A 46968-nucleotide genomic window follows, 5' to 3' on the forward strand; every position below is an offset into this window, starting at 1 on the left:
TCGCGGCTCGCACTGCTGCTCGCCGAGGAGGGTGCGGGCCCCGACGCGGTCGTGGGGGGGGGCGGGCCCCCGGCCCCCGCCCCCCGCCGGGCCCCCCTCACAACTTCCCCGGGCGGGCCGGGGGGGGCCCCCGCCCCCCGGGGCGGGGGCCCGCACACCCCCCCCGGGTTGTGTCGCGGCGCCCACGCGCGGTGCCGGGCGGCCGTCCTACGCTCCCGATCATGAGTGCTGTCGCCCGAAGCCGTCCGGACCGAGTGGTGCGGCCGTTCCTCCACGGCCTGATCGCCGTGGGCCTGGTCGCCGCAGGGTCCTTCCTGTGGAACGGCTCGCCGTACCCCGAGGCCGATCCCGACGCGGTCGCCGTGCGCCTCAAGGCGCAGGCCCAGCGGGTCTACGACGAGGCCGCGCTCCCCGGAGCCCCCGGTGTGCGGTCCCGGGTGGAGACGGGCACCTGCTCCTACCGCGGTCTCAGGTCCGTCGCCCACATCGACCGGGGCCGCCCCGACGTGCGCAGTTTCGGGCTCTCCTGGAGCGTCACGGACATGCCGGAGGCCGAGGCCCGCGCGGCGCAGACGCGCACCCGCCTCCGCCTGGAGCGGGACGGCTGGAGGCTCGTCGGCGAGAACGTCTCCGACCTCGGCTTCCGCTTCGAGCACCCCGGGACGGGCGACAAGGTGGACGTCGACTGGTACGAGCCCACGGGCACCTTCGCCCTCAGCGCCTCCGCACCCTGCGGCAGGCTGCCGGACGGCTTCTCCGCGCACGACTGGCCGGCCGCCGCCTGGACGCCTCGCTGAGCGCTGCGGGGCTGGCCGATTCGTGCCACTGGCGGTCTTCGGCAACCGGCGCCCGCGTCGCGGAGTACCTTCCGGACGTCGCCGGCCCACGGCGGTCGAGGAACTCATCCGGAAGAAGGTGCAGGACGTGGCGAAGGGTCGCAAGAACGGCCTCTACGAAGGCGTCTCCGAGGAACTCTCCACCCTGATGCGGTCGGGGTGGGCGGACACCGAGCGGCACGGGCTCGAGCCCGACGAGCAGGCCCCGTACGCGGCCCGCCGACGCGCCGCGCTCTCCGCGCGCTTCCCCGGCGAGCGCCTCGTGATCCCCTCCGGCAACCTCAAGACCCGCTCCAACGACGACACGTACCCCTTCCGCCCGTACACGGGATACGTGCACATGACCGGCGACCAGGCGCGCGACGGCGCCCTCGTGCTCGAACCCCGCGCGGACGGCGGCCACGACGCCTTCTGCTACCAGCTGCCGCGCGACAGCCGCGACAACGACGAGTTCTGGATCGGCTACACGGCCGAGCTCTGGATGGGCCGGCGCCGCTCGCTCGCCGAGGCCGAGGTCGTCCTCGGGCTGCCCTGCCGCGACGTGCGGACCGTCGCCGAGGACCTGGCATCGGGTTCCGGCGTGCCGACCAGGATCGTCCGCGGCGTCGACCCGGCACTCGAAGCCGCGGTCACCACCGACGAGGAGCGCGACGACGAGCTGGAGGAGGCGCTCTCCGGACTCCGGCTCGTCAAGGACGCCTGGGAGATCGGCGAGATGCGCAAGGCGGTCGACTCGACCGTCCGCGGGTTCACCGACTGCGTCGGCGAGCTGTCCAGGGCCGTCGCCTCCTCCGAGCGGTGGATCGAGGGCACCTTCTTCCGCCGGGCGCGCCTGGAGGGCAACGCCGTCGGATACGGCTCCATCTGCGCCGCCGGCGAGCACGCCACGATCATGCACTGGACGGAGAACGACGGACCGGTCCGGCCCGGCGAGCTGCTCCTGCTCGACGCCGGCGTGGAGACCCGCTCCCTCTACACGGCCGACGTCACCCGCACCCTGCCGATCAGCGGCACGTTCACCCCGGTCCAGCGCCAGGTGTACGACGCGGTGTACGAGGCGCAGGAGGCCGGCATGGCCGCGGTCAAGCCGGGTGCCCCGTACCGCGACTTCCACGAGGCGTCCCAGCGGCACCTGACGGCGCGGCTCGTCGAGTGGGGCTTCATCGAGGGCCCCGTCGACCGCGCGTACGCCCTGGGTCTCCAGCGCCGCTTCACGATGGCCGGGACCGGGCACATGCTCGGCCTGGACGTCCACGACTGCGCGCAGGCCCGCACGGAGGAGTACGTCGACAGCCTCCTCGAACCGGGCATGGTGCTCACCGTCGAACCCGGGCTGTACTTCCAGCCCGACGACCTGACCGTGCCGGAGGAGTGGCGGGGCATCGGCGTCCGGATCGAGGACGACCTGGTCGTCACCGACGACGGCCACGAGAACCTGTCGGCGGGCCTCCCCCGCTCCTCGTCCGAGGTCGAGTCCTGGATGGCCCGCTTCGCGGGCTGACCCGACCCGGGGAGTGGATCACGGCCCCGGCGGTGCGGTCCGGGGGAACGGGCGTCCGCGGGGCTACAGTCGGCGACCGGAGTGCGCCCCCGGTCCCGCCCCGGTGGGCGGCGGCGGGTCGTGGGCGGCACCGGAGGAATCCCCGTGAGACGTGTGACCGCAGGGACCGTGGCCGGCCTCGTGGTGGCCTTCGGGGGGCTGGGCGCCGCCGGGTGGGCGCCCGGCGCGTCGGCCGCCGCGCGCGAGGGGGCCCCGGAACCCGTGGCCCGCGTGTCGGGCGGTGCGGGGGACGGCGTCCCGTGCGAGGTCTCGGTCCCGTACGCCGCGGGCGTCGGCGGGTACGTGTCCTACCGCATCCCGGCCGTCGTACGGACCCCGGCCGGCACCCTGCTCGCCTTCGCCGAGGGGCGGGTCGGCAGCGCCGGGGACAGCGGCGACATCGACCTCGTGGTGCGGCGGTCGGAGGACGGCGGTTGCACCTGGGGGCCGACGCGGGTCGCCGCCGACGCAGGCGCCGACACCCGCGGCAACCCGGCACCCGTCGTCGACCCGCGCTCCGGCGACGTGGTCCTCCTGAGCTCGTTCAACGGCGGTGAGGCCACCGAGGCGCAGATCCTGGGCGGTGAGGTCCCCGCTGCGCGGAGCCGACGGGTGTTCGTCCAGCGGAGCACCGACGACGGACGGACGTTCTCGGAGCCGCGGGACATCACCGCCGCCGTCAAGCGCCCCGACTGGCGCTGGTACGCCACGGGCCCCGGCCATGCCGTCGCGCTGACCCGGCCCCCGTACGCCGGTCGCCTCGTCGTACCCGCCAACCACTCCTCCGCACCCCCGGAAGGTTCGGGCGACACCGGCCGAGAACCCCGGTACTACGGGGCGCACGCGCTCTACAGCGACGACGGCGGCCGCTCCTGGCAGCTGGGCTTCGTGGACGACACGTACGACGGCACGGTCAACGCCAACGAGTCGACCGCGGCCGAACTGCCCGACGGCAGGGTGTACTTCAGCACGCGCGACCAGCTCGGCACCGCCCCCGGCAACCGCGCCGACGCCCATGCGGGGATGGGTGCGACGCACCTGCTGCGCCCCTTCGCGCCGCAACCCGGCCTGGATCGCGTCCCCGTGGTCCAGGGCGGTCTGCTGTACGTGGGCGGGTCCGGCGGCAGCCTGTTGTTCTCGGCCCCCTCGGTGCCGACGACCCGCGCCGAGCCCGCCCTGTGGAGCAGCGAGGACGGCGGCCGGACCTTCACGCGGAGGCTGACCGTGTCCCGCGACAAGGCCGCCTACTCGGACCTCGTCCCCCTGGACGAGGCGACGATCGGACTCCTCCACGAGACCGGGACCGGAAGCGCGTACGAGACGGTGGAGTTCCGCCGCATCCCGCTGGCGGCGGTGACGGGCCCGGCGGGCCGAGGGCTCTCAGGGTCGTCCCGTACGTGATCTCGCTCGACGCCCCACCCCGACCCGGCGGACAGCCGGCTGTACGCGCCTATTCCGAGGTCAGTGCCGCAATTCTTTCATCGACGAACTCCACAGCGAAGTCCGCCTGGAGTCCGGTTCCTCCGATGTGGAGATCGAGGAAGTGCATGACTCCACCGCTGATGACCCCCTGAAGATCGTTCACCTTGGCGCTCTTGGCCTTCAGGAGGCTGTCCCTTATCTCCTGAAGCTGGGACAACCCGAGATTCTGGATCTCGTTCTTGAAGATCGTGTCCCCTCCCCGCTTTCCGATCTGCCAGCGGGTGCCGGTGACGAAATCCATTTTGACAGCCCAGCCGATCTTGTCCGAACCCCCTTCGCTGAAGGTGAGGCGCCCTGCTCCTTCGGCGCCGGCGATTTGACTGCCCAGGTTCTTCTTCTTGAATTCGTCCAGAGCCTTCACTGCCTTCGTGTACCCCGACGGGGGTTTGGTCAGTGTCCCTCCACCGAATATCTTGTAGACGTGATCGCCTACTTTGTGCACCCCCAGCGACGCCTCTCGTGAGTCGTACGTCTCGGCGATCTCCTGTCGCTCCCGGTCGGGAAACTTGATGGTCTTCACGGTGGGAACGGCGACGGCAGCGGGGGGTTCGGCGGCCTTCTTCTTCCCGCCCTTCCCACCTGCCCGCTGAATCGGTGATGCCGAGTGTTCCGGTGTGTCACCGGACGACCGCACCGCCGAGGGGCCACCCGCCATGACCCTCGCCGCATTGGCTTCGGCTTCGCGTTCGAAGCGGTCGCCGGGGTCGGAGATGCTGAGGCCCTTGCCGTTGTCGGTGCCGGAGACGGGGCCCTGGCGCTGCTGCACGACATGGGTGAGCTCGTGGGCGAGGGTGTGTTTGTCTCCCCCGCCGTCGCCGATGACCACGTTGCTGCCGCTGGTGTAGGCGCGAGCGCCGATCTCGGCGGCGGAAGCGCGGGCGGCGCTGTCGTCGTGGATGCGGACGTCGGAGAAGTCGGCGCCGAGGCGGGACTCCATCTCCTCGCGGAGCGGGGTGTCCAGGGGGCGGCCGGTCGCGGCGAGGACATCGGGGACGGCGGAACGCTGAACGGCGGGCCGTTCGGGGGAGGTCTGCCGGTGGCCGCAGCCCGCGCCGTGCACATGCTGTTCGTGCGCCTGCTCCTCCCGCTGGACGGAAGGCCGGGCGTGAGGGTGGCCGGAGCGCTGGAGCGTCCGCAGAACGGCTGCGTTGCCCGCGGTCCGCTGAAGCGCCAGGAGGCCGGCGGCATCCACCGGCTCGGCCTTCCGGGGGCGGGGGGCCTGGGCGGCGGCCGCCTGATCGGAGCGGCGTTCATGCTGTACCAACTGAAGAACCTTTCAGCGAAGTGACACAGCCCACGACACCCTGTCGCTCCCGGTGTCGCCAGGTCTGGAAGGGCAGTCGCTCGGGCACCGGTCCCCGCCGTCCGAACACCCGGCACGTCCCTTGCGCACCTTCCGGACCGCCGGGGGACCCCCCTGCTCGCGGCCGGTCCGGGTGACGGTGCAGCCGGCGGAGCAGGCCACGGTTCACGCGGAGGCCGTGAGGTCCTCGTACAGGGCGAAGAGGCGGGGGAGCGGCGGGCCGGGGTCCGGCCCCGGGGGGTTCGTCAGCGCGGTCCACGCGGTGGCGAAGAGCTGACGCGCCCCGGCTCCCGGCCAGGGAGCGGGGAGCAGTTCGGGCGGCAGCAGGGGATCGGGCTCCATGGCGTACGTGAAGGCGGCGGCGAGCTGGACGGCGAGCGTCAGCCGCTCGGGGGCCGTCGGGCTCCCGGCGCGCTCGGCGTCGTCCGGGTTCTCCAGCCGGTCGAGGCAGCTCCGGGCGAAGTCGGCCAGGCGGTCGTGCCGTGCGGCGATCTCGTCGAGGGGCCAGAGCGCGGCGGCCAGCGCCCGCGGTTCGGCGATGTCTCCGACCCGCAGGTCGGTGCTGCTGAGGTAGGTGACCTGGCCGGGGACGCCGAGGTGGTGGGCCTGGGCCTCGACGAGCGGTGCGATCGGATGGGCGGCCGCGTACAGACCCCCCTGGACCGGTGCGGCGCCGAGGTGCAGCAGAGTGTCGCGGAGCGCGTCGCGCGCGGCCCGCGCCGACTCCGGCACGGCGAAGGCGAAGAGGTGCCACCTGCCGTCCCAGGGGGCGAGCCCGTGGTCCTGGCGGTAGGCGTGAGCGACATGGGCGGCGTCGGGGGCGATCGCGCCGGTGGGGTCGGCGACCGCGCGGAGGACGGCCTTGCGCCCCCGTCCCTCGTGGGTGAAACGGCCTTCCGCGACAAGGCGCTTGACGCAGAGCCGGACCTGCTGGTCGGTCATGGAGAGGAGGCCGGCGACGGCGTAGAGCTCCCCGGCGTCGACGGTGCCGTCGGTACGGACGAGGGCGTGGACGAGCGTGCGGGTGGGGATGGGGTTCCAGGCGGAGTCGTCGGAGGCTGCGGCAGGGGTGGCATGCGCGGCGGATCCGGACCGGCCCGATTCCTCGGCGGCATCCGCTCCGCCCGCCTCCGTCGGGGTGACGCGGCGCTTCATCGGGCCTCCTGGTGGTGCGGGGCGTCGGCGGCGGTGACCGGCCGGTGCATGGTCGTCGCGGCGCCGAAGCCCATCAGGCCGCGCAGGTAGGGCGTCTTCTCCGTGTGGACGGCGACGAAGCCGTGCCGCTCGTACAGCGCGCGGGCGCGTGGATTGACGTCGATGACGTCCAGCCGGATGCGCCGGCAGCCGGCCTCGGCGGCCACGGCCGCGATCTCGCGCAGGAGGAGACCGCCGAGGCCCGTGCCCCGGTGCTCGGGGGCGACCGCGATGCCGTCCATCACCAGCTCACGGGCGGCGGGCCGGCGTTCGAAGAGCGCGAGGAGGGCGAGGCGGGGCAGCCCGCGCAGCACCCCGTACGCCGCGAGGACGTCCGCCGCGCCGCCGCCGGTGAGCCCGCGCCCGTCGAGCCGGTAGCCCGCGACGCCCGCCACCTCACCGTCGACGAGCGCGGTGACGCCCCGGTCGAGGTGGAGATGGGCGGCGAGGAAGGCGCGGGCCTTGCCGGGGGGATTCAGGGCGGCGCCGAGCTTGCGCCCGAACGCCTCCCAGTACAGCGCGGCGACCCTGGCCTCGCTGCCCTCGGGCACGCCTCGGCGCACCACCGGCCGTGTGTCCATCGGTCCTCCTCCGGTCTCCTCCTCCGAGCTTGCGCTTTCGATGGTAATACGTTCATTCTCGATACGAGCGTTCTTCAAGCGATAGTTATGGGGGAGATCATGACGCTGCAAGCTACGGCGGCGGGGCGGGGCGCCGGGGATCCGGGGCCCGGGAGCGGCGCGCGGCTCGCGCACGTCGACGCCCTGCGCGGGTTCGCCCTGTTCGGCATCCTCGTCGTCAACATCGGCTATCTGGCCTCGACCTACCACGGCGTGGGGCTTGCGGAGCCCGGCTTCGACTCGCCGCTCGACGGTGCGGTCCGCTGGTTCGGCGCGGTGTTCTTCGAGGCCAAGTTCTTCCTGCTGTTCTCGTTCCTCTTCGGCTACGGCTTCACCCTCCAGCTCGCCTCGGCCGAGCGCGGCGGCGTCCGCTTCGCCCCGCGGTTCCTGCGGCGCCTCGCGGGCCTGTTCGTCCTCGGCGCGCTGCACGCGGTCCTGCTGTACCCCGGCGACATCCTCACCACCTACGCCGTCCTCGGCCTGATCCTGCTCGCCGCCCACCGCGTCAGGCCCCGCGCCGCGGTGCGTACCGCCGTGATCCTGCTCTCCGTCACCGCCGCCCTGTACCTCCTTCTCGCCTGGGGCGTGCACCTGACCGGCGACGCGGGGGCCGATCCGGGTGCCGCCGCAGAGGCCGAGCGGGCCATGCGGGAGCTGCGCGGCGGCCCGGGTGCGGTGATCGGGGAGAACCTGGGGCAGCTGTCCGGGTTCGTGTTCGTGCTGGTCCTCTTCCAGGCTCCGGCCGCCCTGGCCGCCTTCTTCCTCGGATTCGCCGCCGGGCGGGTCCGGGCGCTCGGGGACCTCGCCCGTCATCGCCGGGCTCTCGTCCGGCTCCAGTGGGCGGGCTTCACCGTCGGGCTGCTCGGTGCGGTGGTCTACGCGCACGCGAACCTGGCCGCCCCGGGCGGCGCGTACCAGGCCCTGGCCGTCGCGGTCGACGTCCTGACCGCGCCGCTGCTCGCCGCCGCGTACGCCGCCACCGTGCTCCGCCTCACCCAGGGGCGGTTCGGGAAGCGGACGGTGTCCGTGCTCGGGCCGGTGGGCAGCATGACGCTGACCTGCTACCTCGCTCAATCGCTGGTCTGCGCCCTGCTGTTCACCGGGTACGGGGCGGGCCTGGTGGGGCGGGTGCCGCCGCCCGGAGTCCTCGCGATCGCGGTCGCGCTCTTCGCCGTCCAGGTCGTCGTGAGTCGGTGGTGGCTGCGGCGGCACCGGTACGGCCCGGTCGAATGGCTGTTGCGGGCCTGGACCGCGCTGACGTGGCCGCCCCTGCGGCGCGCGGAGGTGCCGGAGGCCCCGGCGGCGTCGCACGGGTCGGCGGCGTCGAGGGGGTGACGGGGACGTCGAGGGAGTGGCGGGGGCGTCGAGGGAGTGGCGGGGGCCGGCCCGGGGTGGGCCGGCCCCCGCGTGGACGGCTCCCGGCCGGCCCCTGGACGTCCCCCGACCGATGCGGTTAGCTGCAGCTGCACCTAATCAACAAGTTGCATAGGGAGTCGTCATGCATCCGTTCCGTGCCGCCGTCGAGAACCGGGACCACGCGGCCATCGAGGCCCTGCTCGCCGAGGACGTGGTCTTCACCAGCCCGGTGGCCTTCCGCCCGTACCCCGGCAAGGCCATCACCGCCGCGATCCTGCGCGGCGTGATGCGCGTCTTCACCGACTTCACGTACGTCCGCGAGATCGGGAGCGGCGACGGCCGCGACCACGCCCTCGTCTTCACCGCGAAGGTCGGCGACATGGAGATCAACGGCTGCGACTTCCTCCACCTCGACGAGGAGGGCAGGATCGACGACTTCATGGTCATGGTCCGGCCGCTCTCCGCCGCGCAGGCGCTCTCCGCCGCCATGGGCGCCCAGTTCGACCGCATCAAGGAGGAGGCCTTCGCCGCGTCCGCCGCGAGCACGGCCCCCGAGGGCGAGCGCTGACCGGCGCGGACTTCGGCGCCGTCGTCATCGGGCCCCCGTCCTCAAGGGCGAGGACCGGCGGGCGTGGCCGCATGTGCGCACATCGGTCGTCCGTACGAGGGGAAGTGGCTCGAACATTCACCGATTCAGGTGACAGCGGCCGAGGCGAAACGTCCCTCCCGGAACGGGGACGTCCACGCTCGGAGCGACACATGGAGCCACCCTGTGGAGCGCCCGATGCAGCTGATCCCCCGTCACGACCCCTACATGATCGTCCGCTCGACCGGCGGCGTCACCGTCGCCGCCCTCCGGGGTGAACTCGACCTCGTCCTCGTACGGCACCTGCGGCCCGAGCTCGACGCCCTCGTGCGGGAGTCCGACGCCCTGACGGTCGACATCCGGCGCCTCACCTTCTGCGATGCCACCGGGCTCGGCCTCCTCGCCCACTGCGCCGTGCGCACCCGGCAACGGGGCTCGCGCTGGCGGCTCGTCTGCGACCAGCCGTGGATCCTCCGGCTCATCCGCCTGACGGAACTCGACGACGTCCTGGACCCGGAGGGGGCGCCGGAGGGGGAGGCGGAGGGCGAGCCGCCGGGGGACCGGGCAGGGGTGTTCCCGGAAGAGTGGGACCTGGGGCCGTCGGGCGGGCTGCCGGACCTGGTGGCCCCTCACTGGGATCCGGCGGGCCCCCTGCTGTCCGAACCCGGTGTGACAAGACCCGTCTCGTAGGCGGCGATCACGGCCTGCGCCCGGTCGCGCAGCCGCAGCTTCGACAGGATGCGGGCGACATGCGTCTTCACCGTCGCCTCGCTCAGCCGGAACCGCTCGGCCAGCTCGGCGTTGCTGTGGCCGCGCGCCAGGGCTTCGAGGACCTCCAGCTCGCGCGGGGTCAGCGTGGCGAGTTCGCGGTGCGGGGCGGCCGGACGACCGCCGGACACGGCGAAGCGCTCCACCAGACGGCGGGTGATCGCCGGGGCGAGGAGCGCGTCACCGGACCGGACCAGCCGAACCGCCGCCGTCAGATGCTCGGGGGTCACGTCCTTGAGCAGGAAGCCGCTCGCGCCCGCCTCCAGTGCCGCGTACACGTACCGGTCGAGGTCGTAGGTGGTGAGGACCAGGATCCTGGGCGGTGCCGGCCCGTCCGCGCCCGCCTTCCCGGTCCTGTCCGCGAGGATGCGGCGCGTGGCCTCCAGGCCGTCCGTGCCGGGCATCCGGATGTCCATCAGGACGACGTCCGGCCGGGTCCGCCGGACCGCGGCGACCGCCGCGTCACCGTCGGCGGCCTCCGCGACCACGTCGATGCCGGCGGCGGCCAGGATCATCCGGAAACCGGTCCGCACCAGGGCCTGGTCGTCGACGATCACCACCCGCGGAGCGTCGGTCGCGCGCGGAGCGTCGGTCACGGAGCCTCCCACGGAATCACCGCCCGGACCTCGTACCCGCCGTCCGGGCCCCTGCCCGCCCGCAGCGTACCGCCGTAGACCGCCAGCCGTTCCCGCAGACCGAGCAGGCCGTGACCGCCGCCCTGGAACGGCACCCGCCGCTCGGAACCGCGGTCCCGGGAACCGCCGTGGGCGGGAACGCCCGTGTCGAGGACCTCCACGCGGAGCCGCTCCGCCTCGTACGCCACCGTGACCGAGACCCGTGCGCCCGGCACGTGCTTCACGACGTTCGTCAGCGCCTCCTGCACCACCCGGTAGGCGGCGAGGTCCACCCCGGCCGGCAGCGCGACCGGTTCGCCCTCCACCGTCACCTCCACCGGCACCCCGGAGGCCCGCACCCGGTCCGTCAGTTCCGTCAGCCGGCCCAGGCCCGGCTGTGGGGCGAGGTCCACATCGGCGGCCGGGTCGGGGCCGTCCGCGGCCATCGTGAGCAGCCCCATCACGTGCCGCAGCTCCGACATCGCCGTCCGCCCCGCCGCCTCCACCGCGAGCATCGCCTCGCGGGCCAGGTCGGGGGAGGTGGCGAGAACCGTACGCGCGGCGCCGGCCTGGATCGTCATCATGCTGACGTTGTGGGTGACCACGTCGTGCAGCTCCCGCGCGATCCGGGACCGCTCCGCCTCCACCGCCCGCCGCAGCTCGGCGTCCCGCTCGGCGCGCAGCGTCCGCTCCCGCTGCCGCCACAGGTGGACGCCGTGCGAGGCGAGGGCGACGGGCAGCAGGACGAGCAGGGGCACGAGGCCTTCGTCCACGTCCGGCACCAGCGGGAAGACCGCGTACAGCACCACACCCGCGACGAGGGAGACCAGCACCGCCGTGCGGTGCGGGCTGTACATCGCCGCGCTGTACGCCGCGACCAGACCCGACGCGAAGGTCACCGTGGTCGCGTCGGCGGCGACCTGGCCCTGGTGCAGGAGCACCGTCGCTGCCATCACCACCCAGTAGACGGTCAGGGGGAGGCGGCGGCGCAGCAGCAGGGGCAGCGCCGTCATCGCGGCCGCGAGCAACTCCCAGGCCTCGGCCGGGGGAAGCAGGTACTCCACGGCGTGAGGCCGGGGAATCGCCGGGATCTCCGGGGGGAGGGACGGCGAGGACGTCGGCATCGACGACGGAACCGGGATCTCGGGCGGTGCCGGCATCTCCGGCGGTACCGGTGGCACCGGAGTCCCCGGCGGTACCGGCAGCTCCGGCGGTACCGGGGTCGCCGGCGGTACCGGCAGCTCCGGCGGCACCGGCGTCACCGGTGACACCGGGAAGGGGAGCCGAGTGTCGTCTGGATCCGGATGGACGTCCACGTACGAGCGGTTCAGGTCGCCCACGATCGTCGTGATCGCGAGCGCGAGGGCGAGCAGCCCGTCGGTCACCCACGTCCAGCGGGACAGCGGGGGCGGCGCACCGAAGGTCCGGGGTCCGCGCACCCGGTCGACGAGTTCCTCGTACCAGCTCACCGGGGCAGTCTGCCAAGGCGGGGGAGCGGGCGGATCAGCCCGTGGGACCAGGACGCAGCTCCCGGGGAGTACATCGCGCGGATGACGCGGCCGCGCCTCCGCCGCGGACGGTACGGATCTTCGGCACCGCGACCGACGCGCCCGCGACGGGGCCGCTCCTACCGTCGGTACGGCGCGGACACGGCCGACGGGATCGCCGCCGGGAGCCGGCCGGCCGCGCTCTCTTCGTCGTCGCTCCCACACCCCGAGCCCTGGAGGGCCCCATGAACGGACCCGAGCCCCTGATCGAGCTGAGCGACGTCGGCAGGACGTACGACGACGACCGGGCCGCACTGTCCGGGCTGACCCTGCGTGTCGCACGGGGCGAGGCGCTCGCCGTCCTCGGACCCTCCGGCAGCGGCAAGTCGACCCTGCTCAACCTCCTCGCCGGCCTCGACCGGCCCACCACGGGGCGGGTGACGGTGGACGGACTGCGCGTCGACCGGCTGAACGAGACCGCCTCCGCCACCTACCGGCGCAGCCGGATCGGGATGGTGTTCCAGTTCTTCAACCTCCTCGACGACCTCACCGTCACCGACAACGTGCTGCTGCCGGCGCAGCTCGCCGGGATGCCACGGGCCCGGGCGGCGGCGCGGGCCGCCGAACTCCTGGAGCGGCTCGGCGTCGCCCGGCACGCGCGCGTGCATCCCGGCCGCCTGTCCGGGGGCGAGCGGCAACGCGTCGCCGTGGCACGGGCCCTGATGAACCGGCCGCCGCTCCTCCTGGCCGACGAGCCGACCGGGGCGCTGGACACCGCGTCGGGCGCCGACGTCCGCGATCTTCTCCGGGAGCTGAACGCGGAGGGGCAGACCATCGTCCTGGTGACCCACGACCTGGCACTCGCCGAAGCCTGCGCGACCCGCACCATCGAACTCGTCGACGGCCGCATCGCCCGCGACGTCGTGGCGGTGACCCGATGAACGGCGGCGCGCTCGGGCGGGTCGTGCGCGCGGGGGTCGGACGGCGGCGCACCCAGACCGCGGTGATGGTCCTGACCACGCTGCTGTCCGTCGCCTCCGCCGTCCTCGCGGTCGGCCTCCTCGTCGCCTCGGGCGCCCCGTTCGACCGGGCCTTCTCCCAGCAGCGCGGGGCACACCTGACCGTGCGGTTCACCGGTTCGGCCGGGAGCGCCGAGGACTGGCCGGCGGCGACGGCGCACGCACCGGGAGTCGCCGCGGCCGCCGGCCCGTTCGCCCTCGTCTCGGTACGCCTCCGTACGGAGGGAGCGGAGGCGCCGCCCGGGTTCGAACCGCCGCCCCTGACGGTGGTCGGCCGGGCGTCCGCCGCCGGGCCCGTGGACGCGGTGGCCCTGGTGGAGGGCCGATGGGCGGCGGCTCCCGGTGAGGTCGTCCTGGAACGGGAATCCCGCCCGCCGGGCGCCGGGGTGGGGACACGCCTGACCGCCGGGAGCGCCGTCCTCACCGTGGTCGGCATCGCCGGGTCCGCCGGGGAGAGCGCCGACGCCTGGGTCGTACCGGAGCAGCTCACGGTGCTCGCGGGGGAGCGGCCGCCCGCGTTCCAGATGCTCTACCGGCTCACCGCCGCCGACACGCGTGCGGAGGTCGCGGCGGGCCGCGACGCGATCGTCGCCGCCGCCCCGGCGGGTGCGGTCGTCGGAGCCCGGTCGTATCTCGACGTCCGTGAGAGCGCGCAGGAGAACACGGCCGCCTTCGTGCCCTTCGTGACCGCCTTCGCCCTCCTCGGACTCGCGATGTCGGTCCTGGTGATCGGCATCGTGGTGAGCGGCGCCGTGGGCGCGGCGACCCGCCGGATCGGCATCCTCAAGGCGCTCGGCTTCACCCCGCTCCAGGTCGGACGGGCGTACGTGGCGCAGGCCCTGATCCCGGGTTCCGCGGGGGCGCTGCTCGGCGTCGTCCTCGGCAACGTGCTCGCCGTCCCCCTCATGGCCGAGGTGGCGGAGACGTACGGGACGACGGCGGTGCTCATCCCGCTCTGGGTGGACGCCGCGGTCCCCGCGGTCGCCCTCGCGGTGGTGGCCGGGGCCGCCTTCGGCCCCGCGCTGCGCGCCGCCCGGATGCCGACCGCGGCGGTGCTCCGCCTCGGCGCGTCCGCCGCGGGCGGGCGCGGGCTCGGGATCCGTGGCCTGTTCGGGCGGTTGCCGCTGCCGCGCCCCGTGACCCTGGGCCTCGCCGCGCCCCTCGCACGCCCGGCGCGTGCGGCGAGCACGGCCGCTGCGGTGGCCTTCGGGGCCCTCGCGGTGACGTTCGCGATGGGGCTCGGGAGCACGCTGGTCGCGGTGAAGACCGACGGGGACCCGGACAAGGGCGGCGACGTCACCGTCCGCACGGTGGCACGGCCGGACGACACCGCACCGGGGCAGCCGGGTGCCGGGGACGGCGGACCGGGAGCGCCCCTGTCGGGGAAGCCGGCCGACCCGGCCGCGGTGGCGGCGGCGATCGCCGCCCTCCCCGGGACCGCCTCCGTGTACCGGACCGCGCACACCCAGGTGGAGGTCGCGGGGCTCAAGGGCGGCGCGCCGCTCGTCGCGTACGAGGGGGACACCGCGGGCAGCCCCCACACGATGGTCTCCGGCCGCTGGTTCGAAGCCGCCGGCGAGGCGGTGGCCCCGACACGCTTCCTCCGGGCGACGGGGGTGCGCGTGGGCGACACGGTCACCCTGTCCGAGCAGGGGCGCACCGCCCGGGTACGGATCGTGGGCGAGGTCTTCGACCTGGGCGGCGCCGGCATGACCCTGCGCAGCGGCACCGCGTCCGTCGCCGCGCTGCGACCCCCCTACATGCCGGCGGACTTCGCCGTCACCGTCGCCCCCGGCACGGACCCGGCGGAGCACGCCGAACGGCTCGACGCCGCCGTCGCCCCGCTCGGCGCGGAGGCCGCGGTCACGGAGGCGGGCAAGTCGAGCGTCATCCGGGCGATGCAGGCCCTGATCGCCATGCTCACGCTGATGCTGGTGGTCGTCGCCTGTCTGGGGGTGCTCAACACGGTGGTCCTCGACACCCGCGACCGCGTCCGGGACCTGGGCGTGTACAAGGCGCTCGGGATGACTCCGCGGCAGACCGTCGCGCAGGTCCTCACCTCCGTCGGTGCCATCGGCCTGGTGGCGGGCGCGGTCGGCGTACCGCTCGGCGTGGCACTCCACCGCCAGGTCATGCCGGCCATGGGGCGCGCGGTCGGCACCACGATCCCGGCCGCCGACATCGACGTGTACGGCGTGCCCCTGCTGGTTCTCCTCGCGAGCGCCGGCGTGCTGATCGCGACGGCCGGCGCCCTGCTGCCGGCGGTCTGGGCGGCCAGGGCTGCCACGGCGCGGGCCCTGCGGGCGGAGTAGCTGAGCGGGGGCGGGAAGGAGCGGCGGGAGGGGCGGAGGGGGGCCGGAGGGAGGGAGGGGCGGAGGGAGGGGTGGAGGGAGGGGTGGGGCCGGGCCCTCGCGGTACCGTCGGACGCATGTCTGACGTCCGGTTGACCACGCCCTCCTTCCTCGTGCTGGGCATCATCGACAAGCTGGGTGAGGCCAGTCCGTACGACGTGAAGGTCGAGGCCGCGCGGACCGTGGCGCCCTTCTGGTCCATGCCGCACGCGCAGGTCTACGCCCAGTGCGACCGGCTCCTGGAGGCCGGGCTGCTCTCGGAGGTCAGACAGTCCGGCGGCCGCAACCGGCGCCTCATGAAGCTCACCGAGGAGGGCGCGGAGGCACTGCGGGGCTGGCTTGCCGACCCCGCCTTCGTCCCGGTCGAGGCGCGCGAACGCGGCATCCTCAAGCTGTGGTTCGGGGCGAGCCCGCGCGTCCACGCCCCGGTGCAGATCGAGGAGCACCGGCGGACCCTGGACGAGTACGAGGAACTCGCGGGCGAGGTGGGCGAGTTGCTGACGCGCGGGCAGCGCGAGGCCCTGGAGTTCGGCATCCGGTACGAGCGGATGATGGTCGATTTCTGGCACTGGGTCGAGAACCGCGAGTCCTGATTCCCGTCCGCGCGTGCTGATTCTTGTTACTGACCGGTTGACCCCGGCGGTGCCCAGCCCTACCTTCCTCCATAGTCCAGAAAGGACTATCGCGGCGGACCAGCGCCGTGGACGGTGGAGGGGGATGCGCCGTGGGACGCTCGACGAGCACGGACACGAGCACGGACACGAGCACGGACACGAGCACGGACACGAGCACGGATACGAGCACGGATACGGGCACGGACACGAGCACGGATACGGGCATCAAGTGGGGGCGGGTGTCCGCCGTCGCCGTGACGGTGGTCTGCCTCGTCTACGCGCCGATCGCCATGACCGAGCTCTGGCCGTACGCCACACCCGGAGCGCCCGCCATCGGCGAGTGGCTCCTCGGCCGGTCCGTCTCCGCGGAGTTCGTGGCCGATGCCGTCCGCGACCGGATGGGGCCGTACACCCGCAGCCTGGTCCCGCTGATCGTCCACTCGGTCCTGGGCGGCCTCCTGATGCTGCTCGGCCCGGTGCAGCTGCTGTCGGCGGTGCGCCGCCGCATCCGGCTGCACCGGGTCCTCGGAACCGTCTTCGCCGGCACGGTGTACGTGTCGATGGCCGGCGCGGCGCTCTACCTCCTGCGCACCCCGCCGGCGGAGGCCTTCAGCGGCGCCGCGTTCTGGATCGTCCTCGCGACGATCCTGGTGGGCACGGTCGGCAGCGTGACCTTCGGAGTCCTCGCCGCCGTGCGCGGCTTCCCGGACCTGCACCAGCGCTGGTTGCTGCTCTGCTACGGCTTCCTGATGACCGCTCCGCTGCTGCGGCTCGAATGGGGCGTGCTGCCCGCGCTGTACCCCGGCCTCTCCCTCCAGGACGTCAACCGCGTCGCGATCATGCACCTCGGCGCCCTCGTCGCCTTCGGCGCACTCCTGGCCTCCCGGGCCCTCGACCGGCGGACCGAGGTCCCCGGCCTGACCGGCACATGGGCCCCTGGCCCGGTCCTCGTCGCCGCCCACGTCCTGGGCGCCGCGGGCCTGGGCTGGATCACGTACGCCCTCCTGGACCAGGGGACGCAGGGGCGGCGGCTGCTCGTGGCGTACCTCGTCCCGTACGTGCTGACGTACGCCGTCGTCGCGGTCCGCGCGGCGCGTGCCCGCGGGCGGGGAGCGGTCTGGGCGCGCGAGGAGTGGCGGCTGCATCTGGCGGCCCAGTGCCTGGCCCCCGCCTTCTCGGCGGTGACCGTGCCCGTACTGGAGCGGACGATGGGCCTGGACCGGATCACGTCGCTGATCGCGGGCGTCGGCATCGGCGCGGGCATGCTGTCGTACGCGGCGGTCACGGTGGTGAGCCTGCGGGTCCTGTACGGCCGCGAAGTCCTCAGAAGGCGGCAGGAGTTCGCGGACGATCCGCCGGTCCCAGCCGGTCGGGCGACCGCGCATCCGGCCGGTGCCGGAATCGGTGCCGGTGCCGGAATCGGTGTCGGCGGCGTCGGAGCGGAGGGAGGCAACTGATGGCCGTCCAGAAGGAGCTGTCGCCCGGCATCGTCGTCCTGAGCGCCGTCGTGGGCGGCATCAGCCTCACCACCGGCGCCCTGCTCACCGTGACGAGCCTGTTCGGCTACGCGGCGGGCGCCTGGGTGTCCCCGGAGGCGCTGAGCCCCGGGCTCGTCGGAGCCGCGATGGCCGGCGTGGCCCCCGCGCTCTTCACGATCGGGCGGGCGCGTCTCTGGGAGGACGTACGGAGCCTGGTGCTGCCGCTGGTGATCGTGCTGGTCGGCCTGTTCACGGTGAGCCTGCTGAACGGCGGCTCCCTGCAGGCGACCGAGGGCGGCCCGCTCTTCCTCGCCCTCTTCAGCCTCGGCTGGGTCGCCACGCTCGGACTGCTCGCCCTCGGCGCGGTGGGCTGCCTGGTCGCGCAGTACCGCAGGCCCGCGGGGCGCACGGGCACGGCGCCGCGGCCGCCGGCCGTACCGCTGCCCGGCTGGTCGAAGCCGCCGCTCGCCGTCGTCGGCTCGGGATGGCTCGGCATCGGCGCCGGGCTGCTCGCCTTCCCCGGCTTCTGGGGCGCGCTCGTGCCGTGGACGGTGAACCGGGCGGACGCGCAGGGTCTCGGGGTGTGGGCGCTCGCGCTGGGCGTCGGCGTCCTCGGCGCGCTGGCCGAGGACGATCTGACCCGCATCCGGCCGGCTCTGCGGGCCGTTCCACTGATCGCGCTCGCCACGGCGGCCGTCCTCGCGGTCCACTTCCGGTCGGTCGACTGGACCTCGGGTCCGGGCGTCTCGCTCCTCGCGCTCGTCGCCGGCCTGTTCACGACGGGAGTCTCGGGCCACTGGCTGCTCGCCCGAGCCGACCGCCGCGGCGCTGCAGAGCCCGACACCGCGCCCGACCCCGTGCCCGAGGCCCGGCTCTCGTCGGCGGACGACGACGTCTAGGGCGCGCCGGGAAGCCGGACCGTGACGAGGAGACCGCCGGTGGGGCGGGGGGTGAGGTCCAGCGAGCCGCCGTGGGCGCGGACGACGCTCCGCACGATGGCCAGGCCGAGACCGACGCCGGCGTGTTCGTCGGTGCGCACGCGTTCCGCTCCCCGCTGGAACGGTTCGGTGAGGGTGGATACCCGTTCCGGGGGGAGCCGAGGGCCCGTGTTCTCGACCCGCAGCACGCTCGTGGCGCCGCCCGTCCCGGCGCCGCCCGTCCCGGCCGCGCCCGTCCCGGCGCCGCCCGTCCCAGCGTGGACCGCCCCGGTGTGAACCGTCTCGGTGTGGACCGTCACGGTGCCGCCGGTGGGGACGTTGTGGACGACGGCGTTCTGGACGAGGTTCGTCACCATCCGCAGCAGGAGCTCCTCGGAGCCGCTGGTCCGGGCCACGCCACCGGTGACGTCCAGCGTGATCCGGCGCTGTTCGGCGAGGGGCAGCAGCGTTTCCGCGGCCTCCTCGGCGAGGAGGGAGAGGTCGACGCGCTCGCGGGTGAAGGTGCCGGTGTCGCCGCGGCTGAGCAGCAGGAGGGCCTCGGTGAGGTCGATCGCCCGCGTGTTGACGGCCTGCAGGCGGGCGACGAGCTCCTCCCGGTCGCGGGTGGGGTCCTTGCGTGCGACGTCGAGGAGTGTCCGCGAGATCGCCAGGGGGGTGCGCAGTTCGTGGGAGGCGTTCGCGGCGAACCTCCGCTGTTCGCCGACGTGCGACTCCAGTTTCCCGAGCATCGCGTCGAACGCGTCGGAGAGTTCACGGAATTCGTCCTTGCGGCCCTTCATCCGGATCCGGTGGGACAGCGACCCGTCCTCGGCCCGCCGCGCCGCGTCCCTGATCTGGGTGAGCGGTGCGAGCATCCGGCCGGCGAGGAGCCACCCCCCGACGAGGCCGAACACGAGGAGGCAGGCCATCGCCACGGCGGCCGCGGGGAAGAAGGTGCGGACCAGGAGCCAGCGGTTGGGCGAGACCCCGAGCAGGCCCTGGGGGTTGTCGGGGACGTAGCGCAGCAGGTACCCCCAGACCACGGCCAGCAGCAGACCGCCGGCGACGGCGAGGAATCCGGCGTAGCTGAGGGTGAGTTTCAGTCGGGCGCTGAGCCCCCGGCGTCTATCCATGCGCGGGGCCGGGGCGGGCGGTGCCGGGGCCGGTCTCGATGCGGTAGCCGACCCCCGGCACGGTGGCGATGATCCATGGTTCGCCGAGCCGTTTGCGCAGGGCGGAGACGGTGATGCGTACGGCGTTGGTGAGGGGGTCGACGTTCTCGTCCCAGGCCCGTTCGAGCAGCTCCTCGGCACTGACGACCCCGCCCTCGGCGGCGACGAGGACCTCGAGGACGGCGAACTGCTTGCGGGTGAGAGCGACGTAACGTCCGTCCCGGAAGACCTCACGGCGGAAGGGGTCGACCCGCAGGCCCGCCAGCTCGCGGACCGGGGGCCGGGCGTACGCGCGTCTGCGGTCGAGCGCCCTGAGCCGCAGGACGAGCTCCCGCAGCTCGAACGGTTTGGTGAGGTAGTCGTCGGCGCCGAGTTCGAAACCGGAGGCCTTGTCGTCGATCCGGTCGGCGGCCGTGAGCATGAGGATCGGGATGCCGCTCCCGGAGGCGACGATGCGCCGGGCGACCTCGTCGCCGGAGGGGCCGGGGATGTCGCGGTCGAGGACCGCGAGGTCGTAGGAGTGGACGCTGAGCAGTTCCAGGGCGGAGTCGCCGTCGCCGGCGATGTCGGCGGCGATCGCCTCGAGCCGTAGCCCGTCACGGACGGCTTCGGCCAGGTAGGGCTCGTCCTCCACGATCAGTACGCGCATGGCTGAAGCCTAAGCAGCGGAGCGCCGCGCCGACGGGGGCACGGGAGGGGGCGCACCGGCCGCACGGCTCAGGCCGCCGATGCCAGGGCGGGGCGGGACCGGTCCGTCGGCGCGTCCGCCGTGGTGCGCCACCAGTGCCGCGAGGCCAGAGCGGCCAGAGCGGCGCCGGTGGCGTTGACCAGGACGTCGTCCACGGAGGACACCCGGTCGAGCCGGAAGACGTACTGGGCGGCCTCGACCAGGATCGAACAGCCGGCGCCGAGCGCCAGGATCCGGCGTACGGACGCCAGTGCCGCGAACCGCATCGGGGCGAAGAAGCCCAGCGAGGCGAAGACCAGGAGGTTGCCGACGATCCCGAGGGTCCCCATCGTGACCAGGTCGCTCAGCGGTACCAGAGTGACCCGGGCGGGGGCGATGCCCGGCGCGGCGCCCGGCATCAAGGTCAGCCACAGGAACGGCACCGTCCCGTGGACCATGCCCACCTCGGCCAGGGACAGCCGCCACGCCGACGTGACACCGGCGGCCCGTCGCCGGAGCGTCAGAGCCCCCACCAGGAGCAGGGACAGGGGCACCGCGACCAGTGTCATGAGCACCACGCCGTTGAACGTGTCGAAGCAGCCGTGCCATCGTCCCGCCACGCACCGCGGAGCGGCCATCATGAGCGGCCCCCGCACGACGTACAGCGCGCCCGCCGCACCGAGGACCGCGAAGACGATGAGCACGGTCCTCAGGGTGCGGCGGGGCGTGGTGGGCCGGGGTGCGCTGCGTGTCATGCCCCCATTGAAGAGGGAGGGCGGTTGCGGGGGCGTATGCGATTCTCGATACATCCGCGATACGCGGCAGTGGGGCGCGAAACGGCGGTGAGACGGTCCGAAATCCCCTGGCCGCAGGGTCGCGTGGGCGGGATCATGGTCGGATGAGCCAGTACGCCGAGACGGCCCCGCCCGCCGCGAACACCCCGAATCCCCCGCCCGTGGACGCGCTGATCGTCGTGGACGTGCAGTCCGCCTTCGTCGTCGGCGAAGGGGCCGTGCCCGCGGCCGCGCGGCTCGTCGACCGTACGACGGATCTCCTCGCGCGGGCCCGGCGGGACGGCGCGCTGGTCGTGCACCTCCAGAACGACGGACCGCCCGGCGCGGAGGACGAACCCCACACGCCGGGCTGGGAACTCCACCACCCCGTCGAGGCCGGTCCCCGCGAGTTCGTCATCCGCAAGCCGCACGACGACGGGTTCGAGGAGACCCGGCTGGGCGGCGTGCTCACCGACGCGGGCGTGCGGGCGGTCGCCGTCTGCGGCGTGATGTCCGAGATGTGCGTGCAGGCGACGGCTCGCACGGCCCTGGCGCGCGGCTACCGCGTCGTCGTACCGCACGACGCCCATGCCACCCAGGACGTTCCGGCGGCGCCCGGGATCAGCGAGGTCGTCCCGGCCGCGACGGTCTCCAGGGTCGCGGCGTACGCCCTGGGGAGCGACGCCGAGGTCACCGTACGAGCCTCCGAGGTCACGTTCACGGCCCCGGCCGCGGGCTGAGGCCCGGGGTCCCGGGGCCCCGGGCCCGTCATCAACTCCCCGTTCCCGCTCGCCGTTCCCGGTTCCCTTCCCGCTCCCCGTTCCCGAGCCGATTCCCGGGCCGGCACAGGGCGCCCTCAATCCGGCCGGAGGGAACGCCAGATGCGGTCCGGCAGGATCCGGGCCGCCTGTGCGAGGTCCACGTCGTACGCGCCGGAGAGCCAGCGCCGCGCGGTCTCGGCGGTCGGTCCGATGACCAGCGCCTCGATCAGCGGCTCGGGAGTCGGCGCGATCTCACCCGCCTCGGCGAACGGCCGCAGCCACGCCCCGATCGCGGAGAACAGCGGCTCCTCGGCCGCCCGGATCCGCTCGGCGTGGGCGACGAGACGGCCCGAGTACGCCGAGGCGTGGAGGAAGAGCGCGGCGTCCGGATGCTCCTCGGTGAACCGGAGGTACGCGGTGACCACCGCCCGCACCCCCGTCCGGGCGGTCCTCGAACGGCCCAGTGCGGCGACGACCTCGCCGCACAACCGCTCCGAGCACCGGACGTACAGAGCGGCGGCGAGGCCGTCGAAACTGCCGAAGTGGTGGTACAGGCTTCCGAGGCTGACACCGCCGGCCGCCGTCACCGCGCTCACGGTGAAACCCTCCTGGCCCGAATCCGCGTACACCTTCAGCGCCGTGGTCAGCAGGCGCTCGACGGTGGCCTCGCCACGCTGCTGCTTAGGAGACATGGCGCACACCCTAGTGCAGCCATAACTAGAACTTTGTTCTTGTCACGCGGATGCGGAGTGCTCGGGTCCGGCGGGGGCGCGAACCGGTCGGAGAGAACGCGCGACCGGTCCCGAAAGGGTGCGCGGTCAGCCCCGGAAGCCCTCGGGGCGCTCGGGGGAGGCCGCGCCCAGCGCCTTCGTCACGGCCTCCACGCCCTCCCGGAGGCCGTAGACCGGGGTGTCCGGCTGCTGGCGCCAGGAGTCGTCGATCCCACCCGCGTCCACGGAGTCGAAGCCCAGCTCGTCGATGAGGCGCCGCACCTTCTCCTTCGCCGCCGCGTCGTCACCCGCCACGGGCAGGGCGAGCCGCTCCGGGTCGCCCGCCGGGCGCGGCCGATCGAGGATGTCCTGTGCGTAGGTGCCGTTGAAGGCCTTGACCACCGGGTGGCCGATGCGCAGCTCGGTCCAGCGGCTCTCCGTCAGCCCCTCGTCCTCGATCGCGGCGATCCGTCCGTCGCGCTCGCGGGGGTAGTAGTTGCCGGTGTCGATGACGGCGAAACCCTCCGCCGCGCCGTCGAGGAACCCGGCCGGAAGGTCGGGGACGTTCTTCAGCGGGACCGTCACGACGACGATCTCGGCGCCTCGCGCGGCCTGCGAGGCGGTGACGGCGGTGGCCCCGGTCTCCTCGACGAGCGCGGTGAGGGTCTCCGGGCCGCGGGAGTTGGCCACGGACACGTCGTGGCCGAGGGCGGTGAGGCGGCGGGTCAGATTGCCGCCGATGTTGCCGGCGCCGATGATGCCGATCTTCATGGTGCTTCCTTCTGTCCGTTCCGGCTGTCTCTTCGAGCTGTCTGTTCCAGCCGCCGGAACCCGGAGTCTGTTCCCGGTGTCGGCGACCGGTCTCGAAACCGCCGTCGAAACCGCCGTCGAAGCCGCCGTGGAATCCGCCGTCGAAACCGCTGGCGAACCGCCGCCGAATCCTCCCTCGAAAGCGATCTGCGTGACGCGTGGCGAGCCCGTCTCAGAACGTGAAAGGCAAATTGCAAATTTCTGCAATCAGATAGATCCTGGTCAGGCCGTGCCCCGTGGGTATCCGCCGGGACCCGGCGACCCCGCACCCCCGGAGGGCAGACCCGTGCCGGTCCCGCTGTACCAGGCCAAGGCCGAGTTCTTTCGCATGCTGGGCCATCCCGTCCGCGTCCGTGTCCTGGAGCTGCTCCAGAACGGCCCGATGCCTGTACGGGAACTGCTCGCGCGGATCGAGATCGAGCCCGCGGCGCTCTCGCAGCAGCTCGCCGTGCTCCGCCGCTCCGGGATCGTGACCGCGGCCCGCGAGGGATCCACCGTCGTGTACACGCTCACCGGCGGAGACGTGACCCAGCTGATGCGGGCCGCCCGGCGGATCCTCACCGAGATCGCCGCCGCCCCGCAGTCCTGCCTTCCTCCCGCGCTTCCGCAGCCCGCGCTTCCGCAGTGATCGCCGTACGAGAAGGATGACGACGCACATGACCATCGAATGGCGCTACACCGTCCAGCAGGACCTGGGCGTACTGTCCCTGGCCGGGTTCCTCGGAGCCGACGCCGTGGGACGGTTCACCGGGGCCGTGGGGTGGGCGGTGGCGCGGGGCACGGGGCCGGTCGTCCTCGACCTGACCCGGCTACGGGGCTGGTCGATCGGCGGGCAGGTCGCCGTCGCGGAGGCGGCGCTCCGGCTGCGGGCGGCGGGCCGCGCCCTCGAACTGGCCGCGATCCCCGCCGACGGCTCCCTCGTCCCGGCGGGCGAGGGTCCTCCGGTCCCGGTCCACCGCGACCTGGCCGCGGCGCTCGCCGCACACCGCGACGCGGGCGAGGAACAGCGGGCCTGGCGCAGCGACGCCTGGCCGACCACCTGATCGCCGGCGGCGCCAGTACCGCTCACGTACCGCCCAGGTACGGTCCGTGTACCGCCCAAGTGGCGGACCGTCCTGGCAGGTTCCGGCCATGATCGGCCGCTGACCCGTCCCCGGTGCGTTTCCGCGCCGGCAGGCGCGAGGATGGGGGCATGCTGCAGAGTGCCGGGTCGACGCGACGCGCGGGGTGGGTGCGATGAGTACGCCGCTCTACCAATTGAAGGCCGAGTTCTTCAAGACACTGGGACACCCCGTTCGCATCCGCGTCCTGGAGCTGCTGAGCGAGCGCGAGCACGGGGTCGCCGAGATGCTCCGCGACACGGGAGTCGAACCGGCCTACCTCTCACAGCAGTTGGCGGTCCTGCGCCGGGCGAGGATGGTCGTCGCCCGGCGCGAGGGGACGGCCGTGTACTACGCGCTGACGAGTCCTCAGGTGAGCGAACTGCTGACGACCGCCCGCACGATCCTCTCCGGAGTCCTGGCGGGCCAGACGGAACCGCCGGCCGGCCTCCGGGCCCCGGCACCCCGGGAGAAGACCCCCTGACCGTGGGGTCGGGCGGCACCGCTTCATGATCGAAGTAAGGTGTTCCGTCGTGCGTGATCACGCACGACGGAAGACGGGGGCAAGGAATTTGAATCGCATACGTACGACGGCGGCGCTCGGTCTGGTGCTGTCCGCGAGTCTCGTGACCGGGTGCTCCGGAGGGGCGGCCCCCGATGCCGAGGCAGGCGGCGGGGAGACGGCGAAGGCCACGGGGTCCGCGTCGGCCGCGCCGAAGCGCCCGGTCTACCAGGGCAAGCCGGTGCCGGGGCTGGCCGCGCAGCCGGCCTGGAGCCTGACGGACGACGAGTCGAGGCACTGCGCGGGCAGGGCGTCCGGGCAGGACATGTCGCAGAGTGACGTCTGCACGGTCGGGGACGCCGTCATCCTCACCGGCCACCGCGACGGGCCGTCGGGCACGAGCATCTTCACCGCCCGGCTCCTCGACGCCGAGAGCGGCAAGCTGCGCAAGAAGTTCGACTTCCCCCTCCCCGAGGAGAGCCGCGGGTCCGCGTCCTCCCCGGCGGCGGCCCTCGCGCAGGTGGGCGAGTGGCGTGACGGTTCGCCGGCCCTGCTGATCCGCAACCGCGAGGACACCCCGGCGAGCGGCCTGAAGAAGGCCTCGACCCGGACCGTGCTGACCATGTACGCGCCGTCCGGCGAGAAGCTGGGGAGCTCCTCCTTCGACGGGGACACCCACATGTCCACCCCGGTCCGGCACGGCTACCTCGTGGACACCAGCGGCTTCGGCGCCAAGTTCATTCCGATCGGTGACGGCGAGACCCTGCCCACCGAGGTCTCGGACGTCGACCTCAAGGACGCGGTCGGCTCCGGTCTCGGCTACGCCTCGCAGAAGGACATCTCCTACCAGCCTTACGCCTGGTGGCTGACCGCCGTGGACATCCGCACGGGCGCGAAGGCGTGGAACACCAAGGACCTCGCGCCGCCGGCCGCCATCGCCAAGCTGATCACCCCGGACAAGGCGACCAGTGCGCGGCTGATGCCGTTCCAGGGCGACAAGGCACTTCTCGAGTGGTCCTCGTACGGGGATTCCGAAGCGGTCATGACGCTGATCGACGTCAAGAGCGGCCGCCGGCTCGCCGAGGGCCCGGGCATCGACACCAACGGTGCCATCGGCGACGACGGCCTCGCCGTCTCCCCGGACGGCAAGACCGCCGTGGTGCAGTACGGCAAGGGTGCGGTCGCCTGGAACACGGAGACCGGCAAGGAGCTGTGGCGCCAGGCCGCGGACGAGGTGACGATCATGCCGAACGCCCTCCCGGGCAACGGCGTCCTCTATGCGTACCTCGACGGCGCCGGAGCCGCGCTGGACGCCCGCGACAAGAAGCTGCTGTTCTCCGGGATCGAGGACATGCCGCAGTTCACGGCGAACGGGTACGCCGTGGTCCGCAGCGCCGAGGGCCTCTTCGTCTTCGCCACCCAGCCCGTCTGACGGGCCCCGCCCGGCCCCGGTTCAGAGGGGGCACCGCCGCCGACGGGGCCTGTGCGGGGTGACGGTCGGGCCCCGCCTCCCCGCTGTGAATCTCTGTGGCGGGCGGCCCGCTTCTCCGGCAGGCTGAGCGGCATGTATGCGGTGGTGCAGAACGTGGCGATCGACTGTGCGGATGCCTATGGACTGGCGCGGTTCTGGAGCGAGGTGACCGGTTGCCCGCTCGATCCCGAGAGCGGCCCGGGCGACCCGGAGACCCAGGTGATGCTCAAGGAGGGCCCGGTGCTGTACTTCAACCAGGTACCGGAACCGAAGACCCTCAAGAACCGCCTCCACCTGTGTCTGCGCCCGACGACCTCGCGCGAGGAGGAGATCGAGCGCCTGCTGGCCCTCGGAGCCACCCTGGCAGGCGACCACCGAAACCCCGACGGCACGGGCTGGGCGGTCCTCACGGACCCCGAGGGCAACGAGTTCTGCGTCCTCCGCAGCGACTCCGACCGCGCGAAGACGCCCGCCTGAGCCGGACGCGCCGAGCCCGGGGGTCCGGACCCCCGGACCCCCGGACCCCCGGATGCCCGGACCCCGGGCCCCTCAGGCCGGGCGGTCCGGCTGGATGCCCGCGAGGAGATTGAACGCGCCCGTCAGCAGGTTGAGGGTGACCACGCCGACCACCTCCGCGATCACCCGGTCGCTCCAGCCGTGGGCCCGCACCTCGGCGACGTCCTCGTCCGCCAGGGACCCCGGTTCGGCCAGAACCCGCAGCGCCAGGCCGATCAGCGCGGCCTCGCGCGGGTCGGTGGACGTGCCCTGACGGGCCAGTTCGATGTCCGTCTCGCTCAGGCCCGCCGCGCGGCCGGCCGCTCGGTGCGCCTCGGCGCAGGTGCCGCAGCCGATCCACTCCTGGACGGCGAGGGACAGCTTCTCGCTCAGGGCGCGCGGGATCTTCACCCGCTTCATCGCCCGGGAGAGGTTCAGATAGCCGTCGAGCAGGGCCGGCGAGTGCGCCATCGTCGACACCATCTCGCCGGCGGACCCATGCCGTCGGGCGATGTCGGTCAACAGCTCGCCCGCCCGGCCCGGTGCCTGTTCGGGGGTGAGCGCGGTCAGTCGTCTCGTGGTCATCACATCTCCTCGTCATACCCGTGGGGGGTATAACGGGGCGTGGGGTCGAGACGTTCCCGTCAGGCGGAAGCGCAAGGCGTGACGGGCCGTGGAACACCCGGTCCGGCGCGTCCTCCGCCTCCACCCCCCGCGCGGCCTGCTCACGCCACGGAGTGTGGCCGGTTCACGACAGCGGCGCCGCTTCCTCGCGCCTCCGGGCGAAGCGCCCCGGGGTCGTGCCGACGAGCCGTTTGAACGAGCGGTTCAGATGCGACTGGTCGTAGAAGCCGGTCGCCGTCGCCACCTCCCCGGGCGGCTGCCCGTCCAGGAGCAGCCGCCGGGCCCGGTCGAGCCGCCGGGCGGTCAGGTACTGGTGCGGGGCGATGCCGAAAGCGCCGCTGAACGCCCGTACCAGATGGGTGGGATGGGCGTGCAGGAGCCGCGCGGCCTCGTCGAGGGTCACCCCTTCGAGCAGCCGGGCGTCGAGGAGCTCGCGGAGCCGGTGGGCCACCCCGGGATCGGCGGGTCGCGCACGTGCGACCGTCTGGGGCCGCAGATGGCCGCGGAGCCGCTCGCGAATGAGGGCCAGCCGGCTCTGCGCCTCCAGCTCACCGCCCCGGTGCTCGAGGGCCGCGTGCAGCTGACCGACGCGACGACGCAGCAGCGGATCGACGAGATCGGGCCCGTCCACCGCCGCGCCGATGAAGCTCTCGTCCAGCTGGGTCGGATCCAGGTAGAGGACCCGCTTGCGGAAGCCGTGCGGGGTCGCCGGGGAGCCGTTGTGCGGCACGTGCGGCGGGAGCAGCGAGACCGTGTCGCCCGGGGTGCCGTGCTCACGCCGGTCGAGGTCGTAGCGGACGGCCCCGTCGTCGACGATGAGCAGGGTCCACACGTCATGGACGTGCATCGGGTACGCGTGCGCGGTGAAGCGGGCGTGGAAGACCTCCACGACTCCCGGCACGTGCGGGCGCCATGCCGAAACCTGCTGACCGGCCACCATGCAAGGAATGTACAAGACGGCACGACGGGGCCTTCGGCAGTCTCGGACCATGACGACCACCGACACCGCACCCGTCCGCTTCGACACCAAGATCGCCGTTCTCCTGCGGGAGGACCTGGAGACCTGGCAGCGCCTGAACGTCACCGCGTTCCTGGTCAGCGGCCTCGGTACGGAGCTGCCCGAGGTGATCGGCGAACCGTACGCGGACGCCGACGGCACCCCGTACCTGCCCATGTTCCGTCAGCCCGTCCTCGTCTTCGAGGGGACGAAGGAGACGCTGACGGCGGCGCACGCCCGCGCACTCTCCCGCACGCTCCCGCGGGCGGTCTTCACGACCGAGCTGTTCACCACCGGAAACGACCGGGACAACCGCGCGGCCGTGCGGGCCGTGGGGACCGACGGGCTGGATCTGGCGGGCCTCGCCGTGTACGGGCCGCGCAACGCCGTCGACAAGGTGCTCAAGGGTGCCCGGATGCATCCCTGAGGGATTCCGGAGCTCCCGGGGGAGCGGGACGGGGGACGGGGGACGGGGAGCGGGAGAGGAGGAGGAGCGGAGGTCAGCCGGCGGCGCGCTCCGCGCACTCCAGAAGCGTCGGGAGCGCGGCCGCCAGGGCGTCCGTCCCGTGCCCGTACGGCAGCCGGAGCCGGTCCCGGAAACCGTCCACCGGCGAGAAGGCCGACCCCGGGACGACGGACACGCCGTGACGCCGCGCCAGTTGGGCGAGGGCCTCCGTGTCGGTCCCGGGGACCCGCACCCAGAGCGCGGGCCCGCCCGCGGGCCGGGTCCACTCCCAGTGCGGCGCCCCGGCGCGCAGCAGCGCCTCCGCCGCGGCCCGCCGGCCGCGCAACTCGGCCCTGCGACGCGCGCGTGCCTCCGGCAACCGGTCGAGCAGCCGGACGGCGACGAGCTGGTCCACGACGGAGCAGGACAGGTCCACCGAGGTCTTGATCTTCGCGAGCCGGGCCACCACCTGCGGCGAGGAGCGGACCCACCCCACCCGCAGACCGCCCCAGAACAACTTGGAGAGCGTGCCCACCGTCACCGACGAGCCCATGGGCAACGCGGCGACGAGCGGCACCGGGGCGGCTTCGTCGGCCCGGTCGTCCCCGTCGGCCGAGTCGTCCCTGTCGGCGGCGTCGGTGGCGTCGTCCCTGTCGGTGGCGTCCGGGGTGTCCGGGGTGTCCGGGGCGGCCGGGGCGGCCGAGGCGTCCGGACCGGCTCCCAGACTCAGTTCCGCGCACGCCGTGTCCTCCACCGCGAACAACTCCTGCTCCGCGAGCACCCGCTGCCACTCCCGGCGCGCCGCGCCGCCCAGGCTGCGCCCGGTCGGGTTGTGCGCCGTCGGCTGGAGGTACACGAGCCGGGGCCGCACACGGGCGCACAACCGCCGCACGGCGGCGGCGTCGGCGCCGTCCCCGCCGCTGTCGGGACCGTCACCGCCCACCGGCACCAGCCGGGCACCACGCGCGCGCAGTGCCTCGAGGGCGCCCCGATAGGTGGGGTTCTCCACCACCACCGTGTCCCCGGGCTCGACCAGTGCCTGCGCCACCAGCCACACCGCCTGCTGAGAACCCGAGGTCACCAGGATCTGACCCGCCTCCGTCGGTACCCCCGCCGCCCGGTAGTACGCGGCGATGCCCTCCCTCAACGCCGGAATCCCGTACGGGTGGTAGCCGTCGTCCCCGAGCAGCGCCCCGACGTCCCCGCCGGTCAGCGCGCCCACCGCCTCGCCCACCGCGCCGAGCCCGGGCAGCGCCCCGCTCGACAGATCCGCGCCGCCGGCCGAGGCGGCCGTACGCGACCGGGCGTCGAAGCTCACGAGCCGCCCCTCCGTGACGTACCCGTCGACCGCTCCCGACCCCCGCAGCCGCGAGCCGCTGCCCCGTACGCTCTCCAGCCATCCCTCGCCCTCCAGGAGGCCGTACGCGGCCGTCACCGTGGACCGGCTCACCCCGAGCACCAGGGCCAGTTCGCGCTGCGAGGGCAGGACCGTGCCGCCCGCGACATCGCCCCGCGCGGCCAGCTCCCGCAGCGCGTCCGCGAGCCGCCGCGGCAGCGGCCCGGGCCCCTCCGACGACCAGCCGGTGAGGAGTCGGGACAAACGGGTCGAGGCAATCCGGTCCATGGCACCCATCTTGCGCCACCACGCAGGCCAATCCGGCCAGAGTGGTCGTTGTCGCCGCAGGTCACACGACGGAGGATCGACGACGGCGGGTCCCGGACGACGGGACCCGGAGGCGGGAACGGGCCGGGGGCCGGCCGGGAACGGGCCGGATCGGGAGAAGGGTGAGCGCATGGCGACCGTCGTGCTGGTCGGGACACTGGACACCAAGGGGGAGGAGTACGCCTGGCTGCGCGAGCGGCTCAGGGAGTACGGCGCGGAGGTCCTCCTCGTCGACACCGGGACCATGCCCGCACCCGCCCACGCGCCCGTGGCCGACGTCACCGCCGATGTCGTCGCGCGCGCCGCCGGCCACGACCTGGGCAGGCTGCGGGCCGACGGGGACCGAGGGGCGGCCGTCGCCGCGATGGCCCAGGGACTCACCCGGGTCGTCGTCGACCTCTACCGCAAGGGGAAGCTGCACGCCGTGCTCGCCGCCGCCGGGAGCGGCGGCTCCGCACTGGCCGCCCAGGCCATGCGGGCCCTGCCCATCGGCGTACCGAAGGTGCTCGTCAGCACCATGGCGGGCGGCGACGTCTCCCCGTACGTCGACAGCAGCGACCTCACCCTCATGTACAGCGTCGTCGACATCTCCGGGCTGAACTCCGTCTCCTGCGAGGTCCTCGGCAACGCCGCGGCCGCCGCCGCCGCCATGGCGCGCCGCCACGAGCGCAACCACGACGAGCAGGCCGGACGGGGGCGGCCGGTCGTCGCGGCCACGATGTTCGGCGTGACGACCCCGGCCGTCGACGTGGCCCGCGCGCGCCTCGCCGAACTCGGTTACGAGGTCCTCGTCTTCCACGCCACCGGCGCGGGCGGCCGGGCCGTCGAGAAACTCGCCAGGGACGGCATGCTCGACGGCGTCCTCGACCTCACCACCACCGAACTCGCCGACGAACTCGTCGGCGGGGTGCTCAGCGCGGGCCCGTCCCGGCTCACGGCCGCCGGGGCGATGGGCATCCCGCAGGTCGTCGCCCCCGGCGCGCTCGACATGGTCAACTTCGGTCCCGCCGCCACCGTCCCCGAGCGCTTCGCCGAACGGCGGCTGCTCGTCCACAACGCGACGGTCACCCTGATGCGGACCACCGCGCTCGAGATGGCCGACCTCGGCACCGTCATGGGCCGCAAGCTCCGCACCGCCCGCGGGCCGGCCGAGGTCTTCTGGCCGCTGCGCGGCGTCTCCGCCGTGGACGTCGCCGACGGACCCTTCGCGGACCCGGAGGCGGACCGGTCGGGCCTCGACGCGCTGCGCGCCGCCGTGCGCGGCGGCGAGGTCCGCGTCCACGAACTCGACGCCCACGTCAACGACCCGTCGTTCGCGGTCGCCATGGCGGACCGCCTGCATCAGCTGATCACCGAGCACGCCCGCCGCACCGCCCACTGAGGCACCCGGCACGGACACCGAGGAGCGAACACCACCGTGAACACCATCAGCCGTCAGGACGTGCTCGACCGGCTGCGCGCCCAGGTCGCCGCAGGCCGCCCGATCGTCGGGGCCGGCGCCGGTACGGGACTCTCCGCCAAGTGCGCCGAGGAGGGCGGGGTCGACCTGCTGATCATCTACAACTCCGGCCGCTACCGGATGGCCGGGCGCGGCTCCCTCGCCGGACTTCTGCCGTACGGCGACGCCAACGCCATCGTCCAGGACATGGCGCGCGAGGTGCTGCCCGTGGTCCGCGACACCCCCGTCCTCGCCGGCGTCTGCGGCACGGACCCGTTCCGCCGCATGGACCTCTTCCTTGACCAGCTCAAGGCGATGGGCTTCGCGGGCGTGCAGAACTTCCCCACGGTCGGCCCCTACGACGGCACCTTCCGCGTCAACCTGGAGGAGACCGGCATGGGGTACGGCCTGGAGGTCGACATGGTCCGCGCCGCCCGCGAACGGGACCTGCTCACCGCCCCGTACGTCTTCGACCCCGAGCAGGCGGCCGACATGGCACGCGCCGGCGCCGACGTCCTCGTGCCCCACGTCGGGCTCACGACCAAGGGGGCCATCGGGGCGGGGACGGCCATGACGCTCGACCAGGCCGCGGCGGCCGTCCAGGAGATGCACGACGCCGCCAAGCGCGTGAACCCCGGCATCCTGGTGCTCTGCCACGGCGGTCCCATCGCCGAGCCGGAGGACGCCCGCCACGTCCTGGAGCGCACCACGGGCGTCGTCGGCTTCTTCGGGGCCTCGTCGATCGAGCGCCTGCCGACGGAGCGGGCCATCACGGAACAGACCCGCGCCTTCAAGGCCCTGACCACCGGCTGACGCCGTTGTCGGCGGCGTGCCGTACAACTGGGAGCGGGGAAGAGAAGGACCGCACGAGGGGGACTGCACGTGGACGCTTTCGCGGATCAGGGGAGTGTCGGCCGTGCGCCCTTCGTCGGACGGGACCGGGAACTCGACCGGCTCGAAGAACCGCTGCGCCGCCGCGCCGAAGGCACGGGACCGGTGGTGGTGGAGGTCGTGGGCGAGCCGGGCATCGGCAAGTCGCGGCTCCTCGCCGAGTTCGCGGTACGGGCCAGGGGGCACGGGGCGACGGTCCTGCGCGGCCGCGCAGGACCCGCCCTCCCCGCCGGTCCCACGGTCTTCGCCGACTCCACCGTCCCCGTCGGCCCCACGGTCTTCGCCGATTCCGGCGTGCCGGTCGGCCCCACGGTCCTTGCCGATGCCGGCGTGCCCGTCGGCCCCACCGTCCCCGCCGGTTCCACCGTCCCCGCAGGCGTCACCGTTCTCGCCGGTTCCACCGTCCCCGCGGGACGGGACCCGAGCCCGCCCTTCCAGGCCTTCGCCGACGCCTTCGCGGATCTGGACCACCACGACCGCGTGCTCTCCCCGGTCCTGGCGGCCCTCGCGGAACTCGTCGAGTCGCCACCGGCGGCGCCCCGCGCGGACCACGGGGCCGGTCCCCCGGCCGGGACGGGATTCACGGCCGGACCGACGACACCGAGCCCCACGGTCGGCTCGGGCACGTTGCCCCGTACGGTCCCGGCGGACGGCGTCGGCAGCGCGTCGGACGACCTCCCCGTCTCCGTCGGAGCGTTCGCCGCGGAGGCCGTGCGGTCCGGTGGCACTGACGCCGGCCAGGTGCGGCGCATCGCGGCGGCGCTCGGGCGGCTTCCGGCGGACGGGCCCGTCCTCGTCCTCGCGCTCGACGACTTCCACGCCGCCGACCCCGCTTCCGTCGCGCTCGTCGACCATCTCCTCCGGCATCCGCTCCGGGCGCCCGTCCTGGTCGTTCTCGCCCGCCGCGAGCGGCAGACCGCGCCCGCGCTCGCCTCGGTCCTCGCCCGTGCCGCCGACTCGGGAGACCTCGCCCGGCTCGCCCTCGGGCCCTTGACAGCGGAGGACTGCGCCGAGGGGCTCGTCCCCGGGCTCCCGGCGGGCCTCGCCCGGGAGATCCACGCTCTCAGCCTCGGCAACCCGCTCTACCACCGCGCCCTCGCCCACGCGCGCACCCACGGGGGAGGGGCACCCGGGACCGGACCCGTGGCGGTGCTCCTCGACGAGCTCGCCCCGCTCGACGGGGCGCAGCGGGCGGTCGTCGAGGCACTCGCCGTGCTCGACGGGCGCGCCACGGCCGAACTGCTCGCCGCCACCGTGACCCCGCCCCCGACGACCCCGGCCCCGGTCGGTCCCCGCCCGATCGGCCCGTCCCGGGCCGGTCCGCACCCGACAGACCGGGCCCCGATCGGTCCGCACCCGACAGGCCCGGCCCCGATCGGTCTGGGCCCGAACGCCTCGCCCCCGATCCCCCCGCACCCGGCGGACCTGCCGCAACCGGCATCCCCCTCGCACCCCGCGCTCCCGTCGCCCCCGTCGCCCCCCTCGCCTCCCTCACACCCGTCGAACCCGTCGCACCCCTCGCCTCCCGCGCACCCGTCGGGCCCGCCGGACCCCAGGGCCCTGGACGGCGTTCTCAGGGAACTGGCCCACCGCGACCTCGTCCGGCCCGACGACGACGGGCGGATCCTCGTCCTGCGCCACCCCGCCCTGCCCGAGCTCGTCCGAAGCACGCTCGACCCATGGCGGCGCCGTGAACTGCACCGGAGGGCGGCCGACGCCCTCGCCGCCGCCGGGGCGCCCGTGACCGAGCGTGCCCCGCACCTGGTCCGCGCCGTGACGGCCTGGGACCCGGACGTCGCCGCCGAGCTGGTCGAGGCCGCCGAGCGCATCGGCGCGGCCGACCCCGCGCGCGCCGCCCACTGGCTGGGAGCCGTCCTCGCCCTGCTCCCCGACACCCCCCGGCACCGCGCCACCTGGCGCGACCTGACGCTCCGACGGGCCCGGGCCCTCGGATCCGCCGGCCTGGTGGCGGAGAGCCGGGACCTCCTCCACCACCTCATCGACACCTGCGGGGCGCCGGACACGGCCGAACTGCGGACCTCCGCCGTCCTGCTCTGCGCCTTCATGGAGCGCCACCTCGGCCGGTACCCGGAGGCGGACGCGCTGCTCCGCCGCGAGCTGGAGCGCACCCCCGGCCCCCGCCCCGACCTGCGGACGTGGCTCGTCGTCGAGTGGGGCTGCAGGGCCCTCTTCGCCGCCCGGTACCCCGAGGTCCGGTCCGTCGTCGCCCGAACCCTCGAAGAGGCCCGACGGCGGCGCGACGAGGCGGGCACGGCGGAGGTGCTCACCCTGTCCGCGCTCGGCGAGGTGTACGAGGGCGAGACCGCCGCCGCCCGCGTCCACGCGGCGGAGGCGGCCGCCCTCACCGACACCTTCACCGACGGCGAACTGGCCGCCCACCCCGAGTCGTTGGTACGGCTCGGCTGGACGGAGGTGTTCCTCGAGGAGTACGGGAGGGCCGAGCGTCATGCCACCCGCGGCATCGGGATGGCCCGGCGCGCCGGACGCCCCTTCGCGCTCTCGCAGTTGCTGCTCTGCTCGGCGTACGTCCACTTCCTGACCGGCAGGGTCGGCGCCGCGCTCGACCTGGCGGAGGAGTCGCTCGCCGTCGCCCGCGCCCTGGGCGGTGCCGAACTCGTCGGCTTCAGCGGGGCGATCCGGGCCGTCGTCCTCCTCCACGCCCGGCCCCTGGGCGACCCCGAGCCCTCGGCCGCCGCCGCGGAGGCCGCGGCGGCGGTGGGGACCGCCGAGGGCTGGTGGGCCACCCAGACCCGCTCCCTCCTCGGCTACGCCGTGCCGCTCCACAGGGACCCGCACCGGGTGCGCGAGGTGCTCGTGCGCGCGGGCGGCGACCGGAACCTGTCCCGGCTCCAGCCCTCGCTGCGCCCCGGGTACCTCGAACTGCTCGCGGGCTCGGCCCTCGCCACCGGAGACCCCGCGGAGGCCGAGAGGGTCGCCCGCCGGGCCCTCGCGGAGGCCGAGCGGCTCGGGCTGCCCGTGCAGCGCGCCGCCGCACTGCGCGCCTGGGGGCAGGTCCTGGCCCGGCGCGGCGAATCGGCCTCCGCCGCACGGGCGTTCACCGACGCGGCACGGGAGAGCGCCCGCTCGGGGGCCGTCCTGCGGGAGGCCCACAGCCTGCTCCTCGCCGCGCCGCAGACCCATGCGGCGGGCGACGGGACACGGGCCGCCGCCCAGTGGCGCAGGGGCAGACGCCTGGCCGTCGAGGGAGGCGCCCGCATGCTGGCCGATCTGGCCGACCGCACCCGCCCGGCCCCTCCGGAGGGTGCGGCGGGGGGCCGGCTCGCCGTCCTCACCCCGAGGGAACGGGAGATCGCGGTCCTGGTCGCCGAAGGACTCACCAACCAGGCCGTCGCCGACCGGCTCTGTCTCAGCCCACGCACGGTCGAGAGCCATGTCGCCCGGGTCTACCGCAAGACGGGAGTGGAGACCCGGGCGGCGCTCGCCTCTCTCGTGGTCAGGGACGGCGTCGGCGAGGGTCAGTTCTCGCGGGGATAGGTCGCCGTCACCCGGCCCTTGGCGTCCGCCTGGAGATACGCGGAGCCGTACGTGTCGGACAGGTAGACGCTCATGCCGGCCTTGGTCCCGAAGATCGACGAGGGCGGGTTGAGGACGAGGTAGCGGCTGGTCGGCTCGGCGACCCCCAGTTCCTTGTCCGCGCGCTTCATCAGTGCCGGCAGGGCGTCCCAGTCGAAGTCGTTGAGGTCGGTCGGGACCGAGCCGGGGAAGGCCGTGCCGGATCCCTGGCGGACGGCGGCGTCCTCGCCCCGGTACATGTACCGGTCGTACCGCTTCGTGCTGCCCTTGACGAGGGACTCGGCGATCGCGTAGTCCGGGTACACGACGAAGCTGGTCACCATGGTGCCGCCCGCGGCCTCCTTGATCGCGGCGATGGCGGACCGGACTCCGGCCGGAGTCAGCAGGCTGCCCTTCACCGGGGCGACGCCCTTCGACGGCGTCGGTGTCGATGTCGATGTCGGCGTGCCCGACGCGTCGGGCCGCTGGGCGACCGGGCCCTGCTGCGACGGAGGCGCGCTGCTCGGTCCGGATCCCGGGTCGCCCGGCCTCCAGTCCCAGCTCATCGCGGCGACGGGGATCCCCACGGCGAGTACGACGACGGCTGCGGAACCCAGGAACCGTGCGGTACGGCTCCGCCGCCGCCCGGCGCCACGGGCCGGGGAGGAGGGAGCCGTAGCGGGGGAGACACCGGGGGGCGCGAACACGGCGGAGGCCGCGGGGGGAGCGGCCCACGGAGGAGCGTCCGTGGGCGAGCCGCCGCGCGACGCCGTCTCGGCGGCCGCCGGCCCCGCGCCCGAGGTCGCCTGAGGTGCCGAGTGGTTCGACGGAGGAGCCAGGTGGAACGACGTGGCCTCGCCGTTCCCTGCCGCACCCGGCTCGCCGAAGGCCTGCGGGCCGGTCCCGTTCGCGGGAGCCGCCGCCGGAGCCGGTACCGCGTCGACGTTCTGACGGAGGCCCGGACGGCTGCCCTGGTCCGGTGAGGTGACGGCGGCGAGCGCGCGGTCGAGCTCAGCCGCGTCCGGACGGGCGGACGGCTCCCTCACCAGCAGCCTGTTCAGGAGGCCAGTGAGCTCGCCGGCGCGCCGCGGGGGCGGTACGTCGTCGGAGAGGACGGCCGCCAGCGTCGCGAGGGTGTTCTCCCGGCGCAGCGGATGGTGGCCCTCGACCGCCACGTACAGCACCATGCCGAGCGACCACAGGTCGGCGGCCGGACCGCTGCCGCCACCGCCGCGGATCCGCTCGGGCGCCATGTAGTCGGGCGAGCCGATGATCGATCCCGAGGCCGTCAGGACGGTGGACTCGCGGATCGCGGCGATGCCGAAGTCGGTGAGCACCGGCCGCCCGTCGGGGCGCAGCAGGACGTTCGCGGGCTTGACGTCGCGGTGTTCGATGTCCCGCTCGTGGGCGGCCCGCAGGGCAGAGAGCAGCTCGCGGCCGAGCGCGGCGGCCTCGGCCGGGGTCATCGAGCCCCGGTCGAGCCGGTCCTGGAGGGACCCGCCGGTGACCAGCTCCATCACGAGCCACGGGTAGGTGCCCTCGCCGGCGTCGACGATGTGATGGATGGTCACCACGTTGGGGTGGTCGATCCGGGCGAGGGCGCGGGCCTCGCGCAGGACCCGCTCGCGCAGGGTCCTGGCGCCCTCGACGTCGTGCTCGGCGTGCGCGGGGTCCGGCGGCCGCACCTCCTTGACCGCCACGTCACGGTGGAGGACCAGGTCGCGGGCGCGCCAGACCGTTCCCATCCCACCGCCGCCCAGCCGCTCCACCAGCTCGAAACGGCCGTCGATCACTCTGTTCACTCGCACCCCTGTACTCGGGTCCCCGGGGCGGTGGCGGCCTGCGGCCCTGCCCCGCCCACTTCGCCGTACACGTCGACCTGATAGCGCCCCGGCGGTCCGCACGGCTCCGGGAGTGCGCGCAAGCCCGGCCACGGCCCCTGCGCGCGCCCGTCCGGGGCACCGCCTTCCGCCGCGGCCTCGGTCCCGGCCTTCGCGTCGGCGTAGACCGTACCGCCCGTGCCGTGGATCTCCGGCACCGGGCGCTGGGTCTCCGACAGGCCGAGCACGTGCGCCGCCCGCCCGCTCAGGGCCGCGCCATGACGTGGGTCGCGCCATGACCGGGCGGCCGCCGCGGCGAGCGCGTACTCCCGCGCCGCCCGGCCGGGTTCGCCCAGGTGAAGCAGACACTCGGCGAGCCATGCCCGGGTCCGTACGCGCGCCGCCGCGTCACCGTCCCGCGCGAACCCGGGAAGCGCCCGTTCGAGGAGGCCGAGGGCCTCGCCGTAGCGTCCGCGCTCGGCGTGGGCGACACCGAGCACGAGCCGCGCGAGGGCACCCACGCGGACGTCCTGCGCGGGCCCTTCGGTGAGCCGGACGGCCTCGGCGAGCAGCGCCGCCCGCTCGCCGCCTGCCGCCTCTGCTCCTGCTTCCGCTCCTGCTTCCGCTTCCGCATCGGCTCCCGCTCCTGCTTCCGCTCCCGCTCCCGCTTCCGCTCCCGCTTCCGCTCCCGCCTGGGCCTCCGCCGCCTCCACCATCTCCCCTGCCGCCGCCTCCGCTTCGTCCTTCATGCCCCGGGCCGTACGCCCCCTCCCGTCGGCCCCGGCGAGCGTCCGGGCAAGCGCCAGACAGAGCCGGGCCCGGTCGGCGGCCCGCAGCGGCGTGTCCGTCACCTCGGAGGCGAGGGAGGCCCGGAGGAGCGCGGCCGCCTCCTCGTGCCCGCCGGTGGCCCGCAGCACGGCGGCGAGCAGAAGCCGGTGCTCGGTGGCGGGCCACAGCCGGCCCGCGGCCCGGTGGTCGTCGAGCGCCGTCCTCAGCTGCGCCTCGGCCGCGGCCGGGTCTTCGGGTGCCGTGATCCGGCCGAGCAGGGCGCGCGTGTCGGCGAGCACGCCGAGGACGCCGGGATCCGCCCGGTGGGGTGCGGCGAAGGCGATCAGCCGGGCGAGCTCCTCGCGCAGGGCGGCTGCCTCGGCCGCCGGGTCGGGCGCGGTGTCGAGCAGATCGGCGCGGGCCCGACCGTGCAGCAGACGTACCGTCGCGGTCTCGGCGACCCCGGCCCGCCCGACCCGATGGAGGGCCGTGGCCCGCTCGCACAGCTCCGCGAGCCGGGCGCAGGCCGTCGCTCCGGGACCGGGGCCCGCGACGAGCGCACGCGCCCGCGAGACGAGGGCCTTGCCCCGCTGTCCGGCCTGCTCGTGCAGGTCCGCGGCCCGGAAGAAGAGCGGCCCGGCGGCCGGCCGCGCGGCTCCCCGGCAGTCGAGCGCGGTCGCGTCCAGGGCGTCGGCGTGGTCCCCGGGGGTGAGGGCCCCGCCCGCGCGCCGAAGGGCCGTCGCGGCCCGCTCCCAGGCGCTTCCGGCCCGGGGGTGCCCATGGGCGGTGAGCCGCCGCGCACGGTGGAGCAGCTCGTGCGGATCCTCCGGCTCGTCGCCGGCACCGGCCCCCCGGTCGTACGGACGCACACCGAGGCGGAACTCGTCGGGCGAGCGGCTGCTCATGCGGGGGGTGCTCCGGGGAGAGGGGAAGGGAGGGAACTGCACGCCCGGCAGAACCCGCGTACACAGAGGTCGGACCGACTTTCGCAGCCCCGAGCCGCCCGCACATCCGTAGAACTACGGAATCCGTTGTCCGGTTGTCCCCTCCTCCCGCTCGCCACTCCGACTCGCCACTCCGACTCGCCACTCCGACTCACCACTCCGACCCACCACTCCGACCCACCACTCCGACCCACCACTCCGACCCACGACTCCGACTCGCCACCCCGCTCCCCACTCCCAGCCCCGTCCGCCCTCCCCACCGCATCGATCGGCCGCACTGCGCAGAGCCCACCCCCAGGTACTCGGCTAGGGTGATTCGATAGGGAATGCGCCCCCCGGGGCCGGGCCGATGCGTAGGTCGATGCGTTGGAGAACCACGAGTCGTCGAGCAGGGTTCCGCAGCCGCCCCGGGCGGCCGTCGGGGACGCGGGTGTGCTCCGCGAGCTGCTCCCGATCGCCCTGTGGCGTGAGGACGCCGAGGGTCGCATCGTCGAGTGGTCGCTCGCCGCGCAGGATCTGATCGGCCACCGCCCTGAGCATGTGATCGGACGGCTCGCCACGCCCCTCCTCGTCCCCGACGACAACCGTGAGCTCGCCGAACGGCTCACCCATCGCGTGCAGGCCGGCGAGACCATGGTCGGCACGCTCCCCGTCCGGCACCGCGACGGGCACACCATCGCCATGGAGATGTGGATCGTGCCGGCCGCCGACCCGGAGGGCCGGCCGGGCGCGATGCTCATCGCGGTGGAGACCTCCGAGGTCCTGCGCATGCGGGAGAACCTCGCGGCGATGGAGAGCCTCTTCACCCAGTCGCCGATCGGTCTCGCCCTGCTCGGCCCCGACCTGCGGTTCCTCCGGGTCAACGACGCCCTGGCCCGGATGAACGGGGTGGCGGCCGCCGAGCACGTGGGTCACCGTCTCACCGAGGTGGTGCCCGGTGTCAACGCCGCCTCGCTCGAATCCCTGATGCGCCAGGTCATGGAGAGCGGGAACGCCGTCGTCGACGCCCGTCGGGTCGGCCGTACCCCCGCCGACCCCGATCGCGACCACATCTGGTCCTGCTCGTACGCCCCGCTCATCGACCGCGCCGACCGGCGGTCCCTGGGCCTCATCGCGTCCCTCGTGGACATCACGGAGAGCCAGGAGGCCCACACCGAGGTCGAGCGGGCCCGCCACCGTTTCGCCCTGCTCGCCGAGGCCGGGGCACGGATCGGCACGACCCTGGACCTGCAGCAGACGGCGGAGGAGACGGTGCGTTTCCTCGTGCCGCAGCTGGCCGACTCGGCGGACGTCCAGATGCTGGAGTCCGTCCTCGAGCCGGACGACCCGGTCGCCTCCACACGCGGGGTGCTCCGCCGGCTCGCGGCCCGCTTCCCGGACCCCACGGCCCCCACGTCCCTCCTCGTCCCGGGGCAGACCTTCCAGATCCCGCTGGACTCCGTGTACGAGGGGGTCGTCGCCCGTGGCCGCCCCACGAACCTCTTCACGTCCGACATCCCGCATCTCTTCACCGACCCGCGGACCGAGGCGCTCCGCACCTACTTCGCCACCCGCATCGGCTCGGCGCGGCTCATCCCCATGGTGGCCCGCGGCCAGGTGCTCGGCTCGGTCACGGTGACCCGGCTGCGGACCCGTGAGCCCTTCGACGCGCAGGACTGCGTCCTCATCGACGAGGTCGTGGCCAGGGCCGCCCTCAACATCGACAACGCCCGCCTCTACACGACCCAGCGGGAGGCCGCCCTCACCCTTCAGCGCAGCCTCACCAACAGCGCCCTGCCCGACGTCACCGGACTCGAACTCACCGGCCGCTACCTGCCCGCGAGCGCCCATGACGTCGGCGGCGACTGGTTCGACGTCATCGCCGTGCCGGGCGGCAGGACGGGTCTCGTCATCGGCGACGTCATGGGGCACGGCATCCACGCGGCCGCGGTCATGGGCCAACTGCGCACGGCGGTACGGACCCTGGCCCGCCACGACATCCCGCCGGTCGAGATGCTCAGCTCCCTCGACGCCGTCGTCGCCGACCTCGGTGAGGACACGATGGCGACCTGCGTGTACGCCGTCCACGACCCGGCCACCGGCGCCTGGGTCATCGCGCGCGCCGGTCATCCACCGCCCGCCGTCGCCACCCCGGACGGGACGATCGCCTTCCTCGAAGGGCCGCCGGGAACCCCGCTGGGCACGGGCGCCCACGACTTCGGCACCGAGGAGGTCGCCCTGCCCGAGGGCGGGCTGCTCGTCCTCTACACGGACGGCCTCATCGAGGCCCGCGACCGCGACCTCGACGAGGGGATGCGGCAGCTCGCCGGGGCGCTCCGGCATATCGACCGCCCCTTGGGCGAGTTGTGCGACGACATCCTGAAGCAGTTGCTCGCGGCGCCCGCGCAGGACGACGTGGCGATCCTGCTGGCCCGTACGACCGGCTGAAATCCCCTACGGGGAAGGGGGGTTCCTCAGGATCCCGTGTGCCGGAGCCGGTACAGGTCGCGGAGGAGGGCGATCTCCGCCCCGTGATGCAGGAGTTCCTGGTTCACCCACCAGACGGTCTCGAGGAAGGGATCCTCCGGATCGCTGCCGTGCGGGTAGCTGCTGTGTCCGACCGTGTCGAGCGTCGTGTCGTCGACGGACAGCAACGCGTCCCGCCAGGCGCCGGCGGCGGTGTCGAACGCGGCGACGGCCGTCGCGACGTCCCCGCTGATCGCGTAGTCGTCGCGGGTGAGGGTGCGACTGCCGTTCGTGTGGTCGGCGCGGAGCGCGAGCAGCTCGCTCAGGTGGCTCAGCCGCCAGGCGATCGTCGTGAACGGCGGCGGGGCCGGGTGCGGTGGCGGCGTCGCGTCCCGGCCCCAGTCGCCGGAGACGCTGCCGGTCAGCACGGTGGCGCGGGGCCCGGGACCGTCGGTGCGGCGCCGGACGGACCAGCAGCCGGGGCCCGGCTCCCAGAGGTACTCCGCGTCGGTCATCGGCCCGACCTCGACGTCCGTACCGTTCCCGCTGTCCATCACCGGCCCCGCCATGCGGTCGGTCAGTCGCCGCCGGGCGAAGTCGAACTGGTCGAGGAGGGGGAGGAGTCGTGCGGGTATCGCCATCGGGGCTCCGGATCGCAGAGAGGCGGGGCGGGACGTTCGGCGGATCGGGGGTGATCAGATCCGGCCGGTCGCAGGTGGAGCGACGAGCCGCATCAGGCCCGGTCGGCGGGCAGGTGGAGCGACGAGCGGGAACCGGCCCGGTCGATCGGCACGTGGGGCGAGGAGACGGATCAGATCCGGTCGATGTGCACGCTCGTCGACTTCACGCGGGCCGTGGCCTGCATGCCGACCTCGAGCCCCAGCTCCTCCACGGCCTCACGGGTGAGGAGCGAGACGAGCCGGTGCGGACCGGCCTGGATCTCCACCTGCGCGGCGATGTCGCCGAGTTTGACGGCCGTGACGATGCCGGGAAACGCGTTGCGCACCGACGTGTACGCCATGTCGTCGTCGCCCTGGCCGCTCTGCGCGACCTCGACGGAGAAGGCTGCCAGGTCACGGCCGTCGATGAGGCGTCGGCCGTTCTCGTCGCGATGGGTGACGAACCGGCCGCCGTCGGCCCAGCGGCGTGCGGTGTCGGGGCTCACGCCCAGCAGGCGCGCCGCCTGCCCGATGGTGTAGGACTGCATATGCGAGAGATTACGCCGCCGAGGCTCGCATATGCAAGGAAAAGGCGCATGTCACGCCTTTCGGGGCAATCCCTGTGATTCAGCTGGAAGGCGACCGCCGGCCGACCGCCTCGACCAGCGGCAGCAGCCGGTGGGCCACCCGCTCCCGCAGCGCGATCTCGGTACGGGTGCGGACCACCCCGGGCAGCTGGATGAGCCGCTGGATGACGTCCTCCAGGTGCCCGGCGTCGCGGGCGACCACCCGGGTGAGCAGATCTCCGCCGCCGGTGATGGAGAAGGCCTCCACGATCTCGGGCACGGCCGCGAGCGCGTCGCCGACCTCGTCGAGGTGCCCCTGGGTCACCTCGACGTGGACGAAGGCGAGCACCGGGTGCCCCAGCGCGGCCGGGGAGAGCACCGGACCGGTCGCGGTGATCACTCCGTCCCGCTCCAGCCGGTCGATCCTGGCCTGTACGGTGCCCCGCGCCACGCCCAGGATCCGCGCGTACTCCCGCACGCTCGTCCGCGGCTGCTCGATGAGCAGCCGCAGGATCCGGGTGTCGAGCTCGTCCACGGCCATGCTCGGCGGTCCTCCTGGGTTCCTTCGGCCCGGTACGGCGGTGCCCGGGGTCGGAATCGTTTCATTCCGGTACGGAATCCGCTTCTCCGGGGCCCTCCGTGCGCCTCCCGGAGTCCTTCCGGGCGCAGGGCGGTGGCCGGAAGGCGACTGAGCCCGGGCGGCTCCGGGTATCTCCCGAGGAGGGGGTTACCGCGTGCCTCCGCCGGGCACCCGCGGAGAGGAGCGGTCATGCGACGCGGATCCGGGAACTCGTACTGGACGGCGTCGGCACCGTCGCCCGATGCCGCGTACCCGCCCCTGGACAGTGATCTCTTCGCCGACGTGGCCGTCGTCGGGGCCGGTGTCGCCGGCGTCTGCACCGCCCGTGAGCTGGTCCGCGCGGGCGCCGACGTGGTCCTCCTGGAAGCCGACCGGATCGCGACCGGCGTGACCGGGCACGCCGCCGGCGAACTGACATCCCTGCACGGCCTCTGCTACGGACACCTGCGCCGCCGCCGGGGCGCGGAGGCCACGGCCCTGTACGCCGACGCCCAGGAGGACGCCCTGCGCCAGGTGGCGCGGGACTGCGCGGAACTCGATGTCGACGCGGAGCTCGAACACCGGCCGGCGTTCACGTACACCGTCGACGAGGGGAGTGCGGCGGAGATCCACGAGGAGGCGGATGCCGCCGGGGAGGCGGGCGTGCGGGCGAAGACGGTGACCGAGACGGGGCTTCCGTACCCGGTCGTGGCCGCCGTGCGCGTGGAGGACCAGCTGCAGTTCCACCCCCGCCGGTACCTGCTCGCCCTGGCGGACGACTTCGTCGCGCGGGGCGGTCGCCTCCACGAGGGCACGCGCGTCACCGAACTGCACGACGGCGCCGAATGCCGTCTCACGGTGGACGGCGGAGCCGCGGTCCACGTCCGGGACGTCGTCCTCGCCACCCACTTCCCGCTCCGCTGCCACAGCAGCCTCCTGGTGCGCCTCTCGGTGCGCCGGGAGCTCGTCGTCGCCGCGTCCGTGGACGAACGCCATGCCCCGTACGGCATGTACGTGACGTACGACGACGGCGCCCGGTCGGTGCGTACGGCTCCGCTGGGCGAGGGGCGGCGGTTGCTGATCGTGGCGGGCGAGGCGTTCGAGCCGGGCGGCGGGGGAGTGCCCGAGCGGTACGACAGCCTGGAGGCGTGGGCGCGCGGACATCTGCCGGGCTTCGCCGAGGCGGCGGAGACCCACCGGTGGGCCGCCCAGGACGTCCACACACCGGACGGGATGCCCTGCGTGGGCCATGAACACCCGGACACCCAGCACGTCTACCTCGCCACCGGCTTCGGCGGATGGGGCCTCAGCAACGGCGTCGCCGCCGGCCGCCTGCTGGCCGCGCACGTGACGGGCGCGCCGCGACCTGCCTGGACGGAACTCGTCGACCCGCGCCGCCACCTGCCGGTACGCGAGGTACCCGGGGTCGTACGGCAGCAGTCCACGGTGGCGCGCCACTACGTGGCGGGCCGGCGGGCGGCACGACGCTGCACCCACATGGGCTGCGAGCTGGGCTTCAACGAGGCCGAACAGACATGGGAGTGTCCCTGCCACGGTTCCAGGTTCGCAGCGGACGGCACCGTCCTCCAGGGCCCGGCCACGCACCCGCTGGCGGAGGACTGAGCCCCGCGGACGGCGAGGCCGGTGCGCAGTGCAGAAGGGACGTCTGCGCGGGGTGAAGCGCACGGCGGACTGGAAGGGGAGGACGGCAGGGGGGAGGGGAACGGCGGCGAGGGGAAGAGGACGGCCGGGGTGGGGAGCGGCTGGGGAAAGGGAACGGCCGGGTGAAGGGCCCGGCCGTCCTCGAAGACCGCCCGAGTGGGTGATCGGACCGGGCATCCGGCGGAGGCGGCGAGCGGGATCCCGGCCCCCGCGCGTGATCAACGCAGAGTGGGCGGCGTGGATGTCGAGGAAGTCGCCGAGGAGTTGTACGGGCTGAGGCCGGCGGAGTTCGTGGCCGCGAGGGACACGTACGTGGCCCGGGCGCGCGCGGCGAAGGACGCGAGGGCGGCGAAGGCCATCGCCGCCCTGCGGCGCCCGTCGCTCGCCGCGTGGGCGGCGAACCGGCTGGCCTTGCAGCGGCAGCCGGAGGCTCAGCAGTTCCTGGCGCTTGGGGAGACCCTGAGGGAGGCCCACCGGACGCTCGACGCCGAGCAGCTGCGGGCGGCGAGCGGGCAGCGGCAGCAGCTGGTCACCGCGCTCGCCCGCACGGCCGCCACGCTCGCGGGCGAGGCGGGGCTGTCGGTGAGCGACACGGTGCTGCACGAGATCGAGCAGACCCTGCACGGCGTGCTCGCCGACCGGGACGTCGCCGAGCTGTGGTCGAGGGGCCGGCTGGTCAAGGCGCCCGAGGCGGCGGTGGGATTCCCCGAGGTCGCGCCGGAGGCGGTACCCGCACCCCGGGCCCCGGCCGCCGAAGCAGCCGAAGCCACCGCGCCCATCGCGCCCACCACGACCACGGAGCGGACCGGGAAGACCGGGACCGGCGGAACCGCTGGGCCCACCGGGAGCGAGGAGGCGGCCGGAGCCGTCGGACAGCCGGCGCCGAAGAAGAAGCCGGCCCGCGGTGAGGAAGCGCGGCGCCTGCGCGAACGCGAACGTGCCCGACTGCGCGACCTCGAACGTGCCCGTACGGCGGCGGAGGAGGCCGACGGCGAGGTCGGCCGGCGCGAGCGGGAGCTCGTCGAGGCCCGCGACGCGCGCCAGGCCGCGGCGGAGGAGGCCGAAGAGGCGGCCGAACTGGTCAGCCGTCTGGAGCGCGAACTGCACGACGGCCGGAAGGCCAGGCAGGAGGCGAGGACGGCGTCCACGACGGCCGGCAAGGCGGTGACGACCGCGGAGCACGCCCTGCGGGACGCCCGGCGCGCCGCCGCGCAGGCCGCCCGCGCCGTTCAGGACCTGGAGGGCCGGAGCAAGGAGTGAACCGAACCGGTCGCCTCGGCACGGCTCGCCGGGCCGAGGCGACCGGGCCGGGACGGCGACCCGTGCC

At 74.2% G+C, this 46968-nt stretch carries 42 protein-coding genes and 1 pseudogene; 25 read left to right on the forward strand and 18 right to left on the reverse strand.

Annotation, left to right across the window (positions count from 1 at the left end):
* Positions 1-221: 221 nt before the first annotated feature.
* The 3 genes from ACFQ79_RS26155 to ACFQ79_RS26165 all read left to right on the forward strand — a co-directional run bounded on the left by ACFQ79_RS26155 (position 222) and on the right by ACFQ79_RS26165 (position 3777).
* Positions 222-797, forward strand: a complete 576-nt coding sequence (locus ACFQ79_RS26155; RefSeq protein ID WP_383587664.1) for a hypothetical protein — start codon at positions 222-224, stop codon at positions 795-797.
* 127 nt (positions 798-924) lie between these two features.
* On the forward strand, positions 925-2337 hold the full coding sequence (locus ACFQ79_RS26160; RefSeq protein WP_383587667.1) for an aminopeptidase P family protein: 1413 nt from the start codon (positions 925-927) through the stop codon (positions 2335-2337).
* 144 nt (positions 2338-2481) lie between these two features.
* Positions 2482-3777 (forward strand): exo-alpha-sialidase, encoded by a 1296-nt coding sequence (locus ACFQ79_RS26165; RefSeq protein ID WP_383587670.1) that lies wholly within the window; start codon positions 2482-2484, stop codon positions 3775-3777.
* Positions 3778-4471: 694 nt separating this feature from the next.
* Here the strand turns inward: ACFQ79_RS26165 and ACFQ79_RS26170 are convergent.
* Positions 4472-4996, reverse strand: a pseudogene (locus tag ACFQ79_RS26170) (DUF4157 domain-containing protein); the annotation flags it as partial.
* Here ACFQ79_RS26170 and ACFQ79_RS26175 point away from each other — a divergent pair.
* A complete protein-coding gene (locus ACFQ79_RS26175) occupies positions 4895-5146 on the forward strand; it encodes a hypothetical protein (RefSeq protein ID WP_383587789.1) in 252 nt (83 codons plus the stop codon). The pseudogene ACFQ79_RS26170 and the gene ACFQ79_RS26175 sit on opposite strands and share 102 nt — an antisense overlap.
* A 180-nt stretch (positions 5147-5326) precedes the next feature.
* Here ACFQ79_RS26175 and ACFQ79_RS26180 read toward each other — a convergent pair whose 3' ends face one another.
* Positions 5327-6316, reverse strand: coding sequence for a PaaX family transcriptional regulator C-terminal domain-containing protein (locus tag ACFQ79_RS26180; protein ID WP_383587673.1), 990 nt, complete (start codon positions 6314-6316; stop codon positions 5327-5329).
* Entirely contained in the window at positions 6313-6936 is a 624-nt protein-coding gene (locus ACFQ79_RS26185) for a GNAT family N-acetyltransferase (RefSeq protein WP_383587677.1), read from the reverse strand. The genes ACFQ79_RS26180 and ACFQ79_RS26185 overlap by 4 nt, the downstream gene beginning before the upstream one ends.
* 99 nt (positions 6937-7035) lie before the next feature.
* Between ACFQ79_RS26185 and ACFQ79_RS26190 the strand changes: the two genes are divergently transcribed.
* The 3 genes from ACFQ79_RS26190 to ACFQ79_RS26200 all read left to right on the forward strand — a co-directional run bounded on the left by ACFQ79_RS26190 (position 7036) and on the right by ACFQ79_RS26200 (position 9607).
* Positions 7036-8310 (forward strand): DUF418 domain-containing protein, encoded by a 1275-nt coding sequence (locus ACFQ79_RS26190; protein ID WP_383587680.1) that lies wholly within the window; start codon positions 7036-7038, stop codon positions 8308-8310.
* Positions 8311-8473: 163 nt separating this feature from the next.
* A complete protein-coding gene (locus tag ACFQ79_RS26195; RefSeq protein WP_383587683.1) occupies positions 8474-8899 on the forward strand; it encodes a nuclear transport factor 2 family protein in 426 nt (141 codons plus the stop codon).
* Positions 8900-9115: 216 nt separating this feature from the next.
* Entirely contained in the window at positions 9116-9607 is a 492-nt protein-coding gene (locus ACFQ79_RS26200) for an STAS domain-containing protein (RefSeq protein WP_383587686.1), read from the forward strand.
* Here ACFQ79_RS26200 and ACFQ79_RS26205 read toward each other — a convergent pair.
* On the reverse strand, positions 9547-10281 hold the full coding sequence (locus ACFQ79_RS26205; protein WP_383587689.1) for a response regulator: 735 nt from the start codon (positions 10279-10281) through the stop codon (positions 9547-9549). The two genes, ACFQ79_RS26200 and ACFQ79_RS26205, sit on opposite strands and share 61 nt — an antisense overlap.
* A complete protein-coding gene (locus tag ACFQ79_RS26210; protein ID WP_383587692.1) occupies positions 10278-11768 on the reverse strand; it encodes a sensor histidine kinase in 1491 nt (496 codons plus the stop codon). Before ACFQ79_RS26210 ends, ACFQ79_RS26205 begins: the two co-directional genes overlap by 4 nt.
* A 263-nt stretch (positions 11769-12031) precedes the next feature.
* On the opposite strand from ACFQ79_RS26210, the gene ACFQ79_RS26215 reads away from it, so the two are divergent.
* From ACFQ79_RS26215 to ACFQ79_RS26235, 5 genes are all read left to right on the forward strand, one after another.
* On the forward strand, positions 12032-12727 hold the full coding sequence (locus tag ACFQ79_RS26215) for an ABC transporter ATP-binding protein (RefSeq protein ID WP_383587696.1): 696 nt from the start codon (positions 12032-12034) through the stop codon (positions 12725-12727).
* A complete protein-coding gene (locus ACFQ79_RS26220; protein WP_383587699.1) occupies positions 12724-15117 on the forward strand; it encodes an ABC transporter permease in 2394 nt (797 codons plus the stop codon). The genes ACFQ79_RS26215 and ACFQ79_RS26220 overlap by 4 nt, the downstream gene beginning before the upstream one ends.
* 116 nt (positions 15118-15233) lie before the next feature.
* Positions 15234-15749 carry a PadR family transcriptional regulator gene (locus ACFQ79_RS26225; protein ID WP_383587702.1) on the forward strand — a complete coding sequence of 172 codons (516 nt, stop codon included), beginning with the start codon at positions 15234-15236 and terminating at the stop codon, positions 15747-15749.
* A gap of 131 nt (positions 15750-15880) precedes the next feature.
* Positions 15881-17227 carry a DUF2306 domain-containing protein gene (locus tag ACFQ79_RS26230; protein WP_383587705.1) on the forward strand — a complete coding sequence of 449 codons (1347 nt, stop codon included), beginning with the start codon at positions 15881-15883 and terminating at the stop codon, positions 17225-17227.
* Positions 17227-18147 carry a hypothetical protein gene (locus tag ACFQ79_RS26235; RefSeq protein ID WP_383587708.1) on the forward strand — a complete coding sequence of 307 codons (921 nt, stop codon included), beginning with the start codon at positions 17227-17229 and terminating at the stop codon, positions 18145-18147. Before ACFQ79_RS26230 ends, ACFQ79_RS26235 begins: the two co-directional genes overlap by 1 nt.
* Here ACFQ79_RS26235 and ACFQ79_RS26240 read toward each other — a convergent pair.
* The 3 genes from ACFQ79_RS26240 to ACFQ79_RS26250 all read right to left on the reverse strand — a co-directional run bounded on the left by ACFQ79_RS26240 (position 18144) and on the right by ACFQ79_RS26250 (position 20759).
* The gene (locus tag ACFQ79_RS26240) at positions 18144-19298 is read right to left on the reverse strand and encodes a sensor histidine kinase (protein ID WP_383587711.1); all 1155 of its coding nucleotides are present in this window, start codon (positions 19296-19298) and stop codon (positions 18144-18146) included. The two genes, ACFQ79_RS26235 and ACFQ79_RS26240, sit on opposite strands and share 4 nt — an antisense overlap.
* A complete protein-coding gene (locus ACFQ79_RS26245; RefSeq protein ID WP_383587714.1) occupies positions 19291-19986 on the reverse strand; it encodes a response regulator transcription factor in 696 nt (231 codons plus the stop codon). Before ACFQ79_RS26245 ends, ACFQ79_RS26240 begins: the two co-directional genes overlap by 8 nt.
* Positions 19987-20054: 68 nt before the next feature.
* On the reverse strand, positions 20055-20759 hold the full coding sequence (locus tag ACFQ79_RS26250) for a VanZ family protein (protein WP_383587717.1): 705 nt from the start codon (positions 20757-20759) through the stop codon (positions 20055-20057).
* Positions 20760-20902: 143 nt separating this feature from the next.
* On the opposite strand from ACFQ79_RS26250, the gene ACFQ79_RS26255 reads away from it, so the two are divergent.
* A complete protein-coding gene (locus tag ACFQ79_RS26255; RefSeq protein WP_383587720.1) occupies positions 20903-21517 on the forward strand; it encodes an isochorismatase family protein in 615 nt (204 codons plus the stop codon).
* A gap of 116 nt (positions 21518-21633) precedes the next feature.
* Here the strand turns inward: ACFQ79_RS26255 and ACFQ79_RS26260 are convergent, their stop codons facing one another.
* Together ACFQ79_RS26260 and ACFQ79_RS26265 are read right to left on the reverse strand one after the other, a co-directional pair.
* The gene (locus ACFQ79_RS26260; protein WP_383587723.1) at positions 21634-22230 is read right to left on the reverse strand and encodes a TetR/AcrR family transcriptional regulator; all 597 of its coding nucleotides are present in this window, start codon (positions 22228-22230) and stop codon (positions 21634-21636) included.
* A 126-nt stretch (positions 22231-22356) separates the two neighbouring features.
* On the reverse strand, positions 22357-23265 hold the full coding sequence (locus ACFQ79_RS26265) for an NADPH-dependent F420 reductase (RefSeq protein WP_383587726.1): 909 nt from the start codon (positions 23263-23265) through the stop codon (positions 22357-22359).
* 79 nt (positions 23266-23344) lie between these two features.
* Between ACFQ79_RS26265 and ACFQ79_RS26270 the strand changes: the two genes are divergently transcribed.
* From ACFQ79_RS26270 to ACFQ79_RS26290, 5 genes are all read left to right on the forward strand, one after another.
* On the forward strand, positions 23345-23686 hold the full coding sequence (locus ACFQ79_RS26270) for an ArsR/SmtB family transcription factor (RefSeq protein ID WP_383587729.1): 342 nt from the start codon (positions 23345-23347) through the stop codon (positions 23684-23686).
* A gap of 28 nt (positions 23687-23714) precedes the next feature.
* Positions 23715-24101: an anti-sigma factor antagonist gene (locus ACFQ79_RS26275; RefSeq protein ID WP_383587732.1), complete on the forward strand. Its 387-nt coding sequence runs from the start codon at positions 23715-23717 to the stop codon at positions 24099-24101.
* 193 nt (positions 24102-24294) lie between these two features.
* On the forward strand, positions 24295-24642 hold the full coding sequence (locus ACFQ79_RS26280) for an ArsR/SmtB family transcription factor (protein WP_383587735.1): 348 nt from the start codon (positions 24295-24297) through the stop codon (positions 24640-24642).
* 88 nt (positions 24643-24730) lie between these two features.
* The gene (locus tag ACFQ79_RS26285; RefSeq protein ID WP_383587739.1) at positions 24731-26092 is read left to right on the forward strand and encodes a PQQ-binding-like beta-propeller repeat protein; all 1362 of its coding nucleotides are present in this window, start codon (positions 24731-24733) and stop codon (positions 26090-26092) included.
* A gap of 132 nt (positions 26093-26224) precedes the next feature.
* Positions 26225-26608 carry a VOC family protein gene (locus tag ACFQ79_RS26290; protein ID WP_383587742.1) on the forward strand — a complete coding sequence of 128 codons (384 nt, stop codon included), beginning with the start codon at positions 26225-26227 and terminating at the stop codon, positions 26606-26608.
* Between the two features lie 72 nt (positions 26609-26680).
* Here the strand turns inward: ACFQ79_RS26290 and ACFQ79_RS26295 are convergent, their stop codons facing one another.
* Positions 26681-27211, reverse strand: a complete 531-nt coding sequence (locus ACFQ79_RS26295; RefSeq protein WP_383587745.1) for a carboxymuconolactone decarboxylase family protein — start codon at positions 27209-27211, stop codon at positions 26681-26683.
* Between the two features lie 163 nt (positions 27212-27374).
* Positions 27375-28190 carry an AraC family transcriptional regulator gene (locus ACFQ79_RS26300; protein WP_383587748.1) on the reverse strand — a complete coding sequence of 272 codons (816 nt, stop codon included), beginning with the start codon at positions 28188-28190 and terminating at the stop codon, positions 27375-27377.
* 49 nt (positions 28191-28239) lie between these two features.
* Between ACFQ79_RS26300 and ACFQ79_RS26305 the strand changes: the two genes are divergently transcribed.
* Positions 28240-28674: a DUF2000 family protein gene (locus tag ACFQ79_RS26305; protein ID WP_383587751.1), complete on the forward strand. Its 435-nt coding sequence runs from the start codon at positions 28240-28242 to the stop codon at positions 28672-28674.
* 73 nt (positions 28675-28747) lie between these two features.
* Here the strand turns inward: ACFQ79_RS26305 and ACFQ79_RS26310 are convergent, their stop codons facing one another.
* The gene (locus ACFQ79_RS26310; protein WP_383587754.1) at positions 28748-30316 is read right to left on the reverse strand and encodes a PLP-dependent aminotransferase family protein; all 1569 of its coding nucleotides are present in this window, start codon (positions 30314-30316) and stop codon (positions 28748-28750) included.
* A gap of 169 nt (positions 30317-30485) precedes the next feature.
* On the opposite strand from ACFQ79_RS26310, the gene ACFQ79_RS26315 reads away from it, so the two are divergent.
* The 3 genes from ACFQ79_RS26315 to ACFQ79_RS26325 all read left to right on the forward strand — a co-directional run bounded on the left by ACFQ79_RS26315 (position 30486) and on the right by ACFQ79_RS26325 (position 36200).
* A complete protein-coding gene (locus ACFQ79_RS26315) occupies positions 30486-31736 on the forward strand; it encodes a Tm-1-like ATP-binding domain-containing protein (RefSeq protein WP_383587757.1) in 1251 nt (416 codons plus the stop codon).
* Between the two features lie 36 nt (positions 31737-31772).
* Entirely contained in the window at positions 31773-32606 is an 834-nt protein-coding gene (locus ACFQ79_RS26320; RefSeq protein WP_383587760.1) for a phosphoenolpyruvate hydrolase family protein, read from the forward strand.
* Between the two features lie 69 nt (positions 32607-32675).
* Positions 32676-36200, forward strand: coding sequence for an AAA family ATPase (locus ACFQ79_RS26325; RefSeq protein ID WP_383587764.1), 3525 nt, complete (start codon positions 32676-32678; stop codon positions 36198-36200).
* Here the strand turns inward: ACFQ79_RS26325 and ACFQ79_RS26330 are convergent.
* Positions 36182-37963, reverse strand: coding sequence for a serine/threonine-protein kinase (locus ACFQ79_RS26330; RefSeq protein ID WP_383587786.1), 1782 nt, complete (start codon positions 37961-37963; stop codon positions 36182-36184). The two genes, ACFQ79_RS26325 and ACFQ79_RS26330, sit on opposite strands and share 19 nt — an antisense overlap.
* A 53-nt stretch (positions 37964-38016) precedes the next feature.
* The gene (locus tag ACFQ79_RS26335; protein ID WP_383587767.1) at positions 38017-39711 is read right to left on the reverse strand and encodes a hypothetical protein; all 1695 of its coding nucleotides are present in this window, start codon (positions 39709-39711) and stop codon (positions 38017-38019) included.
* Between the two features lie 405 nt (positions 39712-40116).
* On the opposite strand from ACFQ79_RS26335, the gene ACFQ79_RS26340 reads away from it, so the two are divergent.
* The gene (locus ACFQ79_RS26340) at positions 40117-42177 is read left to right on the forward strand and encodes a SpoIIE family protein phosphatase (RefSeq protein WP_383587770.1); all 2061 of its coding nucleotides are present in this window, start codon (positions 40117-40119) and stop codon (positions 42175-42177) included.
* Between the two features lie 26 nt (positions 42178-42203).
* On the opposite strand, the gene ACFQ79_RS26345 is transcribed toward ACFQ79_RS26340, so the two are convergent.
* From ACFQ79_RS26345 to ACFQ79_RS26355, 3 genes are all read right to left on the reverse strand, one after another.
* Entirely contained in the window at positions 42204-42836 is a 633-nt protein-coding gene (locus ACFQ79_RS26345) for a DinB family protein (protein WP_383587773.1), read from the reverse strand.
* Between the two features lie 170 nt (positions 42837-43006).
* On the reverse strand, positions 43007-43402 hold the full coding sequence (locus ACFQ79_RS26350; RefSeq protein ID WP_355958468.1) for a helix-turn-helix transcriptional regulator: 396 nt from the start codon (positions 43400-43402) through the stop codon (positions 43007-43009).
* A 79-nt stretch (positions 43403-43481) separates the two neighbouring features.
* Positions 43482-43961 carry an Lrp/AsnC family transcriptional regulator gene (locus ACFQ79_RS26355; protein WP_383587777.1) on the reverse strand — a complete coding sequence of 160 codons (480 nt, stop codon included), beginning with the start codon at positions 43959-43961 and terminating at the stop codon, positions 43482-43484.
* Positions 43962-44189: 228 nt separating this feature from the next.
* Between ACFQ79_RS26355 and ACFQ79_RS26360 the strand changes: the two genes are divergently transcribed.
* Together ACFQ79_RS26360 and ACFQ79_RS26365 are read left to right on the forward strand one after the other, a co-directional pair.
* Entirely contained in the window at positions 44190-45602 is a 1413-nt protein-coding gene (locus tag ACFQ79_RS26360; protein WP_383587780.1) for an FAD-dependent oxidoreductase, read from the forward strand.
* 276 nt (positions 45603-45878) lie between these two features.
* Positions 45879-46901: a hypothetical protein gene (locus ACFQ79_RS26365; protein ID WP_383587783.1), complete on the forward strand. Its 1023-nt coding sequence runs from the start codon at positions 45879-45881 to the stop codon at positions 46899-46901.
* Positions 46902-46968 lie beyond the last annotated feature (67 nt).

The sequence above is a fragment of the Streptomyces sp. NPDC056480 genome, assembly GCF_042795405.1.
In the GTDB taxonomy this organism is placed as follows: Bacteria; Actinomycetota; Actinomycetes; order Streptomycetales; family Streptomycetaceae; genus Streptomyces.

Bases quoted from the DNA above. Each gene is read 5' to 3' on its own strand.
- ACFQ79_RS26350 (WP_355958468.1), bottom strand. From the start codon at position 43,402: ATGCAGTCCTACACCATCGGGCAGGCGGCGCGCCTGCTGGGCGTGAGC.
- ACFQ79_RS26155 (WP_383587664.1), top strand. From the start codon at position 222: ATGAGTGCTGTCGCCCGAAGCCGTCCGGACCGAGTGGTGCGGCCGTTC.
- ACFQ79_RS26190 (WP_383587680.1), top strand. From the start codon at position 7,036: ATGACGCTGCAAGCTACGGCGGCGGGGCGGGGCGCCGGGGATCCGGGG.
- ACFQ79_RS26235 (WP_383587708.1), top strand. From the start codon at position 17,227: ATGGCCGTCCAGAAGGAGCTGTCGCCCGGCATCGTCGTCCTGAGCGCC.
- ACFQ79_RS26215 (WP_383587696.1), top strand. From the start codon at position 12,032: ATGAACGGACCCGAGCCCCTGATCGAGCTGAGCGACGTCGGCAGGACG.
- ACFQ79_RS26185 (WP_383587677.1), bottom strand. From the start codon at position 6,936: ATGGACACACGGCCGGTGGTGCGCCGAGGCGTGCCCGAGGGCAGCGAG.
- ACFQ79_RS26290 (WP_383587742.1), top strand. From the start codon at position 26,225: ATGTATGCGGTGGTGCAGAACGTGGCGATCGACTGTGCGGATGCCTAT.
- ACFQ79_RS26180 (WP_383587673.1), bottom strand. From the start codon at position 6,316: ATGAAGCGCCGCGTCACCCCGACGGAGGCGGGCGGAGCGGATGCCGCC.
- ACFQ79_RS26300 (WP_383587748.1), bottom strand. From the start codon at position 28,190: ATGGTGGCCGGTCAGCAGGTTTCGGCATGGCGCCCGCACGTGCCGGGA.
- ACFQ79_RS26305 (WP_383587751.1), top strand. From the start codon at position 28,240: ATGACGACCACCGACACCGCACCCGTCCGCTTCGACACCAAGATCGCC.
- ACFQ79_RS26335 (WP_383587767.1), bottom strand. From the start codon at position 39,711: ATGAGCAGCCGCTCGCCCGACGAGTTCCGCCTCGGTGTGCGTCCGTAC.
- ACFQ79_RS26315 (WP_383587757.1), top strand. From the start codon at position 30,486: ATGGCGACCGTCGTGCTGGTCGGGACACTGGACACCAAGGGGGAGGAG.
- ACFQ79_RS26330 (WP_383587786.1), bottom strand. From the start codon at position 37,963: ATGGGAACGGTCTGGCGCGCCCGCGACCTGGTCCTCCACCGTGACGTG.
- ACFQ79_RS26360 (WP_383587780.1), top strand. From the start codon at position 44,190: ATGCGACGCGGATCCGGGAACTCGTACTGGACGGCGTCGGCACCGTCG.
- ACFQ79_RS26245 (WP_383587714.1), bottom strand. From the start codon at position 19,986: ATGCGCGTACTGATCGTGGAGGACGAGCCCTACCTGGCCGAAGCCGTC.
- ACFQ79_RS26295 (WP_383587745.1), bottom strand. From the start codon at position 27,211: ATGACCACGAGACGACTGACCGCGCTCACCCCCGAACAGGCACCGGGC.
- ACFQ79_RS26250 (WP_383587717.1), bottom strand. From the start codon at position 20,759: ATGACACGCAGCGCACCCCGGCCCACCACGCCCCGCCGCACCCTGAGG.
- ACFQ79_RS26345 (WP_383587773.1), bottom strand. From the start codon at position 42,836: ATGGCGATACCCGCACGACTCCTCCCCCTCCTCGACCAGTTCGACTTC.
- ACFQ79_RS26200 (WP_383587686.1), top strand. From the start codon at position 9,116: ATGCAGCTGATCCCCCGTCACGACCCCTACATGATCGTCCGCTCGACC.
- ACFQ79_RS26195 (WP_383587683.1), top strand. From the start codon at position 8,474: ATGCATCCGTTCCGTGCCGCCGTCGAGAACCGGGACCACGCGGCCATC.
- ACFQ79_RS26310 (WP_383587754.1), bottom strand. From the start codon at position 30,316: ATGGACCGGATTGCCTCGACCCGTTTGTCCCGACTCCTCACCGGCTGG.
- ACFQ79_RS26275 (WP_383587732.1), top strand. From the start codon at position 23,715: ATGACCATCGAATGGCGCTACACCGTCCAGCAGGACCTGGGCGTACTG.
- ACFQ79_RS26240 (WP_383587711.1), bottom strand. From the start codon at position 19,298: ATGGATAGACGCCGGGGGCTCAGCGCCCGACTGAAACTCACCCTCAGC.
- ACFQ79_RS26255 (WP_383587720.1), top strand. From the start codon at position 20,903: ATGAGCCAGTACGCCGAGACGGCCCCGCCCGCCGCGAACACCCCGAAT.
- ACFQ79_RS26355 (WP_383587777.1), bottom strand. From the start codon at position 43,961: ATGGCCGTGGACGAGCTCGACACCCGGATCCTGCGGCTGCTCATCGAG.
- ACFQ79_RS26220 (WP_383587699.1), top strand. From the start codon at position 12,724: ATGAACGGCGGCGCGCTCGGGCGGGTCGTGCGCGCGGGGGTCGGACGG.
- ACFQ79_RS26280 (WP_383587735.1), top strand. From the start codon at position 24,295: ATGAGTACGCCGCTCTACCAATTGAAGGCCGAGTTCTTCAAGACACTG.
- ACFQ79_RS26260 (WP_383587723.1), bottom strand. From the start codon at position 22,230: ATGTCTCCTAAGCAGCAGCGTGGCGAGGCCACCGTCGAGCGCCTGCTG.
- ACFQ79_RS26225 (WP_383587702.1), top strand. From the start codon at position 15,234: ATGTCTGACGTCCGGTTGACCACGCCCTCCTTCCTCGTGCTGGGCATC.